The sequence below is a fragment of the uncultured Turicibacter sp. genome, from assembly GCF_938044715.1.
GTDB lineage: Bacteria > Bacillota_I > Bacilli_A > MOL361 > Turicibacteraceae > Turicibacter > Turicibacter sanguinis.
In genome coordinates this window covers 1-54,965 of record NZ_CALIOS010000122.1, presented here as the reverse complement: position 1 = coordinate 54,965, position 54,965 = coordinate 1, and the positions used below count along the sequence as shown (strand labels likewise).

General features: G+C 34.4%; 42 protein-coding genes and 9 tRNA genes. 41 read left to right on the top strand and 10 right to left on the bottom strand.

The genetic code is table 11. The features are described 5' to 3' along the window. The first annotated feature begins 64 nt into the window (after positions 1-64). The 3 genes from QWC74_RS11940 to QWC74_RS11930 all read left to right on the top strand — a co-directional run bounded on the left by QWC74_RS11940 (position 65) and on the right by QWC74_RS11930 (position 665). Positions 65-138 (top strand) — tRNA-Trp (locus QWC74_RS11940). A 2-nt stretch (positions 139-140) separates the two neighbouring features. Beyond that, a tRNA-His gene (locus tag QWC74_RS11935) sits at positions 141-216 on the top strand. 122 nt (positions 217-338) lie between these two features. Further along, the gene (locus QWC74_RS11930) at positions 339-665 is read left to right on the top strand and encodes a hypothetical protein (protein ID WP_009606150.1); all 327 of its coding nucleotides are present in this window, start codon (positions 339-341) and stop codon (positions 663-665) included. A 389-nt stretch (positions 666-1,054) separates the two neighbouring features. On the opposite strand, the gene QWC74_RS14865 is transcribed toward QWC74_RS11930, so the two are convergent. Beyond that, positions 1,055-1,294, bottom strand: coding sequence for a potassium transporter TrkG (locus tag QWC74_RS14865; protein WP_350022611.1), 240 nt, complete (start codon positions 1,292-1,294; stop codon positions 1,055-1,057). Positions 1,295-1,557: 263 nt separating this feature from the next. Here QWC74_RS14865 and QWC74_RS11925 point away from each other — a divergent pair, with 263 nt between their 5' ends. The 9 genes from QWC74_RS11925 to ahpC all read left to right on the top strand — a co-directional run bounded on the left by QWC74_RS11925 (position 1,558) and on the right by ahpC (position 8,216). After that, positions 1,558-5,958 carry an AAA domain-containing protein gene (locus QWC74_RS11925; RefSeq protein WP_006784060.1) on the top strand — a complete coding sequence of 1,467 codons (4,401 nt, stop codon included), beginning with the start codon at positions 1,558-1,560 and terminating at the stop codon, positions 5,956-5,958. A 190-nt stretch (positions 5,959-6,148) separates the two neighbouring features. Next, positions 6,149-6,225 (top strand) — tRNA-Glu (locus tag QWC74_RS11920). A gap of 27 nt (positions 6,226-6,252) precedes the next feature. Beyond that, positions 6,253-6,328 (top strand) — tRNA-Val (locus QWC74_RS11915). Positions 6,329-6,346: 18 nt separating this feature from the next. Next, positions 6,347-6,422, top strand: a tRNA-Thr gene (locus QWC74_RS11910). A 3-nt stretch (positions 6,423-6,425) separates the two neighbouring features. Continuing rightward, positions 6,426-6,510 (top strand) — tRNA-Tyr (locus tag QWC74_RS11905). 9 nt (positions 6,511-6,519) lie between these two features. Next, a tRNA-Gln gene (locus tag QWC74_RS11900) sits at positions 6,520-6,594 on the top strand. A 6-nt stretch (positions 6,595-6,600) separates the two neighbouring features. Beyond that, a tRNA-Lys gene (locus tag QWC74_RS11895) sits at positions 6,601-6,676 on the top strand. 9 nt (positions 6,677-6,685) lie between these two features. Then, positions 6,686-6,769 (top strand) — tRNA-Leu (locus tag QWC74_RS11890). A gap of 883 nt (positions 6,770-7,652) precedes the next feature. Further along, positions 7,653-8,216, top strand: coding sequence for an alkyl hydroperoxide reductase subunit C (gene ahpC, locus QWC74_RS11885; protein ID WP_006783705.1), 564 nt, complete (start codon positions 7,653-7,655; stop codon positions 8,214-8,216). Positions 8,217-8,248: 32 nt separating this feature from the next. Here ahpC and QWC74_RS11880 read toward each other — a convergent pair whose 3' ends face one another. Continuing rightward, positions 8,249-9,970: an ABC transporter ATP-binding protein gene (locus QWC74_RS11880; protein WP_006783706.1), complete on the bottom strand. Its 1,722-nt coding sequence runs from the start codon at positions 9,968-9,970 to the stop codon at positions 8,249-8,251. A gap of 234 nt (positions 9,971-10,204) precedes the next feature. Between QWC74_RS11880 and QWC74_RS11875 the strand changes: the two genes are divergently transcribed. The 6 genes from QWC74_RS11875 (at position 10,205) to QWC74_RS11850 (ending at position 14,335) form a co-directional block, all read left to right on the top strand. Beyond that, complete coding sequence (locus QWC74_RS11875; protein ID WP_006783707.1) at positions 10,205-10,570, top strand: NusG domain II-containing protein; 366 nt, start codon at positions 10,205-10,207, stop codon at positions 10,568-10,570. Between the two features lie 19 nt (positions 10,571-10,589). Further along, complete coding sequence (locus QWC74_RS11870; RefSeq protein WP_006783708.1) at positions 10,590-11,423, top strand: energy-coupling factor transporter ATPase; 834 nt, start codon at positions 10,590-10,592, stop codon at positions 11,421-11,423. Beyond that, positions 11,399-12,259 carry an energy-coupling factor ABC transporter ATP-binding protein gene (locus tag QWC74_RS11865; RefSeq protein ID WP_006783709.1) on the top strand — a complete coding sequence of 287 codons (861 nt, stop codon included), beginning with the start codon at positions 11,399-11,401 and terminating at the stop codon, positions 12,257-12,259. Before QWC74_RS11870 ends, QWC74_RS11865 begins: the two co-directional genes overlap by 25 nt. A 3-nt stretch (positions 12,260-12,262) precedes the next feature. Then, positions 12,263-13,051, top strand: a complete 789-nt coding sequence (locus QWC74_RS11860) for an energy-coupling factor transporter transmembrane protein EcfT (RefSeq protein WP_006783710.1) — start codon at positions 12,263-12,265, stop codon at positions 13,049-13,051. A gap of 12 nt (positions 13,052-13,063) precedes the next feature. Then, positions 13,064-13,840, top strand: coding sequence for a tRNA pseudouridine(38-40) synthase TruA (gene truA, locus QWC74_RS11855; RefSeq protein WP_006783711.1), 777 nt, complete (start codon positions 13,064-13,066; stop codon positions 13,838-13,840). 159 nt (positions 13,841-13,999) lie between these two features. Further along, a complete protein-coding gene (locus QWC74_RS11850; RefSeq protein WP_006783712.1) occupies positions 14,000-14,335 on the top strand; it encodes a hypothetical protein in 336 nt (111 codons plus the stop codon). Between the two features lie 48 nt (positions 14,336-14,383). Here the strand turns inward: QWC74_RS11850 and QWC74_RS11845 are convergent, their stop codons facing one another. Next, positions 14,384-15,415 (bottom strand): metal ABC transporter solute-binding protein, Zn/Mn family, encoded by a 1,032-nt coding sequence (locus QWC74_RS11845; protein WP_237701253.1) that lies wholly within the window; start codon positions 15,413-15,415, stop codon positions 14,384-14,386. Between the two features lie 129 nt (positions 15,416-15,544). Here QWC74_RS11845 and tmk point away from each other — a divergent pair, with 129 nt between their 5' ends. The 8 genes from tmk to alr all read left to right on the top strand — a co-directional run bounded on the left by tmk (position 15,545) and on the right by alr (position 24,022). Beyond that, positions 15,545-16,174 (top strand): dTMP kinase, encoded by a 630-nt coding sequence (gene tmk, locus QWC74_RS11840; protein ID WP_353888927.1) that lies wholly within the window; start codon positions 15,545-15,547, stop codon positions 16,172-16,174. Between the two features lie 29 nt (positions 16,175-16,203). Continuing rightward, the gene (gene holB / locus QWC74_RS11835) at positions 16,204-17,196 is read left to right on the top strand and encodes a DNA polymerase III subunit delta' (protein ID WP_006783715.1); all 993 of its coding nucleotides are present in this window, start codon (positions 16,204-16,206) and stop codon (positions 17,194-17,196) included. Then, a complete protein-coding gene (locus QWC74_RS11830; RefSeq protein WP_006783716.1) occupies positions 17,186-18,046 on the top strand; it encodes a stage 0 sporulation family protein in 861 nt (286 codons plus the stop codon). Before holB ends, QWC74_RS11830 begins: the two co-directional genes overlap by 11 nt. A 554-nt stretch (positions 18,047-18,600) precedes the next feature. Further along, complete coding sequence (locus QWC74_RS11825) at positions 18,601-19,365, top strand: tRNA1(Val) (adenine(37)-N6)-methyltransferase (RefSeq protein WP_006783717.1); 765 nt, start codon at positions 18,601-18,603, stop codon at positions 19,363-19,365. 164 nt (positions 19,366-19,529) lie between these two features. After that, positions 19,530-21,050, top strand: a complete 1,521-nt coding sequence (gene cls / locus QWC74_RS11820; protein ID WP_006783718.1) for a cardiolipin synthase — start codon at positions 19,530-19,532, stop codon at positions 21,048-21,050. Positions 21,051-21,115: 65 nt separating this feature from the next. Continuing rightward, positions 21,116-21,673: a zinc dependent phospholipase C family protein gene (locus QWC74_RS11815; protein ID WP_006783719.1), complete on the top strand. Its 558-nt coding sequence runs from the start codon at positions 21,116-21,118 to the stop codon at positions 21,671-21,673. 325 nt (positions 21,674-21,998) lie between these two features. Further along, the gene (gene rsmI, locus QWC74_RS11810) at positions 21,999-22,853 is read left to right on the top strand and encodes a 16S rRNA (cytidine(1402)-2'-O)-methyltransferase (RefSeq protein ID WP_202795338.1); all 855 of its coding nucleotides are present in this window, start codon (positions 21,999-22,001) and stop codon (positions 22,851-22,853) included. A gap of 35 nt (positions 22,854-22,888) precedes the next feature. Then, entirely contained in the window at positions 22,889-24,022 is a 1,134-nt protein-coding gene (gene alr, locus QWC74_RS11805; protein WP_006783721.1) for an alanine racemase, read from the top strand. Positions 24,023-24,137: 115 nt separating this feature from the next. Here the strand turns inward: alr and QWC74_RS11800 are convergent, their stop codons facing one another. Then, positions 24,138-25,382: a hypothetical protein gene (locus tag QWC74_RS11800; protein ID WP_288994099.1), complete on the bottom strand. Its 1,245-nt coding sequence runs from the start codon at positions 25,380-25,382 to the stop codon at positions 24,138-24,140. A 517-nt stretch (positions 25,383-25,899) separates the two neighbouring features. After that, entirely contained in the window at positions 25,900-26,802 is a 903-nt protein-coding gene (locus tag QWC74_RS11795) for an IS3 family transposase (RefSeq protein ID WP_006783723.1), read from the bottom strand. Between the two features lie 263 nt (positions 26,803-27,065). Here QWC74_RS11795 and QWC74_RS11790 point away from each other — a divergent pair, with 263 nt between their 5' ends. The 4 genes from QWC74_RS11790 to QWC74_RS11775 all read left to right on the top strand — a co-directional run bounded on the left by QWC74_RS11790 (position 27,066) and on the right by QWC74_RS11775 (position 36,463). Then, positions 27,066-27,962, top strand: coding sequence for an EAL domain-containing protein (locus tag QWC74_RS11790; protein ID WP_157753417.1), 897 nt, complete (start codon positions 27,066-27,068; stop codon positions 27,960-27,962). Positions 27,963-28,051: 89 nt separating this feature from the next. Continuing rightward, positions 28,052-34,030: a M60 family metallopeptidase gene (locus QWC74_RS11785; protein ID WP_006783725.1), complete on the top strand. Its 5,979-nt coding sequence runs from the start codon at positions 28,052-28,054 to the stop codon at positions 34,028-34,030. A 60-nt stretch (positions 34,031-34,090) separates the two neighbouring features. Next, positions 34,091-35,767 (top strand): immunoglobulin-like domain-containing protein, encoded by a 1,677-nt coding sequence (locus tag QWC74_RS11780; RefSeq protein ID WP_288994096.1) that lies wholly within the window; start codon positions 34,091-34,093, stop codon positions 35,765-35,767. A gap of 252 nt (positions 35,768-36,019) precedes the next feature. Continuing rightward, the gene (locus tag QWC74_RS11775) at positions 36,020-36,463 is read left to right on the top strand and encodes an NUDIX domain-containing protein (protein ID WP_006783727.1); all 444 of its coding nucleotides are present in this window, start codon (positions 36,020-36,022) and stop codon (positions 36,461-36,463) included. Between the two features lie 34 nt (positions 36,464-36,497). Here QWC74_RS11775 and QWC74_RS11770 read toward each other — a convergent pair whose 3' ends face one another. Next, complete coding sequence (locus QWC74_RS11770) at positions 36,498-36,896, bottom strand: hypothetical protein (protein ID WP_006783728.1); 399 nt, start codon at positions 36,894-36,896, stop codon at positions 36,498-36,500. Between the two features lie 323 nt (positions 36,897-37,219). Between QWC74_RS11770 and metG the strand changes: the two genes are divergently transcribed. From metG to QWC74_RS11755, 3 genes are all read left to right on the top strand, one after another. Next, positions 37,220-39,187 (top strand): methionine--tRNA ligase, encoded by a 1,968-nt coding sequence (gene metG / locus QWC74_RS11765; protein ID WP_006783729.1) that lies wholly within the window; start codon positions 37,220-37,222, stop codon positions 39,185-39,187. Between the two features lie 137 nt (positions 39,188-39,324). Beyond that, entirely contained in the window at positions 39,325-40,365 is a 1,041-nt protein-coding gene (locus QWC74_RS11760) for an IS1595 family transposase (protein ID WP_006783730.1), read from the top strand. A gap of 69 nt (positions 40,366-40,434) precedes the next feature. Further along, positions 40,435-40,911, top strand: coding sequence for a DUF4825 domain-containing protein (locus QWC74_RS11755; protein WP_006783731.1), 477 nt, complete (start codon positions 40,435-40,437; stop codon positions 40,909-40,911). Positions 40,912-41,031: 120 nt separating this feature from the next. Here QWC74_RS11755 and QWC74_RS11750 read toward each other — a convergent pair whose 3' ends face one another. Then, positions 41,032-41,421, bottom strand: a complete 390-nt coding sequence (locus QWC74_RS11750) for a hypothetical protein (RefSeq protein ID WP_006785946.1) — start codon at positions 41,419-41,421, stop codon at positions 41,032-41,034. Positions 41,422-41,515: 94 nt separating this feature from the next. Continuing rightward, positions 41,516-42,559: an IS1595 family transposase gene (locus QWC74_RS11745; RefSeq protein ID WP_006785947.1), complete on the bottom strand. Its 1,044-nt coding sequence runs from the start codon at positions 42,557-42,559 to the stop codon at positions 41,516-41,518. Positions 42,560-43,449: 890 nt separating this feature from the next. Here QWC74_RS11745 and QWC74_RS11740 point away from each other — a divergent pair. The 7 genes from QWC74_RS11740 (at position 43,450) to QWC74_RS11710 (ending at position 51,537) form a co-directional block, all read left to right on the top strand. Next, entirely contained in the window at positions 43,450-45,066 is a 1,617-nt protein-coding gene (locus QWC74_RS11740; RefSeq protein WP_006785948.1) for a peptide ABC transporter substrate-binding protein, read from the top strand. Between the two features lie 158 nt (positions 45,067-45,224). Next, the gene (locus QWC74_RS11735; protein WP_006785949.1) at positions 45,225-46,175 is read left to right on the top strand and encodes an ABC transporter permease; all 951 of its coding nucleotides are present in this window, start codon (positions 45,225-45,227) and stop codon (positions 46,173-46,175) included. Continuing rightward, on the top strand, positions 46,165-47,175 hold the full coding sequence (gene opp3C / locus QWC74_RS11730) for an oligopeptide ABC transporter permease (RefSeq protein WP_006785951.1): 1,011 nt from the start codon (positions 46,165-46,167) through the stop codon (positions 47,173-47,175). Before QWC74_RS11735 ends, opp3C begins: the two co-directional genes overlap by 11 nt. Before the next feature lie 12 nt (positions 47,176-47,187). After that, positions 47,188-48,258 carry an ABC transporter ATP-binding protein gene (locus tag QWC74_RS11725; protein WP_006785952.1) on the top strand — a complete coding sequence of 357 codons (1,071 nt, stop codon included), beginning with the start codon at positions 47,188-47,190 and terminating at the stop codon, positions 48,256-48,258. Further along, a complete protein-coding gene (locus tag QWC74_RS11720) occupies positions 48,258-49,172 on the top strand; it encodes an ABC transporter ATP-binding protein (RefSeq protein ID WP_006785954.1) in 915 nt (304 codons plus the stop codon). The genes QWC74_RS11725 and QWC74_RS11720 overlap by 1 nt, the downstream gene beginning before the upstream one ends. A 428-nt stretch (positions 49,173-49,600) precedes the next feature. After that, complete coding sequence (locus QWC74_RS11715) at positions 49,601-50,368, top strand: TatD family hydrolase (protein WP_006785956.1); 768 nt, start codon at positions 49,601-49,603, stop codon at positions 50,366-50,368. A 23-nt stretch (positions 50,369-50,391) separates the two neighbouring features. After that, entirely contained in the window at positions 50,392-51,537 is a 1,146-nt protein-coding gene (locus tag QWC74_RS11710; protein ID WP_006785958.1) for a S1C family serine protease, read from the top strand. Positions 51,538-51,570: 33 nt separating this feature from the next. Here QWC74_RS11710 and QWC74_RS11705 read toward each other — a convergent pair whose 3' ends face one another. Then, entirely contained in the window at positions 51,571-51,795 is a 225-nt protein-coding gene (locus tag QWC74_RS11705; protein WP_006783511.1) for a hypothetical protein, read from the bottom strand. A gap of 403 nt (positions 51,796-52,198) precedes the next feature. On the opposite strand from QWC74_RS11705, the gene QWC74_RS11700 reads away from it, so the two are divergent. Continuing rightward, positions 52,199-52,516 (top strand): hypothetical protein, encoded by a 318-nt coding sequence (locus QWC74_RS11700; RefSeq protein WP_006783512.1) that lies wholly within the window; start codon positions 52,199-52,201, stop codon positions 52,514-52,516. Between the two features lie 43 nt (positions 52,517-52,559). On the opposite strand, the gene QWC74_RS11695 is transcribed toward QWC74_RS11700, so the two are convergent. Then, a complete protein-coding gene (locus tag QWC74_RS11695; protein ID WP_006783513.1) occupies positions 52,560-54,551 on the bottom strand; it encodes a transglycosylase domain-containing protein in 1,992 nt (663 codons plus the stop codon). Positions 54,552-54,965: the final 414 nt, after the last annotated feature.

Below are 54,965 nucleotides of genomic sequence, written 5' to 3'. Positions count from 1 at the left end.
AGCAACTGACTTGTAATCAGTAGGTTGCGGGTTCAAGTCCTGCTTTCGGCACCATTAATTTAATAGGGGTGTAGTTTAACGGTAGAACAGCGGTCTCCAAAACCGTTAGCGTGGGTTCGATTCCTGCCACCCCTGCCATGGCGATTGTGGCGAAGTGGTTAACGCACCGGATTGTGGCTCCGGCATTCGTGGGTTCGATTCCCATCAGTCGCCCCATAAATTAGTAGATAACATCCTTAAAGGATGTTTTTTTTATTTAGTTAAATAGTGAAAGATTTACTTTTATATCACCTATTTTCTTATTTTTTATATACTAAATAGTATAGGAGGGATAGAAGATGGAAAAAGGTGAGATAATTTCTATCAATTCCTGCGCTTTAGATGTAACTGTTGAAGAATTTAATAAAAAGGACTTGGAAGAAGCAGGAGTATTGATTGACTATGATTCGGATAATGAGATTGAAATAAATTCTAATAAGCGTAATAAGAAAAGACCATCTTATCAATCAAGTTGGTCTAGATGGATTTTTTTAGGTATTTTAATGGTTCTTTTAGTTATAGTGATGTTTGCAGGTCATGTTTTGATTGAACAACAAGAAAAATCGTTTTTTTCAAATTCTGCAACGACTGAGATTGTTTATTTAATAGAAAATGAGTATATTTAGTTCAAGTAAAAGGAGTATATTGTAGATATACTCCTTTTACTTTTGTCTAAAAATTTTAATAATAGCAATTACAATCACCCAGATTTCAAGTTGGCCAAACATCATCCCAATTATCTCAGTCCATAAGATGACGGTGGAGTTGTGGCAGAAGTAATACCGATAGATAGTCCATTGGTTTTAAGTGCTGATGAAAATTCAAATAATGAGGATTGAAGTGGATAACCCTATACTAAAAAAATGAAGGTACCTATCAGTAAGAGAATTAGATAGGCGAAAGCATAGGTAGAAGCTTCAATAATGAAAGATGATTCTAAAAATATTTTTCCTTCCGGTTTGAGGAGTGTGTCTTCCTTAATAAAAAATTCTGATTTAAATTTCATTTTTAGATTCTAGATACATTGTTTACATAAAAGTAAGATACGATAGAGTTTTATATCACCGGATGTTGAACCTGCTCCCCCGCTCATAATCATGAGAATTATCATTAAGAAAAGCGCAAATGGAGTCCAGTCGTTAAAGGATACGGTTGCATAGCTAGTTGTTGAAATGGCTGAAATAATTTGAAAGAGTGAGTTTCTAAAAGTTTCATTTAATGTTGGATATACGGTTGTTAAGAGAGAGAATATCATGATAGGAGTGGAAATTCCGATTAATATAAACATGAATTTTATTTCACTTAATGCAAAAAAATGCTTAAATTTTTCTCTTTAATAAAGTCTAGTGATTGATTTAACTTTTAATTATAAAAAAATGTTATATTACGACAAAAAACATCAAACAATCCCAGAATTCTACGAGAGAAATGAGGAAGAAACATGGAAATTTCATGATATAATAAAGGTAGAAAAATATCAGGTTTAGGTGTATTTTGAAGAAAAGTGGAGGGAAGACTGTGGAGAAAAAGGTGAGACAGTTATTCGAGTATTTATTGGCTCTTCGAAATTTAAGTTATGAGCCGATTCGACACATACAGAAATACGAGAAATATTGGTTTTTGGATGATTTAGAAGAAGGATTTGGACTATATTTGGATGGTAAAGGAGACGATGAACAGTCAGTCATTGAAATTCACCAACAATCTTTTAATGCTGATTATCCTCCTTTAAATGAATTAGTTTTTCAGGTTGTCACATTACTTGATTTTGATTATACGAAAGAGAGTAGTGTGAGTTGTTCTGATTTAGAGTTATTGCAAATTCTAAAGGAAGAGCTTGAAAAATTACGCGATAAAGTTGAAAGTGAGATAGATGAAGAATTTGATTTAACGCCATGGCAAGTCTTTTTACTTTCACATTCTTCTTCATTTATCTTTAAAGAAGAATGTCTAGAGAAAATGGATGATGTTTTATCGAGAATTGAATTAATTACATCTCAGTATAAATTATGGTTAGGGTTATGGACGCAATGGGCGGTGATACAAAAGCGTAAGCGTCAAGTTCAAAAAATGTATGATTATTTTTTCAAGTTGATGCAGGTTTTTAAATCAGAGGAAAAATCCCTCGAGTTAATGCTTGGAATTGGGATGCTCACTTATCCAAGTAAGTCACAAATTTATCATCCTCTTTTAACAACGAAGTTAGAATTAGAGTTTGATGCTGAAAAAGGAATTGCCAAATTAATTCCCGGGGGGAAGGGGTATCAGCTAGAACTTGAGATGCTATCGGGGATTGAACTGCCAAATCATACTGAAATTATGAAGTTGAAGGATTTTGTAGCGGATCAATCGATTAATCCATTTGTCGTAGAAGAATTTGAGCCTTATTTACGCCAGTTTATTCATTATATCCATCCAAATGGTCAATATGTTGAGAAATTTATGTCAGAAGAGGGCGTAAAATATCCTGTTGTAGCTCCACGTAATGTGCTATTTGTACGAGCTAAATCGGATGTTTTATTAAAAGAGGATTTAAAGTTAACGCTTGATTATATAGATGAAGGTGGAAAGATTCCTAAAACGATTCAATCGATCATCGGGGTAGAGGGATTAAATTTAAGTGATGAGGATGTTTTAAGTTGGAAGGGTGTAGGGGAGAACTTATTATTTCCACTTCCAGCGAATGAAGAGCAAAAAGATATTGCAAGACGCCTTGAAAATAATATTGCCATTACCGTACAGGGACCTCCAGGAACGGGGAAAAGCCATACGATCGTCAATTTAATTTCTCATTTGCTGTCACATGGGAAGCGAATTTTAGTGACGAGTGAAAAAGATAAAGCATTACGTGTTCTGATGGATAAATTACCTGAAGAAATTCAGCCGCTTTGTGTTTCATTACTTGGTGGGGATCGCCAGTCACTTAATCAGATTGAGCAATCGATTCGTGGTATTTCTGAAGGATTAGCAATATATGATAGCCAGATTTTGGAAAAAGAAATTCAGGTTTTAAGTCGTCAGTTAGATATGATTCGTCGCCAAATGAATATGACGAGAAATAATATTATAAGATTCAGAGAGCTAGATTCAAAAGGATATCCATGGAAGGAGAAAATGTCTCAGCCTTATGAAATGGCACAGTTGCTTTTTGAAAAATCAGCTCAGTATCATTGGGTTAAAGATTTAATTGAAATGAATGCAACGTGTCCCTTAAGTGATGAGCAGTTTGTGACATTGTGGGAGTTAAAGTGTCATTTACCTAGAATGCATAAGGAGATTATTCATTCTCATTTTCCAAATTTAAGTCGTGTGTTAAGTATTGAAGAATACCGCCATTTGTTAAAAGAGGAGCAAGGTTATTTAACTCGTCTTGAGGAATTGAAAGTTTTTGATGATTTATATGAGTTTGATGAAAATCGTGTGTTTTTAGAAAATGTGCATCAACAATTAGTGCAACTCGTGTCAAAGCTTGATAAAGTACAAGATCCACTTGAACAACATATTTTAAAAGAGTGTTTATTAACAGATGATCGATATTCGGTTTGGCAGACGGTGTATGAGCATCTTAAACAGATTATGGTTAAGATAAATGAACATGAGTTAAAAATTGTAAATGATGAAGTTCGATGCGAGTTTTTTGATCATCCAAAATACGAGCAGTTTTTGATGACCATTTCAGAGAAACTTCACGCTAATAAACCCATTCGAGGTTTATATTTAACGTTTAATCCCGACTTAAAAGCTTTTTATGAAAAAACGCGTGTAAACGGGCACAAGATTGAAACATTGCATGATTTAGATTGTGTGAGATTGTATAAAGAGAAGATTGAGCTTTTACAACAGTTTGCGGCGGTTTGGAATAAGAATTTAGCGGTGAATGGTGGAGCTTTGATTGAGAGTAATCAGCTTTTGAAGTTGTTCGAGCATCATCAAAAGTTAAAACAATTAGAAAATACGTTAGAGTGTGTGGAGCGTATTCAAGCATTGAATGAGTATATTACCGCCTCAACAAAGACGTTTAAAAAGATTGAGTATGAGAATTTATCACAGCTAAGTCATTTAGCTTATTCGATTGAGTTGACACAAGTTAAAATGCGCTTAAAGGGATGGCGAGACGTTTATCAAGTATTGTTATCACAATATAAAACGAATTTGATGAATGATCATATGCATCCGCTTTGTTCAAAATTATATGAGTCCTTAGTTGAAAAGAATCATGAACGTTTTAGTGAATTGCTAGTTGAAATTAAATCTTTAATTCAAATTAAGGAACAGTATCAAGAATTTTATCAGTTATTAAATACTTTAAAAGTTAGTATGCCATTGTTTGCAAATGAGATATTAGGAACAGTTGGGTTAGTTGAATCAATTCCGGGAAGCTTACAAGAAATTTTTGAGTTTGGAAAGCTTCAAACGTTTTTAAATCAGCTTGATGAGTGGAAAATTGGCGAGCTCGAAATGAAACTATCTCTGCTTGAAAAAGAAGAGGTTTCAATTATTAAGCAGTTAATTTTTAAAATGACGTGGAAAAATCAATTAGAACGTGTGACGCCAGAAGAGGATCGAGCGCTTCAAACATGGATGCAAAAAATGAATCGCATTGGTAAAGGAACGGGACGTCATGCCTCTAAATATCGTCGTGAAGCACGTACTGAGATGGAAAAGTGTCAGTCGGCGATTCCAGTTTGGATTATGCCAGTAAAAGAAGCTATTGAGAATTTTACGATTAATCCAGATTTATTTGATGTGGTAATTATCGATGAGAGTAGTCAATGTAATCTGTTAAGTTTACCTATTTTTATGCGAGCTAAAAAGGCAGTTATCGTCGGGGATGATCAACAAATTAGTCCGATGATGCCGGGAATTAGTGAAACACAAGTCAAAGATTTAGCTCAGCGTTATTTATATAATATTGAAGGAGGAAGTTCATACGATTTACAAACATCACTTTACGATGTGGCGTGTCGTGTTTTTTCAAGTAAAGGTAAATTAATGTTAAAAGAACACTTTAGATGTGTGCCTGAAATCATTGGTTTTTCAAATGCATTAAGTTACCATAACGAGATGATTCCATTAAAGTTACCACTGACTTCTGAGCAATTTAATCCACCAGTTTGTGCTATTTATATTGAAAATGCAACGCGTAATGAGCGAAAAGTCAATCATGAAGAAGCGATTCGTATTGTTTCTGATATAAAGGAAATGATTCAAAATCCTGCCTATTTTCATAAGAGTATTGGCGTTATTTCGTTACTTGGCGCAGAGCAAGCTAAATATATTTCTTCATTATTACTTGATGCTGTTGGTGAGAAAGTGATGATCGAGCGACAAATTATTTGTGGGGACGCTTATTCTTTCCAGGGAGATGAACGTGATATTATGTGTTTATCATTAGTTATTGCTCCGAATATGCGTTATAACACGTTGAATAAAAAACAATATACTCAACGATTTAATGTAGCTGCCTCACGAGCAAAATGCGAAATGAGATTATATCACTCTGTCACACTAGAAGAGTTAATGCCTGAAGATATTCGTTATCAATTATTAAGTTATTGTCAAAATCCTAAACCGATGTTTGTCTCAACAAGTGGGACATGTGAAACGTTGTTTGAAGTTGATGTGATGAAAGCTATTTTGTCACATGGTTATGAAGTGACTCCAAAAGTTCGCGTAGGAAAGTATCAAATTGACTTAGTTGTTGAGGGGGTACGTTCAAGGTTGGCTATTGAGTGTGATGGTGATACGTTCTATGGCAGTGAGAAAATTGAGCAAGATATGGAACGTCAGCGCGTACTAGAACGTGCAGGTTGGTGTTTCTTAAGAATTCGTGGAAGTGTCTTTTACCGTGATCCAGAGAAAGCGTTAAAAGTATTATGGGATAAATTAGAGCAATTAGATATTAAACCTAAAAACTAGAATTGAATTAAACCTTGATAAAGCTTTTGAAAATTTTATCAAGGTTTTTATTTTTAAGTAAATATTTGAGTATATTTAAATTAAAGTAGGTCATAATATATTTGTTAGTTATTCGGCAAAAAAACTAATAAAAATTGTTGACAGGATTCGACAGGCGTGATATTATATATGAGTAAGTTGTTAACGGAATGGCCCGTTGGTGAAGCGGTTTAACACACATGCCTTTCACGCATGCATACACGGGTTCGAATCCCGTACGGGTCACCATTTAAAATTAGATAGAAATATCTGCATGGAGGATTAGCTCAGCTGGGAGAGCATCTGCCTTACAAGCAGAGGGTCGGCGGTTCGAGCCCGTCATCCTCCACCATAATTAAATAAAAAAGATGCCGAAATAGCTCAATTGGTAGAGCAACTGACTTGTAATCAGTAGGTTGCGGGTTCAAGTCCTGCTTTCGGCACCATCTGGTGGGGTAGCGAAGTGGCTAAACGCGGCGGACTGTAAATCCGCTCTCTCCGAGTTCGGCGGTTCGAATCCGTCCCCCACCACCACTTTGAAAATGGGCTATAGCCAAGCGGTAAGGCAACGGACTTTGACTCCGTCATGCGCTGGTTCGAATCCAGCTAGCCCAGCCATTAAAAGTCCTGCTAGCTCAGTTGGTAGAGCATCTGACTTTTAATCAGAGGGTCAGAGGTTCGAGTCCTCTGCAGGACACCATTTATAGATGCGGGTGTGGCGGAATTGGCAGACGCGCTAGATTTAGGCTCTAGTACCTTTGGTGTGCAGGTTCAACTCCTGTCACCCGCACCATATTAATGATTAAAATGATAATTGGTTATCATTTTTTTTGTTTAGAAAATTAAATACTATAGCATATAAAAAAAGACTAGTTTTATTAAGAACTAGTCTTTTTTTATTCTTTTTTAAATAGTGCTGTCGGTTAAAGTATAATCTATTTACAGTGAATGACTTTAAGTGAAATCCTGAGACTCATAAAAGCTATAAATGGATTAACTGTTGAGTGTAGGATAGACTTTATGATGGTGCATAATTTTGACTCTGGTATTTTTTTTGAGTTTTCAAAGTAATACCATATTATATTTTATAAAAAATGTAATAGTTCTTTTCAACAAGAGAGACTTTTAAGACGAATATGGATTGATAAGATATACTTTCTTTAAATATAAAGCTAGTGAGCCTATTTAATTTAAACTCTTTTAAATAATCTTTATTTTTAATATTTAAAAATTTTCTATTACAATATGAATAAAATATCAAAATTTATTCTTTCAATATGGTTTTAATCAATAACATTGTAATAGGATAGGAGAGTTAATCTAACTATGTTAATATATGGAAAACACATTGTGGTGGAGAGAATGAGCAATGGATTCTAGATAAATATTTTATGTTTATTATTTCTAGTAGTTTGAATAATAAGGTTATTAGGAAAAGACATCGTTATGATGTCTTTTTTATATCAACTAAATTTCTTATTACTGAAAATCAGGAATAAATAAAATTATCCTGAAACTTAATACAGATACGATAACCCCTAATATCTTGGGCTGATATATAAATATGATTTTAAAAAATTATTATTATTTTAATCATTATATTTGACTTTTTAAATTGCTTAATATATAATAACAATATCAGTAATTATTACTATAATGAATTTGGAGGGATTACAATGTCATTAATCAATACTCAAGTAGTAGATTTTAAAGTTCAAGCTTATCACAATGGTGAATTCAAAGAAGTAACTAACGAAACAATTAAAGGACAATGGTCTGTATTCTTCTTCTATCCAGCAGATTTCACTTTCGTTTGTCCAACTGAATTAGGAGATTTAGCAGATAACTATTCTAAATTCCAAGAAATGGGATGTGAAGTATATTCTGTATCTACAGATACTCACTTCGTTCATAAAGCATGGGCTGATGCTTCTGAAACAATTGCAAAAATCAAATATCCAATGTTAGCAGATCCAACTGGAACTTTAGCTCGTGGATTTGGTGTTATGATTGAAGAAGAAGGTTTAGCTTTACGTGGAACATTCATCGTTAACCCAGAAGGTCAAATTAAAGCTTATGAAATTCATGATTTAGGAATTGGACGTAATGCTGAAGAATTAGTACGTAAAGTACAAGCAGCTCAATTCGTTGCTGAGCACGGAGATCAAGTATGTCCAGCTAAATGGCAACCAGGAGCTGAAACTTTAACTCCAAGCTTAGACTTAGTAGGAAAACTTTAATAGATAAAAAAGAGAGCATTCGCTCTCTTTTTTTATAAATTTTTGAATTGGGTATTATAGAGTTCAGCATAATATCCTTGTTTATTTAATAGCTCTTCATGTGTTCCTCTTTCTGAGATTCCATTTTTTGAAAGGACTAAGATTTCATCTGCTTCTTTTATAGTGCTTAAACGATGGGCTATTATAATGCTTGTTCGACCTTTTGTTAAATCTTCCAATGCCTCTTGAATTAACATCTCTGTGATATTGTCTAATGCTGATGTCGCTTCATCTAAAATGAGTATTGCAGGATTTTTAAGAAATACTCGTGCAATTGCGATCCTTTGTTTTTGCCCGCCAGAAAGCTTTACTCCACGTTCTCCAACAATAGTATCATATCCATTTTCTAGTGACATGATAAAGTCATGAATACGAGCTTTTTTGGCAGCTATAATTATTTCTTCCTCTGTTGCCTGTGGATTTCCATATAAAATATTATCACGGATATTGCCATAGAAAATATATACTTCTTGCTGAACGTGTCCAATATTTTTTCTTAAAGAGCTTAATTCATAATCTTTTATATTAATATCATCTATTAATATTTCTCCAGATGTTACATCATAAAATCTTGGAATTAGTAGAGAGATAGTTGATTTCCCAACACCTGATTCTCCAACTAAAGCTATTTTTTTACCAGATTCAATATTAATATTAAAATCTGTTAACACATGTTCTTCATTTGCTTCATATTTAAAGTTTACATGGTTAAAAATAATATTTCCCTTCGGATTATTTAAATAAATAGCATTTTCTTTTGACTTAATTTTGGGTTCTAATTGAATAATTTCGTAGAATCTTTCAAATCCTGCCCATCCTGTTTGGAATTGTTGCATAAAATTAATTAAGCGTTGAATTGGTTTAATTAAGAAATTTATGTATAGGAGAAACGCAGTAAAATCTCCAAATGTTAATGTATTATTATAAACGAGGATTCCTCCAATAATTAATAATATGAGATTCAAAATATCTATTAAAAAGGTATTTCCGCTTGAGAAGATTGACATTTGGAATAGTGCATTTTTCCATGAGTTAGCATAGTTTAAATTATTTTCAGTAAATTTATTGTACTCGTAATCTTCATTTGCAAATGATTTTGTTAAACGGATTCCCCCAATACTACTTTCAATTTGTGCATTGATTTCTCCTTGTGTTTTTCGTGTAGCTCTAAATCCTTGCATCATTGCATTCCGTCTCCACATTGAGAAGATGATAATTAAAATGATGATAGGAAATATCGATAAGGTAAATACAGCATTAATATTAAATAATATAATAAAACTTCCTATAATCATGATCAGAGATATAAAGATATCTTCTGGTCCATGATGTGCTAACTCTGTAATATCTCTTAAATCTCCTACTAATCGGGATATAATAACACCGGTTTTATTTTCATCATAATAACTGAAATTCAAGGATTGAAATTTTTTGAATAAATCTTGTCTCATATCAAATTCCATTTTACATCCCATAATATGCCCCCAATAGTTGACGATGTGTGAACATATTAAACGAATAATAAATAATATTAATAAAGTAAGACTTACTATAACCATAGATTGAATTTTTCCATTTGGAATATAATCATCCATAAATATCCCTGTAAAATAAGGATAAACTAAGTCGATACCTGCCATAAGTAGCGCGGCTATCATATCTAGAATAAATAATCCTAAATGATTCCTATAGTAAGAAATAAATTTTTTAAACATTTTTTCACTCCCTTATATGTGATTGTTCTAGTTTATCAAAAAAAAACAACATTTACAAATTATTCCTTTTAGTTATACATTTGTTATATATCAATATATTTATAACTGGTTATTTTGAAAGAGTAATACACATATTTTCCTCTTCTTTAGAATGACAAGTAAATAATAAAATTGTTATAATGTTATGTGAATAAGTATTTTTTTACAGATATTAATGACTTGGAGGGTAAGTGGATGAAAAGGTTAGATGTATATATTATAATTGCTGTTTTAATTATTAGTGGTGGACTATTCGCTATGTTTAGTTTACAGCCCCAGGTAGATCAAGAAGTGGTTATTTCTTTAAAAGGATCAGAATATGCACGAGTTCCTATTGATGGTAAGGAACATATTTATGAAATTGAAACAGAGCTAGGTTATAATAAGATAATTGTTAATGCTGAAGGTGTTCATATTGAAGAAGCTGATTGTCCAGATCATGAATGTATTTTATTTGGAACTTTAAGTAAAACAGGACAAAGTATTATTTGTGCACCACATTATCTAGTTATTGAAATAGTAGGAAATGTAGATAGTGGAATTGACGGAGTAGCAATCTAGGATAAGGTGGCGAGATATTTTGGAAAATGCAATGATTAAATTAAGTAATGTAACATTTGGTTATGAAGAGAATCAAACTGTATTAAAAAATTATAATTTATTAATTAATAAAGGTGAATTTGTAACAATTCTTGGTCATAATGGTTCTGGAAAGTCGACTTTATCGAAATTACTCGTTGGGTTAGTTAAAGCTAATGAGGGTGAAATCTATGTGGATAATCAATTGTTAGATGAAGAATCAGTTTATGATATTCGTCAAAAAATAGGGATTGTTTTTCAAAATCCAGACAATCAATTCGTAGGAAGTACTGTACGTGATGATATTGCATTTGGATTAGAGAATAAATGTGTTGAATATGATGAAATGCATCGCCTTGTGAATGAATATGCTGAAAAAGTTGGAATGAAAAACTTTTTAGACCGTGAACCGCATCGCTTAAGTGGAGGAGAAAAACAACGTGTTGCAATTGCGGGTGTTTTAGCTCTTGGAGCTAATGTTATTATTTTAGACGAAGCAACTGCAATGCTTGATCCACAAGGTCGTCAAAATATGATGAGTTTAGTTCGTGAATTGGCTGAAGATCATAATAAGACGATCATTATGATTACGCATCATTTAGATGAAGCTGTGTTTAGTGACCGTATTGTTGTGATGAATGATGGAGAAATTATTTTAGAGGGAAGACCAAAAGAAGTGTTTGCAAAGAAAGAGTTATTAGAATCTGTACAATTAGATGTTCCTTTTGCTGTTAAAGCTTCTTATGATTTGAAAGATAAAGGTATTATTGAGGATATTTGTACGAGCGATGAGGAGTTGATGAATAAGTTATGGGCATTAAGTTTGAAAAAGTAAGTCATGTTTATAATTTAAATACGCCAATGGAACAGCGAGCAATTTATGATATTAATATTGATATTCAAGATAATAAGTTTGTCTCAATCATTGGACATACTGGTTCTGGAAAATCAACGCTTATCCAACATATGAATGGTTTGTTAAAACCATCAAGTGGTGTGATTACTGTCGGAAAACAAACGATTAAATCGGATGAGAAAAACAAAAATTTAAAAGCGATTCGTCAGCATGTTGGCTTAGTATTTCAGTTTCCTGAGTATCAGTTATTTGAAGAAACTGTTGAAAAAGATATTATGTTCGGTCCAATGAACTATGGAGTTTCTGAAGAGGAAGCTCGTCAAAGGGCGAAAGAGGTTGCTAAGATTGTTGGGTTGGACGATAGTATTTTGGAGCAGTCTCCTTTTCATTTGAGTGGAGGACAGATGCGCCGTGTTGCGATAGCTGGAATTTTAGCGATGAATCCTGATATTTTGGTCCTTGATGAGCCCACTGCTGGACTTGACCCTCAAGGACAACATGAGATGATGCAGATTTTTAATGATTTGCATCAGAAGTATGGTAAGACTATTGTGTTAGTTACTCATGATATGAATCTGGTATGTGAGTATGCAGAGCATGTTATTGTGATGCATCGTGGTGAGATGAAGTTACAAGGGTCACCAAAAGAGGTGTTTAAAGAGGTTGAGTTACTTGGAGAGTGCGGGATTACTTTACCGTTAGCGGCGCAGAATTATTATAATTTTGCTTCAAAGCTCGGATTATCTGTTGAGGATTTACCTCTAACAACAGAGGAGTTTGTTTTAAAAATTGAAGATTTAGTAGAGAGGGGCTAGTTTGTGAACGGAATTATTATCGGACAGTATTTACCGGGTCAGTCATTTTGGCACCGACTGGATCCTCGTTCAAAGATTATTGCAACATCTTTATTTGTGATTTCAAGTTTTTTAATTGAGCAATGGTTTTTTATTGGACTTTTAGTTGTGGTTGAGTTAATTGCGATGAAGTTGACGAAGATCCCTTTGGATTATTTTTTTAGAAGTCTGAAGCCAATTTGGTTCTTTGTGATTTTGACGTTTTTCTTACAGGTTCTATTTAATAAGCAAGGAAATTTACTTTTTAGTCTGGGGCCTATCGGCATTTATGATGAAGGGCTTAATCTTGGTTTCTTTATGAGTATCCGACTTATTATTGTTGTGCTTATTTCTACTTTGTTGACACTTACGACTAAACCATCTGATTTGACGTTGGCGCTTGAGTCTTTATTCAAGCCATTTAAGAAGGTGGGGTTGCCGGTATCGGAGTTGGCGTTGATGATTTCGATTGCGCTTCGATTTATTCCAACATTATTCGAGGAGACGCAGAAGATTTTAAAGGCGCAGGCTTCTCGTGGTGTAGATATTAAGGAAGGTAAGTTCAAGGATAAGGTCATGCAGTTGATTTCTTTATTGGTGCCATTGTTTATTTTGTCGTTTAAACGCGCGGATGAGTTGGCGAATGCGATGGAGGTTCGTGGTTATGTTCCAGGACGTCCTAAGACGAGTATTAATCGTTTGTGCTGGCATGTGGCAGATACGGGATTAATTGTTGTTTGTTTAGTTATTTTTGTTGGTGCAATTGTGTTCTAAAGGTGGGTCATTATGAAAAGAATTAAATGTACGGTTGCTTATGATGGTACTTTGTTTAATGGGTATCAACGTCAACCGGGTCAAAGAACGGTACAGGGTGAAATTGAGGCAGCTTTAGAGAAGATTAGTAAGCAACCGGTTACGATTCATAGTTCGGGACGCACGGATACGGGTGTGCATGCATACGGTCAAGTTTTCCATTTTGATAGTGTGGTGAATATGGATGGTAGTCGATATGTTCGGGCATTGAATTCGATCTTACCTGAAGATATTTATATTATTGATAGTCAGGAGGTTCATCCTGAGTTTCATTCTCGTTATCATGGAAAGGTTAAGGAGTATCGTTATCGATTGTCTTTAAATGAGTATAATCCAATGAAGCGTAATTATGTTTATTATCACCGCTTTTCACTTGATGTGGAAAAGATGAGAGAGGCAATGACGTATTTGCTTGGGACTCATAATTTTACGTCATTCTGTGGTAATTTAGATGATATTGATAAGGTGAGAACGATTTACCAGGCAGATCTCATTGATGAGGATGGCGAGTTAACGTTTATTTTCGTTGGGAATGGATTTTTACGTTATATGATTCGTATTATGGTCGGTACGTTGATTCAAATCGGAGAAGGTAAGAAAAAACCCGAAGATATTAAGACAATTATCGAGGCCAAAAATCGAAAATTGGCAGGTCATACTGCTAAGCCGCAAGGGTTGTATCTGCAACGAGTTGATTATCCAGAAGAGATGTTGAAACCTTTGACGGATTATGTAGATAATGAAAAATAATTGTAAAAATAAGGTGTTCATAACCTAGGTGAGGAAAAAAATGAAAGGTTAATTATAATGAGAATGTTTGTTTATCAAACAGTTTATGTTATAATTTAAATAGATAGGGTGATATAAGGGAAGCAACGAGTTATTTGTTGAATTATACAGGAGGCAAATATGGCACTAAAATTCATAAATAAATTATTTAGTCGACAGGAGCAGTCGACGCAAAGCATGATTCAACCTAATGACGCTTTAAATCTTGATGACCTTTCAAAATATACACAGGTTATTGCAACTAAAGAAACATTAGGATATAAAGGATTAAGACGTGCGTTTGATGAGAAGTTACCAGTTGAATTAACGGTAACGGATGAAAATGGTGATAGCTTTGTTGTATCAGGAACGATTTCTCATTATGATGAGCATTATGAGCAATTATTAGTTATCACGGATTCAACTTTAAAGCGTGTTGTATTTAATCAAATTACTGATGTTAAAATCAATGGATAATTTTTAGATATTAGAAAAGAAGTAGGATGTTGGGTCCTACTTCTTTTTTTATTCGTAGAGTTCGAGTTCTAGATTTTTGATGTTTTGGTACATGAGAGAGAAGTAGTCGTCTCCGTTGTTTATTTGGTCGTAGGTGAGTGTTGCAAGATTGTAGAGCGTAGCAGTTTTTAGGTGGAGTTCGCTTTGGAGTTGTTTGGCTTTATAGTTTGTTATGTTTTCTTCAAAGTATAGGTAGGAGAGGTTTAGGTCTGATACGAGTCGTTGTACAGTTTCTAATTCTTGTTGTGGGAGTGGGCTTTCATACATATCGGTGATTGGAATTTGAATGAGTCCATATCCAGCCCATGTTGAGTAGGCAGCATGTGTAACGAGGAAGTAATGATTCGGAGCAGTGCTCAGGGATAGAAAGGCGTTGTTGAGGTCGAGAAGTTTTTCTTTTAGTTCTTCGAAGTTCTTGTCAAAGGTTGGTTTGTACTCTGGAAGTAGTTTGATAAGTTCGTCACGGATGATTTCACACATCATGATGGCGTAGCTAGGATGTAGCCATAGATGATTATAAGGACTTTCGTACATGATGGTGATGTCATTGGTTTGGCTACGACTGTCTGGAAGGTGATAGTCTGAAATAATGGTGTTTAGATTGTCATCTTTTCGAGCGGGTGATTCTGTTGTTGAGAGAGTGCCACTGATGAGGGTTTGGGCTTCCCCAATTTCAGGAGCTGTTTGTTGTTTTATGAGGCTGATGATTTCAATGTAATTTAAGTTCTTTTCTTGGAATTGTAATGAAATGTCCCCGATATATGGTTCAAGTGTGTCATCGATATAGAGGAATAGTTGTGAGGATAGGATTTGGTTGGTAACGTTGTCGTTTAGCTGGTAGTTGTGGATATCACTTTCAGGGGTTAAGATTGAGTTGACGTTGACGTATTGTCCGCCTATTTTTTCGGTGAAGTAGGTAAGTGGGTAGACGGTTGTTAGGATGTTGAGTTGTTTTTGGGTGTGGTTTTCTGTACTTGGTTTTTGATTGCCACAGGAAACAAGTAGGAAACAGGTGAGAAATAGTAGTATGTTTTTTTTCATCATGATAACTCCTTTGGTGTCTGATGTTTTTATTTTTTACGTTAAACGGGGAATAATTCCATCTATCAAAAAGTTTTTATTTATGAGATAATGGGATTTGAAATTTATTTAGCTAAAGGAGTTATGATGATGAGCGGATTCTTTATTACATTAGAAGGCGGAGAAGGGGCCGGAAAGACAACTATTGCAAATGAATTAATCCAAAAGTTATCAGAGCTTGGGATTGAGACTCTGTATACACGTGAACCTGGTGGGATTAAAATTGCGGAACAAATTCGTGAGGTTATTTTAGATCGTGAGAATACAGAGATGGATAGTCGTACTGAGGCTTTACTTTACGCTGCTGCGCGTCGTCAACATTTAGTTGAAAAGGTTAAACCGGCTATGGATGCAGGAAAGATTGTGTTATGTGATCGCTTTGTAGATAGTTCGATTGTATATCAAGGTTATGCTCGTGGAATTGGGATGGATGAAGTACGCGAGATTAATCAGTTTGCGATTGAAGGGTTTATGCCCGATATGACGATTTTTTTTGATATTAAGCCAGAGGATGGACTAGCGCGTATTGCTGCTAATAGTGGTCGTGAGGTTAATCGTTTGGATTTAGAAGGGCTTGAGTTTCATCAGTTAGTGTATGAAGGGTATAAAATTCAAGCTAATTTGTTTAGTGAACGTATTGTAACGGTTGATGCAACGCAATCAATCCAAGCGGTGACAAATGAAATTTGTCAGTTAATTTTAGAGAAGTTAGGTAAATAATAAAGGATTGATGAAAGGTGGTGATGGATGTGAAAGGTTGGGAGACAATTAAGGATCGCCAGCAAGAGGTGGTGCGCTTTTTAATCAATAGTTATCAAAAAAATAGACTGGTGCATGCGTACATTTTAGAGGGACCTAAAGGTGTTGGAAAGTTGTTTGTTGCGAAGAATTTTGCTAAAATGTTATTATGCGAGTCGGATGATAGGATTTGTGGTACGTGCCGTCATTGTCAGATGATTGAGTCTGATGGGCATGTGAATGTTTATATGATTCGACCGGATGGAAATAGTATTAAGAAAGAGCAGATTCAAGAGCTTCAGTCGGAGTTTTCAAAGATGGCAGCGGAGGATTGTGCAAAGGTTTATATTATTGAGGATGCTGATAAGATGTCTGTGAGTGCGGCAAATAGTTTGCTTAAGTTTTTAGAGGAGCCGAAGGCGAATACTTATGCGATTATGTTGACGCAGAACAAGCAGAAGTTGCTTCCGACGATTCGTTCACGGTCTGTCATTCTTTCATTTAAGTCTTTATCGAATGAATCTTTAATACAGCAATATGTTGAAGCGGGAGTGTCGCAACATGCTCCGATTATTTCGGCTTTGACTCAAAATATAGATGAAGGTATCGAGTTAGCAGAGTCAGCGCATTTTAATTCGTTGATTGAGCTTGTTTTGAAAATTGAGGATTGTTTCGTAAAGACGAATTTTGATCCCTCAATTGTGCTAGCTAGGCATCAAGATTTAGTTAAAGAGAAGGATGCTCAGTTTTTATTTTTGAAGCTTTATATGATTTATTATGAGGATGTCTTGAAATTAAAGGTGGGTAAGACAAAGGATTTGCGTTATCGTATGTATACGGCGCCACTTTCGAGTAGTGAAGAAGCTAATTCGCTTGCAATTTGTTTGAAGAAGCTACGAGCCTTGATGGATGCAGAAAAGCATTTGATGGCTAACGCAAATGTGTTGCTTTGTTTTGATCAACTATTTTTAGAAATGAAGGGAGGATTTATTGATGCAATATGAAGTAGTAGGGGTACAGTTTAAGCAAGTTGGAAAAAAATATTTCTTTGATCCAAACGGTTTTGAGTTAAAGAAAGGTGATTATGTTTTAGTTGAGACGATTCGTGGAATGGAGTTTGGTACGGTTGTGATCGGTCCTAAGTTTGTGAATGAAGAGGATGTTTTTTTACCGTTAAAACCTGTTATGCGAATTGCAACGGACGAGGATATTGAAAAGCATCGTAAAAATAAGGCTGATGAAGTTGAGGCTTTAGCTAGTTGTGAGCAGTTAATTATTAAGAATAAATTAGATATGCAACTTTTAGGTTGTGAGTATACGTTTGATCGTACGAAGTTAATTTTCTATTTTACAGCTGAGGGACGAGTTGACTTTAGACAGTTAGTTAAGGATTTAGCTTATACGTTCCGTTTACGCATTGAGTTACGCCAAATTGGGGTTCGTGATGCTGCCAAGATGATTGGTGGTCTTGGACCTTGTGGGCGTGTGTTATGTTGTACCTCATTCCTTGGGGAGTTTGCAACGGTAACGATCAAGATGGCAAAGAATCAGCAGTTATCATTAAATCCATCTAAGATTTCAGGGATTTGTGGTAAATTATTATGCTGTTTAAAATATGAAAATGAAACATATGTTGAATTAATGCAACGATTACCTGACGTTGGAAATCGTGTGTTAACCGAATTCGGAGAAGGACGCGTTCGTTCAATCAACATGATTTCAGAAACATTACTCGTTGATTACAAAGATACAACACGTAAACACGAAGCATCTGAAATCATCAAAATTCTAGATCGAAAAGTCAAAAAAGAAGAAATCCCATTCGACCCAGAACTAAAAGAACTGATGGACTAGGATGTTGAGTCAAGCGGTTAATGATCCTCAAAAATGCAAGTACCAGCGACTTAGTTTCTCAAAGAGAAATGGTCGGTGTGTCCGATTTTTGAAGGTCATTGCTTGACGAAACTCGACTGGACTAAAGAAAAAGCTGAACCGGACGGTTAATCTCGCGTAAAAGTGAACCATCACCCGAATCATCGCTTTTTGATGATGAAGAGTGAGGGGAACTTTATAGTGAGATTGTTCGGTAAAGCTAGATTGGACTAAAAAGCTGAACCGGACGGTTAATCTCGCGTAACTCTAAAGGATAACTTTTTACTAAGCTTCGTTATATTCAGCTAGTAAGCGTAAAAGTTCCCTAGAGATTGGTGAAGATCATCTAATTCTCAATTGGTAGATTGTTTCCTGATGCGGTAAATAGAGATTTTTAGTTTGGCGTTAATTTTTATAAATTGTGGATAATATTTGGATATTGTTTTTTTATAATCTTATGATGTAATTTTTAGGACTCGCTTGGTGTTCATGTTAGGTGGCATTTAGCGAGTTTAAGTTTGTAGGTGGTGAATTTCATGCAGAAATTTTTAAAGGAGAACGAGGTTTTAAATGATTTATTAGGTTATGATGGATTGAAGATTATTCAAAATCCAGAGATGTTTAATTTTTCACTTGATTCAACGTTGCTTGGTGATTATCCGACGATTAATAAGGGTGTAAAGTCGATTGTGGATTTATGTACGGGTAATGCGCCGGTTCCGTTATTTTTATCGCTTCGTTCTAAGGCACATATTACAGGTGTTGAGATTCAGGATATGTCTTATGATTTGGCGACTCGTAATGTGGCGGTGAATGGTCTTGAGGATCGTATTACGATTGTGAAGGGTGATTTAAAAGGAATTCATGAGCAGCTTGGAAAGTATGCTCATGATGTGGTCACTTGTAATCCTCCTTATTTTAAGGTAAATCCAGATAGTAATTTGAATAAGAATGATTATTTAACCATTGCACGTCATGAGGTTTTAGCGACACTTGATGATGTGGTGAAGGAAGCTTCATTATTATTAAAGCATGGTGGACGTTTTGCAATGGTTCATCGCCCAGATCGTTTAGTCGATATTATTGAAACGTTTAGAAAGTATAAGATTGAGCCTAAGCGTATGCGATTAGTTTATCCACGTATTAATCGTGAGGCAAATGTGTTATTAATTGAAGGAATCAAGGGTGGTAATCCTGGAAATCTACGTATTGATCAACCGTTGTTTGTTTATGAGAATGAAACAAGTTTAAATTATAGCCAAGAAATTTTAGATTTATTTATGTTAGGAAAAAAGGAATAGAGTCCTTAGGTTAGACGGCTTACTCTGTTGAGTAAGATCGTTGCTTTCCTTTGGTTGGAAATTCATTTTAAACCATTAAAAGCTATCCACAGGATAGCTTTTTTGTATTTTTACATAAAAAATGGATAAACTATGGTTATCATGGGTAATGTAGGTGATTGAAGTTGAAGAAGTCGCTTGTTATGATTGGATTAATTGTCTTAACAATGATTGTTTATTTGGCTGGATTTTATTATTCGATACAGTTTGATAGTGTAGTAGCAGCAACTTGGGGACTAGTTTATATGATTCTATCGGTGGCTTCAGTCTTAACGTGGCTCGTTATTTTTATTTATTCGGATTCTAAAAATAAGTTGCCATGGTTATTTATTATCGCCTTGTTTCCGGTTATCGGGATTATTTTGTATTTAATGCTTGGACATAATTTTCGTGAGACATTTCGGTATCGTCGTAGATTGAAGGAATTAGGCCCAGACTATGTTGTCCCATCGAGTGATTATGAGACGTCGGATATTAAGACGGAAATGAGTAAATTGTCACAGATGCTCGTTCGTTTAAATACAATGACATGTCGAAGTGATGTTTCATTTAGAACGAAGACGCGAATTTTAACAAATGGAGATCAAAAATTCCCTGTTTTAATTGATGCAATTAAAAATGCGCAGGAATTTATTTTTATTGAGTATTACATTTTTAATAGTGATGATATTGGGATGGAAGTTATTAATGCGTTAAAAGAACGAGCACAGGCAGGGGTTGACGTTAAATTATTATTTGATCCTCTTGGAACCTCTCGAAAGATGAAGCACTCTGTTTTAAGGGAGATGAGAGAAGCGGGAATTGTTGTGGCTGAATTTGACCCAGTTTTAGTTCCATTTTTAACGAATAAGGTTAACCATAGAAATCATCGAAAAATTGTTGTAGTGGATGGTCGACTTGCGATTACAGGTGGAATTAATGTTGGAGATGAGTATATTCATCGTTCTAAGAAATTTGGATTTTGGCGGGATACATCTATTTTGGTAGAGGGAGAGGCGGTTCGTGATTTTGCTGTTTTATTTTCGGGTGATTGGTTTTTTGCAACGGGTGAACGTCTAACGAATGATCTTTATTATAAAAAGGTGACAGAGGTTGAAGATGGAGGAGTTCAAGTTATTGACTCAGGACCTCAGTCAACACTTGCTGCGATTAAACAAGCTTTTTTTAGGATGATTATGGGAGCTGAAAAAAGTGTTTATATTATTACCCCGTATTTGATTCCTGATTTTGATGTCATAACGGCACTAAAAAATGCAGCTTTGGCAGGAATTGATGTTCGCATTATTGTCCCAGGTCGTGCAGATCGAAAGTTTGTATACTATGCGACGCAATCGTATTTTGAACCATTGCTTGAAGTTGGAGTTCGAATTTTTACTTATGATGGTGTTTTTTGTCATTCTAAGGTCATTGTAGTAGATGAGGAAGTAGCCTCTGTTGGAACAACGAATATGGATATCAGAAGTTTTTATTTGAATTTTGAAGTAAACGTAATGCTTTATCATACGGAATCGATTCAGAGTATACTGAATGATTTTAATATTGATTTGTCTAGAAGCACAGAGGTTATTTATTCACAGTGGATAAAACGATCTGCTTTTAAGCGCGCTCTGGAATCATTAGCTCAATTATTTTCGTCTATTATGTAGCAAAATTCGACATAACTCTTTATAATTAAGAGAATAATATTAGTAAAAAGAGTGGAGATGGTCGTATGATTGCGAATACTCATCGACTAGTTGGAGAATTTTTATATCAGGAACTTCCAAAAGAGTTACAAAAATGTGTATGTCGACGAAAATTTGTATTTGGTAATGTTAAACCTGATTTAAAGAAAAAGTATCGTCAGTTTAGTCATTATTATCGGGATAATGTGACGGTTATTTTTAAGTGGCTTGATATTATGATTGAAAAAGATTATGAGATAGAAGAGTTTTCAGAAAAGTTAGGTATTTTAATTCACTTTTTCTGTGACTATACGTGTATTTATCATGCGAATGATTATTTGCACGCATCACATTCAATTAGACAGCATATTCAATATGAAGGAAAGTTACATTTGTATGCATCACGCCAGTTAAAAGATTTCAGTAAAATGGCCATTATTCCATTTCAAAATCAGCAGGAGATTTATGATTATGTAGCGAATCTGACATTTGAGTTAAATCAAGAGCCTGCGGTGATTAGTGTAGAAAAAGATTTTGAGAATATGATGACGTTATCGATGTCGGTGTTGTTATATATTTTAAATCATAAATATCGAGGTAATTAGTGTTAAACGCGTTAATATCTAAGGGAAAAATCTGCTATAATAGATAAGTCTCTAAGTGTTTAGTGAGATGAATTTTTTATAGAGATAATCTAATTAATGTGTTTAGCACTTTTTCCTTAGATAATTAAAAAGAGATATTGGTTATAGAGAGATATCAATGAATTGAAAGAATTTTTTTACGGGATGATAGGAGCTTCTATCCCCAATAGTTCAGGAGCCTATTCTTAAAAATAATAACTGAATTAAAAAAGCAAAAAATTCTCTATTTCCACATAGAATAAATTTAGTAGAGCACATGGCGTGTGATATAGATGGAGTGAAGATTATGCAGATTCAAAAAAGTTTTAAACAAGACCTTGCTTCTTTATATTTGGTGGCAACACCAATCGGTAATTTAGGGGATATGACGCCTCGTGGAATTGAGGTTTTGAAATCAGTGGATATGATTGCAGCTGAGGATACGCGTCATACAAAGAAATTGTGCCATGTTTATGAGATTGAGACACCGTTAACGAGTTATCATGAACATAATAAGGGAACAAAAGGTGACTATATCATAGAGCTATTAAGTGAGGGTAAAAATGTTGCGCTTGTAAGTGATGCAGGATTACCTTGCATTTCAGATCCGGGTTATGAGATTGTGGCAGAGGCGATTAAAGCTGGGTTTGCGGTGATTCCAGTTCCAGGTGCAAATGCGGCGTTAAGTGCATTGATTGCATCAGGATTAGTTCCACAGCCATTTTTATTTTATGGATTTTTAAATCGTGTGAAGTCGAAGAAGAAAAAAGAGTTAGAAGAGTTAAAGTATCAACCCTTTACAACGATTTATTATGAGTCACCTCATCGTATTAAGGAGACGTTACAAGCGATGCAAGAGGTTTTAGGAAATCGTCGTATTGTGATTGCACGTGAGTTAACAAAGCAGTATGAAGAGTTTGTTCGCGGAACGGTTGAAGAATGTTTGAATATTGTCGATGATTTACGCGGTGAGATGGTTGTGATTGTTGAAGGATCAACTGAAACGAAGGAAGAAACGTTATGGTGGCAGGAACTTGAAGTTGTTGATCATGTTGAACATTATGTTTCTGAAGGGTTCAGTACAAATGAGAGTATTAAGCGTGTAGCGAAGGAACGTGGTTTGGCGAAAAACGAAGTTTATCGTGCGTATCATGTTAATTAATGAGTAGGTTGAAAACAAGCTAAGAGGTGAGATGTATGTCATTTTATCGTGACACATGGGCAGAGGTTGATTTAGATGCAATTGTTTATAACGTACAACAAATTAAAAAGTTGCATCCAAATAAAAAGATTTTTGCGGTTGTTAAAGCAAATGGCTATGGTCATGGCGATGTTGAGGTTTCTAGGGTTGCACTTTTAGCGGGGGTTACGAATTTAGCGGTTAGTGGACTTGATGAAGCATTAGGTCTTCGAAAAGCTGGGATTGAAGCGCCTATTTTAGTTTTAGGAATGACTCGCTTAAAAGATGTTAGTATTGCAGCGCAGTATAATATTGCCCTAACAGCTCACGATGAGTGTTGGATTTCAAAGTTAGTTGAGTTACCATTAGAAACGCCTGTAAAAGTCCATTTGAAAATCGATAGTGGAATGCATCGATTAGGATTAACAACAAAAGAAAAAGTAAAAGAAACATTTGAATTATTAAAAGCAGCACCAAATGTTGAGCTTGAGGGAGTCTTTACTCATATGGCGACAGCGGATTGTGATGCGGATTATTTAGAATATCAGATTAAAACCTTTGAATCTTTAATCGAAGATTTAGATTTAAGTTCTATTAAATATGTTCATATTGAAAATACAGCGACGTTATTACAACGAGAATTTGAATTTGATCACGCCATTCGTTTAGGACTTGGTCTTTATGGTATTAATCCAGATGCGACGTTTATTCCACTTGAATTTGATTTAAAACCAGCCCTAAAGCTATATTCTAAAATTACTCAGGTTAAACGTATCAACAAGGGAGACAAAGTTGGATATGGGGCAACTTATACAGCGGAGAATGACGAGTGGATTGGAGTTGTTCCAATCGGCTATGCCGATGGCTGGATTCGTGCTCATCAAGGCCGAAATGTTATTGTTGAAGGGAAGGAATGTGAAATCATCGGACGTGTTTGCATGGATCAGCTCATGATTCGCCTTCCACACGAAGTTGAGATGGGAACAATGGTAACCTTAATCGGAGATGGAATGCCAGTTGAACGTGTAGCAGATGAAATTGGAACCATTAGTTATGAAATTTTATGTATGTTAAGCGACCGTGTTCCCCGTGTTTATAAACAGGATCGAAAAATTATTACGGTTCGAAAAATGAGATTTGATCATGAATAATTAGATAAATAAAAAAGCTAATCTATGATTAGCTTTTTTTTATCGTTAATGAAGAGATGCCTGAACTGAAGAGCCTAAGAAGATATTTATTACTGAGGGTGGAGATGATATTTGATTAATATCTTAACAATTCTTCCACTTTTTGATGGAATATATTTGGAGTTTTTTTATAATGTACAGTTAAATGCTCAAGATATTGAAGTTTTAGCTCTTGTAGTAATTCTTTTGGTTGAAATTTATTGGCGTGATCTAATAAATAAATTATCTTATCTTCTTCATTCAACTTAAAAAATAAATTTAAAGTATGCTTATACCAATCTTTTACCATGGAATACTCGACCTTATCTGAATTAAAGTCTCTTGCTTCATGGCAATATTTTATTGCTATTTTATAATCCTGTAAATGATAATAATTTATGCTAATTAATAGTAAATGTGCAATTTCTTCAGCAGTATCTGTCGCATAATGGCGTGCTTTTTTTAAAACGGATATTGATTCTTGGTATTCCTTTTGACTCATTAAATGCAATCCAATACCAAAATAGGCATACCCAAAATAAGGTTCATAATTTAATTCTGAGATAACAGATTGGAAACAATGAATAGATTTTTGGTGTTCTTTAAATTCGTAAAAGATAAGACCCTCTAGTATTTTAGCTCCAGCTAACGGTTGTGGATTTTTACAGGAATTTAAAATGTTATCAATATATGGAATGCAATTATTCAAATCCCCTGATTTATAGTACATTTCCGCAAGCATAATTTGTAATGTATAATAGGTTTCTGAATCATTCTCACTTGTATATTTTAACGCTAAAAGAAAATAGATAACTGCTTGTTTATATTCTGATTGATATTTCATAATTTCACCAATTTTTATATAAGTTTGAAGGGGTGAAATATTACTTCGAATAGCAGTTTCGATACAATTCAAGTAGAATTGATGTGCTTTTTTATGATCAGATATTTTGGAATAATGAGTTGCAAGTTTGTCGTAGATACCATAAATTTGACTGTGAAGATTATATTTTTCGAGTTCGTTAATACAGTATTGATAATTAGAAATTAATTTATTGATACTTTCAAAGTTCGTATTTAGCCAATTTATTGCTTGTTCCTCTAAGGTCATTGAAAATTGTTCTTTTGTATAGAGATTTATGATTTCCCCGTTAGTTATTTTGAAGATGGCATCATAGATAGACGATATCATTTCTCGAGAGGGTGAGCGTTTTTCAGACTCAATCATGCTAATATAATGTTGATGTATTCCATATTTAGAAAAATTATACTGTTTGATAAAAAAATGGTTACGGATATGTTTTAATTTAGTCGAAATTTTTACGTAAACAAAAGGCTGCATGAATTATTTTTCTCCTTAAACAATCTAATTTATAATATTATTTGCTACTATGTTGATAATAAATGTTAAAGAATAAAAATATCTATTTTACTTTAGATAGAAGATATAGGGAATTTAAAAAACTAGTCAAGGGAGAGACTAGTTTTTTTGTGTTATGTGATTAGAAAGAAAACTATTAAGTTTACTTAATAGGCTTTTTTTAATTTTTAGAAAGATATCTTAATTATGACACGTATTTTTGAGGACGACAACCTATCACAATTATTCTCGAAAAGAGTGATATATTGTCGTAAAATGAAAAAACATGTAAAATTTTTAGAGGTTAATTGTATAAAAATATTTGTGCTAACAAAGTAAACTCTAAAATTGATATTATTGGAGGTTAACATGAATTCCATAAAGATAGATTATGACTATAGGTTCCTAGATTTCTCTGATGATAAAAATAAATCATTATGTATGATTTGCTTTAAAGGTGGATCTAAGTCAATATTTTGGACACAAAAAAGTTAAGTTTTTAAGCCACTTGTCGAGCAAGTTGCTCACATTCTTCAGGTGTTAAATAATTAATCGATCCATGCATTCGTTTTCGATTGTACCAGCCCTCTATATATTGAAACAAAGCGATTCTAGCCTGTTCAAATGTAACATATGTTGTTTGATACACTTCTTCTTTCTTTAGAGTGGCATGGAAAGATTCGATACAAGCATTATCGTAAGGACATCCTTTACGACTAAAAGATTGGATGATGTTAAAGTCTAAAGTTAAGTCTTTAAACTCTTGGCTGGTATACTGCGATCCTAAATCAGTATGGAGAATAATCTCACCTTTAGGTTTTTGAGAAAAATAAGCATTCTTTAAAGCTTTGACGATAATATCCGTTGTCATTTGTTTAGAAAAGTGATAACCAATAATTTTTTTAGAATGTAAATCCATGACTGATGCTAGGTAGCACCAACCTTCTTCTTGAACGTGAATATAAGTAATATCCGATACCCATTTTTGGTTAATTGAGTTGGTCGAAAAATCCTGTTCTAGAATGTTTTCACGTTCTAAAACAAGTTCTTTAGATTGCTTATAAGGGGTATATTTCTTTTGAATAATAGAAGCTAAGCCTGCTGATTTCATTAATCGTTGGACACGCTTTAAGCTAACAGATAATCCTTCTTTAATCAACTGACGGTGTATCTTAATAGCACCATATCGACGCTTACTTTCAAAATAAATTTCCTTAATACGTTTAATGTCCTCTAGGGTAATCTCTGTATCATCTATTGAAGCAATTGGAGAAATCTGTTTAATCCATTTGTAAATTGTTACTTCTGAAACACCATATTCACGACTTAGATCTTTAACTGAACGCCCAGTTTTATAAAGTTCAACAATCATTGATTTAAATTCAGAATTATATTTTTTCATATCGACACATCCTTTAATTATTAAGTCTATTGTAACGACTTAACTTAAATGTGTCCATATGACTATACTAGCACCAAGGAGTATATTTAAATGATATTCATCCTGTGTATAAGATAAATTTAGGGGAATTAATTGTTTTAGAGATTAAAAAAAAATTGAGAAATTATTTTACACATGAACTAGTATTGCGAGGCTTTATATTAGAAGAGAGTGAATTGAAAATTTTCCTGGATTTATTTTGTTTTAACAGCGTGAAGTATATGATGTGTACCTTTTGTAATAATCTAGAAGAGATGGGGATTTCATGTAATTCTTTAGTTGAGAATGAAAATTATTGTTATAATCATAAGAACTATTGCTATAAAACAAATGAATGTTATTTTAATCAGATAGTTTGTGGGATTCAACAACTAAGAGAGGAATTATTATCATCACAATATAAATCATTTTTTTTGGTCTATCAACCTAAGCTAGATGTGAAAACTGAAAAAGTTCATTCAGTTGAAGTTTTAACTCGCTGGCAACATCAAGATTATGGTGTAATAAGTCCTATCGACTTTTTAAAGATTATTAAACAAATGGGCAATCAGTACGAATTTGATTTATTTATCATTAAAAAATCTTGCAAGGAAATTAAAGATTTATTGGGTTATATTGATAATTTCTCGGTTAATGTTTCAATCAGCACTTTAAACCAAGTTAATTTCTCTAATGCTATTGAGAATATTTTAGAAGAAGCGGGAATTAGACCAACATATTTAACAGTAGAGATTTTAGAGGATGAAAATATTAGTGATTATAAAAATGTTGCCTTAAATTTGAATAATTTGATTCAAAAAGGAATTCGGATTTCTTTAGATGATTTTGGTAGTGGGTATTCTTCCTATTATCGTTTATTAGAATTAAATGTTTCAGAACTCAAAATTCCAAAGGAATTTTTTCAAGAGAATTTTGAGTTTACTTCGAAGAATGAAAAGATTTTATTTGGAATTATTAATATGTGTAAAGAAATGGGCATTCAAACAGTGGCTGAAGGAATTGAAAGTATTAGTGATGCACAGTATGTTAAAAAATTAGGAGTGGATTACATACAAGGATATTACTATTCAAAACCGTTAAAAAAAGAAAGCTTTATCAATTATTTAACTAATCAAAGTTAATTTATATCAATCAGTAATTAGGATTGATTAGAGTACAATTAACCGATTCTTTTATGAGATTTATTGTAGTTATAGGAGGAGTTATCTAAATGAGAATGATAATATCTCTAAGTATTGCCTTAGTTTTAACTCTATCTCCTTTTCTTGAATTAGGAACAGTTATGGTCAATGCAAAATCGTTAAGAAATGCTCAACTTAGCTTACAAACGACAGCTGAAGATAATCAAGTTTCAAATCAAGAGGATAAGACGGCAAGCTTAGAAGAGAGTAAAGAGGAAAACTCTGATTCAACTGATGGAGTTTCAGACGAGAGTTTAAATCAGGAAACGGAGGAACCATTAGATGAAGTTATAGAGTTTCCTGAAGAAGAACAGTTAGATCAAGAGGCAGAGATGCCAAAAGAAGAAAATTCAGATGAGAGTGGATTAGGTGCCACAACATCAACAGATGAGGGCTCAGACACGACGGAAGAGGATGTAATCATTGGTGATGGCACGACAGAAGAGGATATCAATGATGTGAATAATCAACCAGAGAGTCAGCTAGAGGTAGAGACTGAAATTTCTAATCAAACAACAGTATTTGAAACAAAAAATAATAAGGTTGCAACAGGAACTTTGGAGTTTGATATTTATTTTCCAACCCCTCTTTCCCAGATTAAAGGCATAAATTTAACTCTAAAAAAAGATGGACATGAGATTGGAAAATTAAGTTTAGAACAATTAAGTGGAACAATTGGACAATCTGACTATACGATTGAAAAAATGAATTCTAAACGTGAACTCTTAGAAGATGGAGATGTTTATTTCTTACATATTAGCATTCATGATTTAGAAATTGGAATGTATGAAGCAGAACTAACTGGTGGGGGATATCAAGCAACGGTAATTCCAAATATTAGTTTAGATAAATATTCAAAACGTGTGAAGTTTTCGGTATCTCATTCGAATGTGAATCAAGAGGCACGAGTAAATGAGGAGTATCCTAAGGCGTTCTTAGCCGGCGATGTGAATCAAGATGGTCAAATTTCAATTGATGATTATGAATTAGTTATCGAACATTTGGGGACAAATGATGAAAAGTACGACTTAAATCGTGATGGAATTGTAGATATTACTGATTTGTCATATACATATGGAAATATTGGTTTAACTGCTCAGGCTACTAATATTGAAAATACAAACATCATTGTTAATTTAAATGACATTAAAGTAGAATCAACAAATACTAATATCGGTGAGAATCAAGATATTTCAGATTTATTCCTTAATGAGTCAACAACTGTTCATTTATCAAAAATAGATAATGAGGCTCCGTCTGAGGAATCTCCACTAAGCATTGATATGAACTTTGGTACAGAATCTGAAAGCCAAGCTGTGTTAATGGAGCAAGTGGTCATTAAAGTGCCAGCGAATCAGACTTTTAATAATGATGAAGTTGGAATTCCTGAAAAAGGATTTGTTAGTTACATTGATGATTTAGGAAAAGAGTATACTGTTCCTTTTGATAATACAGTCACTCGTTCGGCTTCTGGAGATATTGTGATTGATTTAGGGTCACAAGTAGCGGTAAAGAAGATTTCAATTAATGTAACTGGAAACCGTGGAAATAAAGTGATTTCTCAAATTGCTAAAGTTGAGTTTTTAAATAATGTATATAAAGAACTTCCAGCCCCAGACATGAATATTCCAACGATTAAAACGGTTGAAACATCAACGAATCTTCATGATGAGCGAATCACTTTAACTTGGGACCCAGAACCAAATGTAACGAGTTATGAAGTGACTTACGAACAGTTAGATGAGACGACAGGAGCTGTGAAGAAGATAAAGAAACTTCAAACGAATGAGCCTGAAATTAATATTTTAGATAAAGATATTAGACCGTATAGTTTATATCGTGTAAAAGTTCAATCATTGAATGGTGATTGGGAAAGTGGTTATGCAACGGCAGAAACTAATCCGACAGCTTTTGATAAGAAACCTGATAATGTTGATCAAGATTATAATCCAATTGAGGATTATTATAATGGAAATATTGGAAGTGTTACAGAAATCCAAGTTATCCCGATTCAATCACCAGATGTTCCAATTAACTTAGTGACAACACCTGGATTTAAATCTTTCTCTGTAACATGGGAAAAACATATTCAAGCTCGTGATTTTGATATTTATTATCGAAAAGTCGGAGCTGAAAATAAAAAATGGATTAAAGCAAATCAGAATAATTTAGAAGTTAATGAGACAGATTCAGCAGTTACTAATCCAGATAAAAACTATTTAGTTCGTGCTGGAAGTTATACTATTAATGGATTAGAAGATAATGCAACATATGAGGTACGTGTATCGGCTACTAACCATTTAGGAACTAGTAAGATGTCAGATATTTATTTAGCAAGTACTGAAAATGTTACTCCACCAGTTATGACTGAATATAAGTTAATTAATCGTCCAACAACTAAAAATGAAATTGGAACGGAACATATTATCAACGTCATAAATAAAAATGATTCAAAAGAAGAAGGTGGATGGGGACCGGATTCAGCTTTAACATATGATTCAAAATATGCATTAGTTGATGGTAATTTCGGAACATCATGGAAAGTTCAAGACTGGGATACAGGGGCTGTTTATGGAGCAAATCGAGGATCAATCATTGAGTTTGATGATACATACACGATTGGTTCAATTTCATTTGCTCAGTCACTGGAACAAGGATATAAACATTCAGTTAAAGAGGTAAAAATAACTTATTGGACAGCTGATGATCAGCAAGTAGTGAAATCTTTACAGTATCCAACGAATAAAGTATCAAATACTCATAATGTTTATACAGTAACTTTAGATGAACCAATTCAGGCGAAAAAGATTAAAGTGGATATCGCAGGATATGGTGGGTCAGTTCAAAGTATTTCAGAGTTACGTCTCTATGAATATGATTCATTAGAAAATGATGTGAAAAATTTATTCACAGATACATTACGTATTAAATTAAAAGAGACCGTAACAAATGATATGATTCAAACATTAGTCGAGCGTGCCAATACGGTAGATCCTATTAGTAAAGAGTATCACCCAAATCGTGAGACTATTTTGAAAGAATTACAATTAGCTCAAGATTTATTTGAGGATCAAAATCTTTCGGAAAAGATTGTCACATTAGATGCCTCACTTCGAGATAATGGTGCTGCAATTGGTATTAGTAATGCGTGGCAATCATTAGGAGCTGTTGCACGTCCATCAATAGATGATAATAGTCAACAAAAAACAATCTCTGTGTACATGGGGTCAAGTGATGCTAATACACAAGTTGAGATTGTTTTCTTACAAGCCTATGGACAGCCTGGAAAATATATTAGTAAATCAACAGTCATTAAGCCAGGACGTACTGAAATTACAATTCCAGAAATTTTTACTACTGATGTTGAAAAAGGTGGAGCCGTCATGGCGAAAGTGAAATCAGGTTCAACAGATGCAACGATTCAAATCCGTTTAAGTAATGTTGAAAATATTCCGCATTTAAACGTTAATAACTTAATCAATGACAACACGAAAGAAACTGAAATTAAAAGTTTAATCGAAAACTATATAACTGAACTAGAAACTTACGTTCAGAATTTACCTTCAAAATATCCATCGGAGGTATCGGATTTAGATAAATTAAATAATGTTTATTTATATGATGCTCAAACATCTGTCTTAAATTGGACAGATATTGAAGGTCAACGTTTCACATTGTCAGTTCCTGCAACAGAAATTCTAAAAGGAATTCAATCAGGAAATTTAACACGTGAACAGCAAGTTAATCGTGTGTATGATGCCTTATTAGCTTGGGAACAAGAATTATTAGTGACTTATGCCAAGAAAGGTGTTTTCGAATCAGTACAAGACTTTAATGGAAATAGTGAAATTGATTCAGATGATACGGAATATTACAATAAACATAAAGCTCCAACAACACGTTTAAATGTTAAATATCAGCGTATGATTATGGGAGCAGCAGCGTATGCCTCATCACATCACGTTGGAATTGGATATGGAACAGTAGCAGGATTAATTCAAGGGATTCCATATAAAATCGATGAAAGTGGAGAAGTGACGAATAAAGAGACAGCTAAGTTATATGGCGCTTTAATGGGGCATGAAATTGGCCATGTAGTTGATACTACAAACCGTATTTATCCGGAAACAAGTAATAACTTACTAGCAGATTTAACAGATTCGATGTTAGATGAGGATGCACCAAAAGTAAGTGGGGCCTTAACAGAACTTTATAAAAAGGTAACTTCGAATACAGCTGGTTTATCAACAAATCGTTCGGTTGTTCTTGGAATGCTTTGGCAACCACACTTAGCTTATGATAATGAATCAACATATAAAATGTTATTAACAAACTTTGATGCTGATTTAGAGAATGATTCATATTTTGCTAAGTTAAATCGTGCTTACCGTGAGATGACAGCTGAAGAGAAGGCAAATGGGGACCGTGATCAATGGTTAATTCGTCTATCTTCAAAAGTTGTGGGGAAAAACCTAGCATCTTTCTATGGGGCACATGGAATTATTGCTAATGAAACGACATTAGCATATGTAAGCCAATTCGAAGAAGAAATACGCCCGATTCAATATATCAATGATGAGGCACGTCGTCGTCGTTTAGCAGGAACAGCGACTATGCCAGAAGAAACAAAGTTAGTTGCTACATTTGCTGATGGAATCAAAGATCATTCTTACGTTAATTCGAAAGTTGTTCCATTTGAGTTATCTGTCACAATTGGTAACGAGTATATTTTAGGGTATGAAATCATTCGTAATGGAGAACCAGCAGGGTTTGTTTTACGTGATGAAAAGAATGATGTGACTCACTATGAAGATGTGATTTCAAATGGAAATAATCGCACCTATACATATGAAGTTATTGCGTATGATTACAATTTAAATCCAACGAATAAAGTATCATTAGGAACAATTAAAGTTCGCCATGATGGAGGAATTGCAAGTCAGTCGTTAAATATTACCTCAAGTACAGTAGACGTCATTGATGAAAATAACGACTTCCATGCAGCAATTCCGAATTTTGGATTAGCCAATATGTTAGATGGTGACTTATCAACAGTTTATGAAGGTCGTAAATTGACAAATGATGAATATAATGCAATGGATCCTCATAACGATCAATTAAAACCGAATGTTACGTCTTACGTTCAATTAGACTTACAATCAGTTAAATCAGTGATTGGATTGAAATATACCGCACCATTAACTGAAGGTTGGTTAAAATCATCAATTGGTGAGCATGCAATCAAACGTTATCAAATTGATGTAAGTGTCGATGGAACAAGCTGGATAACAGTTAATCAAGGAACATTTAAGCTCGATGCAAATAATCCAACGGAAATGATCTATTTCGGTAAATCAGGAGTTGAATCAGGAAGTCAGTTAAATACATATCAAGTCCGTTATGTTCGCTTATATGCACTTGGAGCACAAAATATCTCAGTAGCTGAGCTTGAGTTAGTTGAACCTCCAGGAGATAATATTGAGATTGGTGTATCAGCAGATAATCAAAACTATGAAAATGGAATTGGAATTTTATCAGAAGATTATATTTACCAAAAAGATGACGAATCGACAGTAGATATCGATGAAACACAGATGATTCCAAAAGGATCAATTATTATTACAGGTGAATATAGCGGGAATCCAGCATTTAATATTCCACTCGTATTAAATGAAAATGAGCAACATATCGCTGACGAATATAACGGAATTTTATTAGCTGAAATTCCTAGCGATGGAAACTTAGAAGAAATTTCAAAAGGAACATGGATTTATTGGGTAGAACCAAACTTTGTTGATCAATTTAAACAAAATAAATCAATTTTTGCTGAATTATATCGAACAGATACAGCCAATCTTGAAACAGATGGGCAACGTTTAGTAAGTAATACATTTATGATTGATATACCAGAAAAACTTCCAGAAATGTCTTTTATTAAATCAAAAACATCAAATAATCAATTAATTACGAAAATTAACAAAGAGCAGATTACTAACTTATCTCGTTAGTAATGAAGTTGAATGAAGATGGGAATATTATTCTCATCTTCATTGTTTAAGGAGAAAAGTATGAAGAAATTAAACATGAAAAAAACTATGTTTAGTTTATCTGCACTTACTGTAACATTAGCAGGTGTTATTTTCTTTTCTCAATCAGGAAGAGCGACGTCTCCTGTTACGGAAGATAACATGGGCTTAACCATTGATAAACTAGATAAAGATACATTAAAGCTTTCATTATCAAATGTAATTGAAATACCAAAGGCACTACAATTTAGTATTCAGCTTGAGGGGGCTGTTTATTTCAATGAAGAAAGTTTAACGTGGTTAGTGACTAATACAACTGATAGCGAAGTACAAAAAAATATTAAATTAAGTGATGATAAAAAAACATTAGAGTTTTTAATCGTATCTAATACATCTCTAAAAAAATCAGGTGGAACGATTGATATTGGAGAAATTGATATTATTTCTGAGAATAATAAAGCGATTGAATATAAATTAACATCTAAACTTCAACCAGATGGGACAGGTTATAAATATGTTGTAGATGCGACAAATAAACAAGTAAGTGGACCACAATTATATGTAGAAAATGAGGGAATGTTGACATATAACACAGCTCCAAAATTAACTTTAATTGATTCTCCTAAGATAGTCGAAGGAAAGATTATGTTAACTGTTGGGGATTCATTTACAGAAGAAGAAAAAAAATCTTATGTGGTTGCGATTGATGAGGAAGATGAAAATTTAGAGATAACTGTTGAAGGAAAAGTTGATACGAGTATTATTGGATCATATTCTTTAACCTATAAGGTAACAGATTCGTTAAATGAAACCACGACTTTAGTTGTTCCAGTTATTGTTGAAAACCAAGTGGAAGAGGTATTAAATCCTGTTATTAATGGTGTACGCCAACAGGTTGAATTAACAGTTGGTGATTCGTTTGATGTCTTAGAAGGCATTGAAGCAATTGATTACACTGGATATAAGATTGATGTTCAGGTGGGCGGTAATTATACAGAAACTCTTGTGGATGGAATTGCTACAAAATCAGGAGTATTTACTATTCAATATGATGCCGAAGATCGTTGGGGAAATCCAGCAGCAAGCGAAATAACAACTTTAATTGTTTCGGAACAACCAGAAACACCGGAACAACCAGAAACACCGGAACAACCAGAAACACCAGAACAACCAGAAACACCAGAACAACCAGAATACATGATTCCAGAATCTATTGTAGATTTAATTAATATGAATGTTGTTTCGGTAGATAGTGGAAAAGGAACAAAAGATGAGCCACTGATGTTAACAGTATTAGACTTAACTGATGTAGCTAATTTAAAAGCTATGATTGAATCATTTAAGGATTATAATGTGAAGGTAGAACGTCGCCAACAGCGTTCAACGGTGTCTTACGCTATTACATTAACAAATGAAAAAGAGGCACATTATTTAGTTATGACCTTATCAGAAAATCAAAATGAAATGATTAATTATTTAGATTCATTAATTGAAGATACAACGAACCCAGGAACAGGTAATGGTGGATCAGATACAGCGAAACCGGGAACAGATAATGCTGAATTAGATACAACGAACCCAGGAACAGGTAATGATGGATTAGATACGACAAATCCGGAAACAGGATTACAAGTACAATGGCCATTTATGAGTAGTGGAATCATTGTTCTTATTGTAGGAATTTGGTTAGTGTTAAAACGTAAAGCGATTAACAAATAGTTGAAGTACTTAAGCTTTTAACTATAATTATATGATACGGACATAATTAGAAATCCTAGTAGTTTATGCTACTAGGATTTTTAATTAATAATAAAGTTGTGATAAGGTGTTACGAAAAAAATTTATAATGAGAAGAAATTTTTGAATGAATCGTCATAATTTTTACTTTTTTCTAATAAATAGGTAAGTTTTGATTTTGGCGAAATATAATGATGTAAGGGCTATTTTTTTGTATGAGGGGGCGGTTTTTTGGTGGTAAATTGTTCTGTTCGTGCTGTGATAGTGAAGGAAGGAAAGTTGCTTTGTTTAAAGGTTTTGGATGAGCAAGTTTGTTATTATATGTTACCGGGTGGAAAGATAGGTCATGTGGAAGACATGTTTGATTCTATAAAAAGGCATTGTTTTGAAAAGGTGAATGCTAATGTTAAGGTTCATGATTTGTTGTTTGTACGCGACTATTTATCTAATTATGAGGCATGTGAACATACAATTGAACATATTTTTGTTTGCTATCCAGAGGATGAGACTGAAATTCAAAATGGAAGTTACCCAGATTGTAACCAGGTTGATGTAGAATGGATTCCGATTCGAAAGTTTGATCAGTATCAGTTTTGTCCAAGACGTTTACAGGAAGTGATTATTGCTTTTTGTAAAGGTGAGGATGTGGATATTTATTTAGATGAAGTTGGATATTAAAAATCCCTCACAGATTTTATTGTGAGGGATTTTTTTATGCTATTAGGGATAGCCGTTTATAAACTTGTTCAATGTTTTGAATGGTGCTATTAATTTTGTAAGATAGTTCATCTTTGTGGATAATAGCAGTCAGTGTACGTCCATCAAAGTCATACTCTGAGATATCGTATTCATTTTGACGAAGGTCGTAAAGTAATTTGGTGAAAGGTAGATGCCTGATATCTCGTTTATCAAGGTAATAAATATAAGGTTGATTGACTACAATCCGTTCGGTTCGTTTTAGTTGTCTTAATTGATGAATCGTATTAAGACGTCGTTGTGCGATATAGCGGTTCGGATAAAAAAGGATGGCCGCCATATCGCTTGTGATTGGCAGATGTTTTCTGCAGTGTTCGATTAAAGTAATATCCCGTTTTGTTAGTTGTCCTTTCATAAGATCCCCCCTTGGTAAAATGATGATATCATATGACGATGTCGAAGGATGGGTGAATGTACAGTTCGTGTGTATAGTTTAATGTATATTTGAATTTAGACTTAAAAATGTGGATAAATTCCAAGTAAGTCGTGGGTTTTCGAGCTTAATTGTTATAGTTTGTAAAACGGTGGATTTTTTGAATACCTAATTTTTTAGAATTTTCACGTGTATTTTTGAGGATTCTTTTTTTAGTGTCTAAATTTGACTTAGTTATGCTATAATAAAAACATTGAAATTACATAAATGAGTGTAGTTAAATTTGATAAAGAGGTGGATTTTGAGTGTCTAAACCAACATTTTATATTACGACTCCAATTTATTATCCAAGTGGAAAGTTCCACATCGGAACAGCTTATACAACGGTAGCATCTGATGCAATGGCTCGTTATAAACGTAGCCGTGGATTTGATGTTCATTTCTTAACGGGTATGGATGAGCATGGACAAAAAATTCAAGAAAAAGCTCAAGAAGCTGGAAAAGAGCCACAGGCTTATGTAGATGAAATTGCTGATGCAGCCAAAAAGTTATGGGAAATGATGGACATCACAAATGATGATTTCATTCGTACGACTGAAAAACGTCATGAAGAGATGGTTGAGAAAATTTTCGCTAAATTCATGGAAAATGGTGATATTTACAAAGGTCACTATGAAGGTTTATATTGTACACCTTGTGAGTCTTATTATACTGAGACTCAATTAGTGGATGGAAAATGTCCAGACTGTGGTCGTGACGTGAAAGTCGTGAAAGAAGAGTCTTATTTCTTCAACATGAAAAAATATGCGGATCGTTTAATGGAATATTACAATGCTAATCCTGAATTCATTTTACCTGAATCTCGTAAAAATGAGATGGTTAATAACTTTATTAAACCAGGTTTAGAGGACTTATCAGTTTCTCGTACGACGTTTGATTGGGGAGTTAAAGTTCCTGGAGATATTAAGCACGTTATTTATGTATGGGTAGATGCTTTATCTAACTACATCACAGCATTAGGTTACGGATCAGATAATGAAGAATTATTCAATAAATACTGGCCAGCAGATGTTCATGTTGTTGGGAAAGATATCGTTCGTTTCCACACGATTTATTGGCCAATCTTCTTAATGGCTTTAGATTTACCATTGCCTAAAAAAATCTTTGCTCATGGATTTATCATGATGAAAGACGGAAAAATGTCTAAATCTAAAGGAAACGTGGTTTATCCTGAAATGTTAATTGAACGTTATGGACTTGACGCTGTGCGTTACTTCTTATTACGTGAATTACCATTCGGACAAGATGGAGTATTCTCACCAGAATCATTCGTTGAGCGCGTAAACTTCGATTTAGCAAATGATTTAGGAAACTTATTAAACCGTACGGTTTCTATGATTAATAAATACTTCGATGGAGTTATTCCAGCATATGCAGGTCAAGTAACTGAATTTGATCAAACATTAGAAGACTTCATCAAAACAACAGTTGAAAAAGTTGAGAAAAACTTTGAAGATATGCAATTTAGTATTGTTTTATCTGATATTTGGGCGTTAGTTGCTCGTACGAATAAATACATCGACGAAACAGCTCCTTGGGTATTAGCAAAAGATGAAGCAAATAAAGCTGCATTAGAATCGGTAATGTGTCACTTAGCAGAAAGCTTACGTCAGATTGCTATCATGATTGAACCATTTATGCCACGCACAACGCCACAAATTTTCGCTCAATTAGGAATTGAAGGGGCAGCGTCTAAAGAATGGAACAGTTTAAATAATTACAATACATTAGCAGAAGGAACTAAGGTTGTTTCTAAAGGAACACCAATCTTCCCACGCTTGGAGGTTGAAGTAGAAGTGGAATACATCAAAGAACAAATGAAAGGTTCAGTTAAACCAGCTGAAGAACCTAAAAAAGTTGAAGAAAAAGCAGTAGAAGTAGAAGAAATTCCTCAAATCGGAATCGACGACTTCATGAAAGTAGAAATCAAAGTCGGAGAAATCAAAGAGTGTAAACAACACCCTAAAGCAGACCGCTTATTAGTATCTCAAATCGACTTAGGATCAGAAGTACGCCAAATCGTATCAGGAATCGCTGAACACTACCAACCAGAACAACTAGTAGGTAAAAAAGTATTAGTTGTTACAAACTTAAAACCAGTTAAATTACGTGGTGAATTATCACAAGGTATGGTATTAGCAGCATCTAACGATGGAAAATTAACATTACCAACAATCATTGACGAATTACCAAATGGAAGTAAAGTAAAATAAAAAAGTTGCCGAAAGGCAACTTTTTTTATTTGGCTCTGTTTTAGAAAAGTGTTGATATTTCACACAGAATTTGCATAACTCCCTACTAAAATATCCATTATAATATTATCAGAACGTATGTTTGAGGAGTTTGATTTATGCCAAAAGCAGTTATTTTAGCACTTTTAAAGCGAGTATCACCGATTGATTTATCAGAAATCTTAGTTGAAGTTGAAAAAGGAATCTTTAAATCCGATTTATCTAAACTTCAAACTGAGATTCAAGAAACCAGGTATTCATCAGGGCAATATAAATGCCCTTTTTGTCATGGCGACCATATTGTAAAGAATGGTAAAGCAAAAGGAAATCAACGTTATCTCTGTCGTAATTGTAGAAAATCATTTAGCCAACAAACTCAAACGCCAACTGCTTATTCAAAGAAAGAAACAAAAGTATGGATTGATTATATTGAATGCATGATTAAGGGATATAGCTTACGCCGTTGTGCATGGGAATGTAATATTAACCTCGCCACAGCCTTCTTTTGGCGACATAAAATTTTAGATGCTCTTAGTTCATTCATGGGAACAGGAGAAGTTGATGGATTGGTTGAAGCAGACGAATGTTATCTTCGTTATAGCTATAAAGGAAACCATTCTAAAAGTAAACGATTTACAATGCCAAGACCACCCCGTAAACGTGGTGGGGAGTCTGTTGGAAAACGTGGCTTATCAAGTGAACAAGTCTGTATTGGAACGGCATTAGACAGAACAGGCAATATTTTAATTGGTATGATAGGAACAGGACGAGTGAAATATGATAACCTAAAACGCTTCTTTGAGGGGCATATCGCTCCTTATTCTATTTTGTGTACCGATAGTGCGCATGGCTATGGGAAATTAGCTAAACAACTGGACTTAGAGCATAAAGCCATTCCATCCGGAAAACATATGAAAGGTATCTATCACATCCAACATATTAATGCGTTTCATAGTAACTTTAAAGGTTTCTTACAAAAGTTTAGAGGGGTCTCAACTAAGCATTTACATAGTTATTTAATGTGGTTCAAGTGGATTGAGCTTTTTAAAGATGAAAAAGAACTTCTAAAAATCCAGAAAGCTTATGTACAATCACAAGCAAGTTATTCTGTAGTGTCTAACGAAATAATTCGAGGAAGAATAGCTAATTTTATTATGTAAAGACTAACACCTCAGTTTGTTGTAAAAAAATGGAATTTGATATATAATAGAAAATAGGGGGTGATTGGAATGAAGAAGTTACTTATGATTTCAATGTTGTTATCATTAGTTCTTGTCGGTTGTGGGAAACCAACGAATATGACTGATTTGTTAAATTACAAAGGGTCTTATGTTGGTGATAATTCTGCTGTTGGTCATATTATAGAGATTTTGCCAGCCCATGAGCATTTAGACGGTTTTGAATTACAAACAAGTAAAGAACCGTATGAGGTGACGATTAATTACAAACCATTTGACGAGGCTACTGTTGAGTTAGAAGATGGTTCAACGTCAAAAGTTGCATTAAACGAGGTATTACAAGGAAACTCAATGATTATCTTATCTCTCGTTACAAATGCAGAGATTGTAAATTTTAATATCGGAGACCAAGAGACGATAACCTTTGATAGAACTACATTATCTGATAATTATGGCAATGATTTAGAAAGTATTTCAGAAGATGTATCATCTTTACAAAATTTTATAAAAACTTATACCGTTAAATAATAAAAAGCTGTTCAAATATTTGAACAGCTTTTTATTATTAGGCAATGTTTTAAGTAAAGGTTGATATTCATCAAAAACAAAAGAGCTCTTCTACACTTTAGAGGAGCTCCTTTGTTTTGATTAAATTTCTGTCGTTGTGGTATTTTTATTATCTAAAAAACGTTTAATGATAAAAATAATCGTAAAGAAGATAAGCAATCCAAAGCAAAGCTTTGTCGATGCCCATTGAAAATAGTCATAGTATCCGATAACAATCGAAGCGATTGCCAGCATTAGTGTTGAAATCCAAGCTGCTATATTCCACTTTTTATTATCAGATGGAAACCCAATTCCACTTACCAATAAAGAAATCCATATTGGAATTGTGATATACCAAGCGAAACTATCAATTCCTGTAGCTAAAATAAACATTGTCTTCAAAACAAATGGTAACAAGGATACAATAGTTAATCCTTTATAACGATGTTCGGCATTTAAAAAACCTTTTTCTTTTGAATATAATATATTCATAAAATCCCTCCTTCATATTGAAATAGATTCTTTTCATATTATTATACCACTTTTACCAAATAATAACAATATTTCGAGGTGGAGGTATATATACTTATGCAAATAAGGGCTTGCTTAACAAAATATCTTTAATTGAACAAGTTGAATAAGTTGATTGAGCGTGAATATATGCCTTTTGAATTTTCACAACTTCTTTTTCATGCTTAAAAAGTTCAACCCATTTGAACCAATAAAGATAATGATGCAAGTGTTTCGTTGCAACACCTCTAAACTTTCTCATAAAAGTTTTTAAACTACTATGTAACGCATTTACATGTTGAATATGATAAATATCTTTCTTGCGTTTTCCAGATTCAATTTGGATGTGTTCTAAATTAAGTTCATCAGCTATTCGTGAATACCCATGAGCACTATCTGTACATAGCGTAGAATGTGGAGCGATGTGACCTTCAAAGAAACGTTTCAGGGCGTCGTATTTCAATCGTCCTCGTCCAATTAATCCAATCAATAAATTACCATGTCTATCTAAAGCTGTTCCAACAGCTACCTGTTGCTTAGATAACCCTCGTTTTTTATGTGCTTTTTTAGCTTTCTTTTTTTTAGACGTAGAAGGCACTTTTCCATACGTTCTGCCTTTAGTTCTATTTCCTTTTTTACTGAATCGGAAAAAGGTCTCATCAGCTTCTACTAATCCATCAACTTCACCGATATTAACAAACGAAGCTAAGGCATTCATGATTTTATGTCTCCAGAAAAATGATGTTGCGATGTTAATGTTACATATCTCTGCACATTTTCGAATACTGTAACCTGCCATCATACAACCAATATATTCAATCCATACTTTAGCCTCCTTCTTCGAATAGGCAGTAGGTGTAGAGGTTTGATTGCTAAACGGTTTATTACATGAACGACAAAGATAACGTTGGACACCGTTCCGAGTTCCGTTTTTTACGACATGAGTTCCATGACAAACAGGACATTCAAAATGCCCGTTTGAATATCTTGCTTCTTGGACCTTTTTACGAAGTTTAATCAAATCAGATTTAAATTTACTTAACTCGATAGTTGCGATAACCTCATCTAATTCTGATTCATTCAATTTAGGTAAAAGCCTTAAAATAAGTTCCTTTGACATATACTCAACCTCTCAAACAAATGTTCTGTTTACTATTATAATCGACATTTTTGAAATTGGTTATGCAAATTCTGTGGAAAATATCAACCCGTTCTTAAAACATTGCCTTTTATTTTACTTTACAAAGTGGGGCCCCCGGCAGTGAACGAAGTGAACAATCCTCAACTGCTGGGGTGATTTGTGGTTGTAGGCTGAAGAGATATTAAATAAAGTATGGTTAGCGAACTATTTTTTAATAACAATTAATGGGCAATAAAAAGTTATAGAATGAATTTAGATTAAATAAAGGCAAAGTGAGATCGTAGCTATCCTCCACTGGTAGGGAGGGTCCCCAGACTAAGTAGAGAGTCCAAAAGACGAACTCTTAGTTATCCTCAACCACCGGGGTGATAATGAGTTGATATCTGATAAAACATTAAATAAACTTTAGAATGGGAACAATCCGCAACTGCTGGGGAGGGTCCCCAGACTAAGTAGAGAGTCCAAAGGACGAACTCTTAGTTATCCGCAACTGCTGGGGTGATAAGAGGTAATGGACTGAGTATTTATTATGTAAAGTTGCCGAAAGGCAACTTTTTTAGTTTAATGTCTAAGCGATGGCTTCTCTATAGATGATTAATAGGGGAATAACACATTGTGGATGGAAGAAAATCTTAAATAAATATTAAACAGTCATAAGATTTATTCTTACGGTTTTATGTAGGAAAAGAAAAATTAATAGCGTTTTCTAGGAATGATGTGTAAATCTTGTGAATATAGTGAATTATACTTCGATTAGCGAAGGGGAAAATGTTATAATTCCTTGAATTTTGTATTTTTATGGGCTAATGAAGGGGAGTGAGGCTACATTTGTAGCCGTTATTACACTAGTATGAAAGGGGAGGAAACTTATGAAAAAGTTGCGAGTCTTAACTTTTATATTTTGTTGTGCAGTAACACTTGTTGCTTGTTCAGGGGGAGAAGAATCAAGTAGCAATGTGTTACGTGTTGCAAAAGATGTTGAGTTAGCATCAATGGATCAACATATTGCAACCGATGGGTTATCATTTGAGGTGATTGCCGCAACCATCGAAGGGTTATACACATTAGATGCAGCGGGAAGTGCCGTCCCAGCGATTGCGACAGGTTATGATCTGTCAGAAGACGGTTTAACTTATACGTTCCATCTACGTGAAGATGCTGCGTGGGATAATGGAACACCTGTTACAGCGAATGACTTTGTTTATGCTTGGCGCCGACTTGTTGATCCTGCCACAGCTTCTGAATATGCGTTCATCATGGATGTGGCAGCAGTTAAAAATGCGGCAGCGATTAATGCAGGTGAAAAACCATTAGAAGATCTTGGGGTTAAAGCGGTAGATGATTATACATTAGAAGTATCGCTTGAATTACCTGTACCATTTTTCTTACAGCTTATGGCGTTTCCATCATTCTTACCATTAAATGAGGCGTTCGTCACTGAGCAAGGAAGTAATTATGCGCAAAGTCCAGAAAGTTTACTTGCAAACGGACCATTTAAAATGACAGAGTGGATTCAAGGTAATAGTTTTAAAGTTGAGAAAAATGATTCTTACTATGCAAAAGATGACGTTCAACTAGATGGTATTGAGTATAAAATCATGAAAGATGCTCAAACTGCAGCGCTTGAATTTGAATCTGGAAACTTAGATATTGTTCGTTTAACAGGTGAAATTGTGGATCTTTATAAAGATAATGAAGCATTCAATTTAATTCATGAAGGTTACTTATGGTATATGTCTCCAAACCATGAAGTGACTGAATTACAAAATGTGAATTTACGTCGTGCGTTAGCATTAGCGGTGAATAAAGAGCAATTAACCGATACAGTGTTAAATGATGGTTCGACTGTTGCAGATTTTATTGTGCCAGTTAGCTTAGCGACTGGACCAGATGCTAAAGATTTCCGTGAGACTTCTGATACTTATTTAGCTTATGATGCGGCTAAAGCAGGGGAATATTGGGAAGTGGCAAAGGCTGAGCTTGGAATCGATAGCCTAACACTTGAATTATTATTTGAAGATACTGATTCAAGTAAAAAATGTGCAGAGTTTATTCAATCAGAGTTACAAACAAATTTACCTGGATTAACGATTGAGTTAAAATCTCAACCGAAGAAACAACGTCTTGAGTTAATGCGTACAGGAGATTATGAACTTGGATTAACTCGATGGGGACCAGATTATGCAGACCCAACGACTTATTTAGATTTATTTATTACAGGGGTAACGAATAATTATCCGAATTATTCAAGTGAAGCGTATGATACGTTAATGGAACGCATTGATAAAGGGGATTTAGTTTACGATGTGGAAGCACGTTGGGAAGCGATGAAGGAAGCTGAAGCAATATTACTTGGTGAAGATGCAGCTTTAGCACCACTTTATCAACAAGGTAATACCTATTTAATTAATCCAAAATTAAAAGGTGTTGAAACTCACTCAGTAGGGGTTCCATTTATTTATCGAAATGCAAGTATAGAAGATTAAGCAAAAAATATTACAGGGAGATAACTCTCTGTAATATTTTTTACCATTTTGAAGGGGGTCTTAGTACGGAAGTTTTTATGATTAAGAGCGGTTATAGTCTAATTAAAGTTTTTACAGTGTAAAACTTATCTGGACCTATCTATACGGGGGTGATGGGGATGTGGAAATATGTGTTGAAGCGGTTAGCGATTTCGGTGGTTACCATTTTTTTGATTTTGCTATTTTTATTTTTAATGCTTGAATTGATGCCGGGCTCACCTTTTAATGATGAGAAGCTAACAGAGAGCCAACTGGCTTTGCTAAATGCAAAATATGGGCTCGATCAGCCGATTTTTACGCGATTTTTTAATTATTTGAAATTAGTCATTTTAGATGGAGACTTTGGGGTTTCTTATGCAATCCAAAAAGATGTCCCAGTGAGTACGTTAATTAGTGGGCGTGTGATGATTACGATTCGAATTGGACTTCAAGCGATTGTGCTTGGAACTATTATTGGGTTATGTCTTGGATTAGTGGCGGCACTTAAACGAAATACGTGGATAGATTCAACGGCAACCGTTATTTCAGTTATTGGGGTAAGTGTACCGTCTTATGTGTTTGCACTTGGACTTTGCTTTTATCTAGGATATAAATTAAAAATGTTTCCAATCACCTACAACATGAGTAAACCGATGATTTCAAGTATTTTACCGACCATTGCCTTATCGATGTTTGTTATTGCGAACGTGGCGAGGTTTTTACGTTCTGAAATGGTCGATGTCTTGAAATCTGATTATATGTTATTGGTTGAAGCTAAAGGTGTTAAGAAGATGCATCTTGTGTTTAAACATGGGCTTCGAAATGCTTTGATTCCAGTTATTACAGTCGTGGCACCTTTAATGGTGAGTTTAATGACGGGTAGTCTCGTGGTTGAGAAGATTTTTGCGATTCCAGGAATGGGAAGTCTTTTAGTGACTGCGATTCAGGTGAATGATTACAATGTCGTCATTGCACTTTCCTTCATTTACAGTATTTTATTTATTGGTGTGATGCTAGTTGTGGATATTTTATATGGAGTAATTGATCCAAGAATCCGTTTATCGAAAGAAGGTGGTAGTCATGAATCATAATCAAGATTTTTTGCAAAATGATTTTGAACTAGTATTCCAAGATGAGGCGATGAAGACTGACATTGTTTACGAAGGACAGTCGTTTTGGAGAGATGTACTGCATCGATTTAGAAAGAATAAGGGGGCTGTAGTGGGAGCCTGCTTCATTTTATTTTTACTTATTATGGCTATTTTTGCGCCTATGCTTTCATCTCATGCATATGATTCGGTTATGATGGATCATGTGAACTTGCCACCACGTATTCCATTCCTCGAAAAATTAGGAATTTTTGATGGAACACATAATGGTGTGAATGTATATGAACAACGTGGACTTGAAAATGTCTATTATTTTTTCGGAACAGATACGCTTGGACGTGACATCTGGACACGTGTTTGGATTGGAACGCGAGTTTCTTTGTATATTGCAGCGCTTGCTGTTTTGATTGATATGGTGTTTGGGATGACTTATGGAATGATTTCTGGATATGTTGGGGGACGAACTGATATTTATATGCAACGTTTTATTGAAATTTTAAGTGGGATTCCTAACTTAGTTATCGTTACTTTACTAGTTATTATCATGAAACCAGGGATTATGTCGATTACGATTGCTTTGTTGATTACAGGGTGGATTGGCATGAGCCGTGTCGTGAGATCTCAAGTTTTAAGGCTTAAGGAACTCGACTACATTCTTGCCTCTCGAACACTAGGGGTAAAAACGTTTGGAATTATTCGTCAGGATATTTTACCTAATATTTTTGGACAGGTCATCATCATGTCGATGTTCTCGATTCCGAATGCTATTTTTTATGAGTCTTTTTTAGCATTTATCGGTCTTGGGTTACAACCACCAATGGCTTCACTTGGAGTTTTAATTAGTGATGGATTTAAGTCATTACTTGCTTATCCACATATGTTGATGTTTCCTGTCGTAGTCTTAGCTATTTTAATGTTAAGTTTTAATATGTTAGCAGATGGACTTCGAGATGCCTTTGATCCAAAAATGAAAGATATGTAAGGGGGGGTGGATATGAGTGAAAGACGACGAGTGTTATCGATTCGTGATTTAGAGATTTCGTTTGGAACGACAGCTGGTAAGGTAAGTGCTATACGTGGGGTTCGCCTTGATTTATATCAGGGGGAGACGTTAGCGATTGTAGGAGAAAGTGGAAGTGGGAAATCAGTTACGACGAAAGCTATTTTAGGAATTTTGAGTGAGAACGGTCAGGTTGAGAAGGGAAGCATTCTTTTTTCGTACGACCGAGATGGTGAAGTGGTGACGCGTGATTTGACACAACTTACGAGTAAACAGATGCAAAAGCATATTAGAGGAAAGCGAATTGCGATGGTATTTCAAGATCCAATGACTTCTTTAGATCCAACTATGACGATTGGGCATCAGATTATTGAAGGAATGCGAGAACATTATAAGATTTCAAAGGATGAAGCTCGTAAGAAAGCCATTGAATTGTTAGAACTAGTGGGTATTACGGATCCTGAAAAACGTTATAAACAGTATCCACATCAGTTATCTGGTGGAATGCGTCAACGGGTCGTGATTGCAATTGCATTAGCTTGTGAACCGGAGTTGTTAATTTGTGATGAACCGACAACGGCGCTTGATGTTACGATTCAGGCCAAGATTTTGAAGTTATTAAAAGAGATTCAGGAAAAAACGAATGTTGCGATTATTTTTATTACCCATGATTTAGGGGTGGTGGCTAATATCGCTGATTATGTTGCGGTGATGTATGCCGGTAAGATTATTGAAAAGGGATCAGTTGAAGAGATTTTTTATGATCCAAGACATCCTTATACCTGGGGATTGTTGTCATCGATTCCAGATTTAGAATCGGATGATGAGTACTTATACACAATTCCAGGTTCTCCACCAAATTTATTGAATCAAGTTGAGGGTGATGCGTTTGCGCCAAGAAACGCGGTAGCTTTAAATATCGACTATCGATTAGAGCCGCCTATGTATAATGTAGGAGGAAAGCATCGTGTAGCTTCTTGGTTAATGGATGAGCGAGCACCGCACGTTGAGATGCCCGAAGCGTTAAAACGTCGGATTGAGAAGATGAAGCGAGGTGGTCAGTAATGGAACCTTTATTAAAAGTAGAGAATTTATCGCAACATTTTAAAATTAATAAGCATTATACAGTAAAGGCTGTGAATGGGCTTAACTTTGAGATTTATCCTGGGGAAACGTTTGGTTTGGTTGGCGAAAGTGGAAGCGGGAAATCAACGACGGGACGCTCGATTATTCGTTTATATGAACCAACTTCAGGAAAAATTGTTTTTGATGGTGTGGATATCTCAGGAAAGTTAAGCAAAGCGGATGAGAAGCATTTAAGAACGAATATGCAAATGATTTTTCAAGATCCGATGGCGTCTCTTAATCCACGTAAAAAGGTACTTGATTTGATTGCTCAAGGAATTGATGTGCATCATTTATATCAGTCAAAAGAAGAGCGCAATGAACTGGTATTTAAGATGCTTGATAAGGTTGGACTCAGCCGTGATCATGCCTATCGTTATCCCCATCAATTTTCTGGTGGTCAACGTCAGCGTATTGGAATTGCAAGGGCCTTAATTATGGAGCCAAAGCTGATTATTGCAGATGAAGCAATTAGTGCTCTTGATGTTTCAATTCAGGCACAAGTGGTTAATTTGATGAAAAAGATTCAGAAGGAGACTGGGATTGCTTATTTGTTTATTGCGCATGATTTATCGATGGTCAAATATATTTCAAATCGAATAGGAGTTATGCATTTAGGTTATTTAGTTGAGGTTGGAACACGAGAAGATATTTTTAATAATCCAATTCATCCGTATACGAAATCATTATTATCAGCAATTCCAAATCCTGATCCGATTTATGAAAAGACACGAGAGATTTTGATATATGATTCAGATACTGTGGATTATTCAAAAGGGGTAAAACATCAAATTAGTGAAACGCATTCGGTGTTAGCAACGTCTGAAGAGTTAGCCCAATGGATTGAAGATTGACTATGATTCCAATCAGTTTATCTGATTGGAATTTTTTTATTGGAGTTTACAAACTTCGAGAAATTGATCCTATTTTAGGCTGATATTTGTCAGTTTTCAAGAAATACACGATGAAAACGGTCAGATTGTTATTTTATTTTTCATTATTTGAAAATTTATGACTTTATTTTTTCAAAATAAGATAGAGATTTAATATTATTTTAAGCAAGATTGTGTTTAATAGAGGTATAGCTCAAAGGAAAAACCTAATATTTTTATTGGAAATTTAACCTAAATTTAACCTGATTTTGATATAATGAAAACGACACTCTAAATTTTACATATTTTATAAATAAATATCATAAAATCCCCTGAAAATTCATGTATGATAAGGGTGTGTAATGAGGAAACTATGAAGAGTGATTTTGAGGTTAAAGATAGGTGATAATGTGCTTTTTGATACACATGTACATTTAAATGATAAGAAGTTTGAAGAAGATTTAATGGAAGTAATCGAACGTGCCAAAGACGAAGGTGTCTCAAAGATGTTAGTCGTGGGGTTTGATGCGAGAACGAACAAAAAAGCCATTGAGTTAGCCGAAGAATTCGATTTTATTTACGCAGCTGTTGGGTGGCATCCGGTTGATGCAATTTATTTAACGGATGAGTTATTTGAGGAGTTATCCAAACAGGCGATGCATCCTCGTGTGGTAGCGATTGGAGAATGTGGTCTTGATTATTATTGGGAGACGTCTCCACATGATGTTCAAAAGGAAGTGTTAATTCGCCAGATTCATTTAGCACAGTCAGTGAACAAGCCACTTGTGATTCATACGCGAGAATCGATTGCAGATACGCTTGAGATTTTGAAACAGTATGATGCTGCGTCAGTAGGTGGTGTGATGCATTGTTATAGTGGAAGTGTTGAAACAGCACGTGAGTTCATTAAGTTGAATTTTAAAATTTCATTAGCAGGACCTGTGACCTTTACAAATGGGAAAAAGCCACAGTCGGTTGCTCGTGAAATTCCACTTGAACATTTATTGATTGAAACGGATGCGCCTTATTTAACACCTCATCCACATCGTGGGAAGCGGAATGAACCTTTTTATGTTTCATTGGTGGCTAAAAAGATTGCTGAAGTTAAAGAAGTGCCTTATGAAGAAGTTTGTCAGCAGACGATGGCAAATGCCTGTGCTTTATTTAAAATCGGATAATTTATTGAAAGGTGGATGGTAGAATGAAAATGAATAAGGTTTTATATACATCTTTAGTTGTTTTAGTAACGGCGTGGAGTGTTTTCTTTATTGCGAACTTCTATTATGATAAAGCGAGCGTTGGGGGAAATACAGGAACGACTCAAACAACGGATAATAATAATCAAAATATTATTCAAGAAGTTGTAGAACGTGAAGTGGTAACTCAAGAATCTCAACGCATTGAAGCAATTCAAAAAGTATCGCCTGCTATTGTTGGTGTGGTTAATTTTGCAAATAACCGTACACAAGGTGAGGGATCAGGAATTATTTATAAAGCTGAAGGAGATACGGCTTATATTGTAACGAATCAACACGTTGTAGATAGCGGTGATTATTTTGAGGTTGTGTTCTCGAATGGTAATCGTTCTGAAGCCGAGTTATTAGGTAGCGATATTTATACAGATTTAGCAGTATTAAAAGTTTCTGATGTGACAGTTGATGCAGTAGCTGAGTTTGGTAGTACTGAAGATTTACAAGTAGGGCAAACGGTCATTGCAATTGGGAATCCTTTAGGATTAAACTTTGCAGGTTCTGCAACATCAGGAATTGTTTCTGGTAAGGATCGTACGGTTTCTGTTGATTTAAATAGCGACGGATATGATGATTGGGAAATGACTGTTTTACAAACAGATACGGCGATTAACCCTGGTAACAGTGGTGGAGCTTTAATCAATTTAGATGGTAAAATAGTTGGGATTAACTCAATGAAGATTGCAACAAGTTCGGTTGAGGGGATGTCTTTCTCGATTCCAACGTATGTTGCACTTCCAATTATTAATGATTTAGAAATTTACGGTGAAGTTCGCCGTCCACAACTTGGTGTTTATATTCAAGATATGAGTATGATTCCAGATCGTTTAAAAGAGATTTTAAATATTTCAACTGATCAAAAAACAGGTGTTTTCATTTATGAAGTATTTGATGGTGGTGTTGCTGAACAAATGGGAATTAAAGCTGGTGATGTGGTAACAGCGATTAATGGTGATTCAGTTGATGACGCAATGGCATTTAGAAAAAAATTATATGATTTCCGTGAAGGTGATGAAATCACATTAACGGTTGTTCGTGAACAACAAACATTAGATTTAAAAACAACGATTCAACCAGCTGATGTTGAAATTAGCTAATAAAAAAAGTCCAATCAATCGATTGGACTTTTTTTATTCTTTACTAGAGATACGATTTTTTTCTATTTTTTCTTCTAATTCATCGATATTATCGGCTAAATCTTCATTGTTTTCTTTGACAGTATCAAGAATATCTTCTGTTAGATCGACGGCAGCATCTTCGATAGCTGTGACAACTTTTCCTGTTCCTAAAATGATTCCTTCGGTTATTTGACCAGCTTCAAATTGTATTTTTTCTATTAAATTTTTGTCTTTCATGGGAATCCTCCTGACGTTAAATAAGTTGAATATAGAAGTCCAGATCAGTTTTTTATAGCTAAAGTTAGTATATGCTGAATTAGTTTAAAATATTTAGGCATTACTTGAGATGAACAGGTGAATAGATTATAAATGTTTTTGTTAGCTATTAATTGTGACTTGAAATAGATAAGAAATGTTTTTGTTTTGATATAGGTAATGAAGGCTTGATGGGGAGGAAGGATAAAGAAAGTTAATAAAAATTACTTAAAAAATGTCTAGATTTGCAACGTGTCGCATATGATTTAGTAAAGGTTAAATTATTCAAGTAACAATGGTATTAATCGAGTTTGTGAATGGACTATTTTTTATGTAAAAGTCGTTTTAAGTTAACCATTTAATTGATAAGAAGGGATCTGAGAGCATGCTTAAAACGTTTAATATTAACGAACATTACGAACCTACAGTTATTCCTTATCTACAGTCAAAGAAGAATCAATCTAATTATATTTGTAATTTAATTATTGCTGATATGGAACGTGAAGCGAAAAAGGTAGAGGAAGAGAATATTATTGATTTGATTAGGGCGGTTGTTAGAGAAGAGAATCAACGCTTAAAAGAGGAAATCAATAATATTTCAAAAGATGTGGATAATATTAAAGTGGATTTAAAGACAGAGTTTAAAGTACTTGAAGCAAAAATGCCTTATATTTTAAAAGAATATTTAGAAAACAAAAGATAAAAAGAAGATGTAAGAGTAGAAAGCTACTTTTACATCTTCTTTTTTAGTTTGCGTTATCCACAATAGTTGTTTCTTTTTCATGAGCTGAACATGTCGTTGTTGGGATATTTCCTTTTTCATAATAAAGCGTTACTTTTTTATCGCAGTCATCTGCTGCAAGGTACCCAGATACGGGGTCGATTGAAACTGGAACAACGTTTTTAGGTGTTTCAAACCAAGTCGATCCACTTTCTTTTAATGAGTTTTCCATGACAGATGCCCAAATATTTTTGGCATATCGATTGACTTCAACACCATCGAGTGTCTGACCTTCATCGTATCCAGTCCAAACGGTTGTCACAAGTTCAGGAGTATATCCAATCATCCAAGAATCGGTGTTTGTTGTTCCACTTTTACCAGCATATCGGTGGGTAAGTTCTGGGATAATAGATAGTCCTGTTACAGATAGATGATTGTTTTGATTAATATCAAACATTCCAGTCATCATTTCATTCATGATATACGTTTTGGTTTGATCTAAAACTTGTTCACCTTGAGAGGCTTGATCTTTATACACATAGAAGCCACGTCCATCTGTAATTTCAGTTACAAATTTTCGTTCAACACTTTGTCCGTTATTAGCAAAGATACTATAGGCCTCGGCCATTTCCATAATATTTATTGAACTAACTCCAAGAATAGCGGATGGAATCTGTGGAATTTCTTCTTCGATTCCAAAGCGTTTCACGGTTTCAGACAGGACATCCATTCCTAAAAACATGTGCGTTTTAACTGCAAAGATATTGTCAGATACAGCAATGGCATTAGCCATTGAAATTTCGTCGTAAGCATAGGCACCTGAGTAGTTTCCAGGTGTATAAGTGTTTGCTCCATCATTATAAGTAAAAGATGTAGGTTCATTCATAAAGGTGGTTGAAGGGGTGAATCCGTACTCAAGGGCGGCGTAATAGAGAAATGGCTTCATCATAGAACCGATTTGACGTCGACTATATAACGCTCGATTAAATTGAGAGGTTTCGTAATTGGTTCCACCACTGAGAGCTTTCACATATCCAGTTTGAGGGTCCATAACGATGACGGCTGTTTGAACTCCCTCTTGTTTAATCGTGTCTTCAATAGCATCGTTGACATAAGTTTGAATCTCGCGATCGAGCGTCGTGTAAATATTTAAATGACGATAGGACATCATTTGTCCATCTAGCAGTTTATCCACTTCACTTAAAACAGCATCGACATAATATGGGGCATCATATTCAAGTGCTTCTGGATGTTCCCCAATAATGGTTGCCTCTGTGTTAAGCGCAAGATCGTATTCTTCTTGTGTAATATAGTCTTCAACGAGCATTGATTTTAGCACGATTTGTTTTCTTGACATGGCATTTTCGTAGTTGATGAGTGGAGAGTAGTAGCTAGGACCTTTTGGAATCCCAACTAAAACAGATGCTTCTTCGAGTGTGAGTTCACTCGCATGTTTGTCAAAGTAGAATAAGGCTGCATCTTCAATTCCATAGTTACCATGACCGAAGTTAATTGTATTTAAATAACCTTCTAAAATGGTCTCCTTATCATAGGCAATTTCAAGCTTCAATGCATAAAATGCCTCTTTAATTTTTCTTTCCCATGTTTTATCAAAGTCCGAGAATAAATTACGAGCATACTGTTGGGTAATCGTTGATGCACCTTGAGATTTGCTTCCTGTCGTTATATTAACTAAAACAGCTTTTGCAATGCGAATTGGATCAAATCCCATATGATTATAAAAATTACGGTCTTCGGTCGCAATAAATCCATCAATCACGTAAGGAGAAATTTCATCGAGTGTAACCCAGTTTTGATTTTTAGGGTATGTTTTTTCTAAAAAGACTTCTCCATCTGAATCATAAAAAGTAATGGTGGTATTGACGTTAATGTCTGGGGCAGGGAGATATTTAAAATATTGATAAACGGTTAGTCCCAGGATTGCCACTAACTCAATTCCCATAATCATTGTTACAACTAAATATTTGGTCTTAAAAAATGTGGATAACTTTTTCACATAACTTCACCTCAGAAGTTAGTTTATCCAGATATTTCTAAAATATTTACAAATTAAGGGATAAAGTTATAAAAATGTTATTTAATTGAAATTCAGGAATCGAGGGTTAATTAAATAATATTAGAATTCTGAGAATTAATGGATTATTTTTTTGATGCAATCGTTTTAGTTATTAATTAAAAATTTGTAAAAGAATAAAAATTGTTGTGATAGAAATACTCTAAAAAAATTGATGTTTTTTTGAAAAGATGATATTATTTTAGTTGGAAATGTTGAAATATGTCCTGTATTTGGGTACCTGGGACATATGGAGTTATTGGTACAACTGTAGTGACCCCAAAAAGTTGAACTAAATATTAAGCAGCCAATTGGCTGGTATGAATTCGGTATTGAACTGGACTCATGCCAGCCAAT

Bases quoted from the DNA above. Each gene is read 5' to 3' on its own strand.
- tmk (WP_353888927.1), top strand. From the start codon at position 15,545: ATGAGCGGATTCTTTATTACATTAGAAGGCGGAGAAGGGGCCGGAAAG.
- QWC74_RS11785 (WP_006783725.1), top strand. From the start codon at position 28,052: ATGAGAATGATAATATCTCTAAGTATTGCCTTAGTTTTAACTCTATCT.
- QWC74_RS11830 (WP_006783716.1), top strand. From the start codon at position 17,186: ATGCAATATGAAGTAGTAGGGGTACAGTTTAAGCAAGTTGGAAAAAAA.
- QWC74_RS11880 (WP_006783706.1), bottom strand. From the start codon at position 9,970: ATGTTTAAAAAATTTATTTCTTACTATAGGAATCATTTAGGATTATTT.
- QWC74_RS11815 (WP_006783719.1), top strand. From the start codon at position 21,116: ATGATTGCGAATACTCATCGACTAGTTGGAGAATTTTTATATCAGGAA.
- QWC74_RS11875 (WP_006783707.1), top strand. From the start codon at position 10,205: ATGAAAAGGTTAGATGTATATATTATAATTGCTGTTTTAATTATTAGT.
- QWC74_RS11750 (WP_006785946.1), bottom strand. From the start codon at position 41,421: ATGAATATATTATATTCAAAAGAAAAAGGTTTTTTAAATGCCGAACAT.
- QWC74_RS11720 (WP_006785954.1), top strand. From the start codon at position 48,258: ATGGAACCTTTATTAAAAGTAGAGAATTTATCGCAACATTTTAAAATT.
- QWC74_RS11790 (WP_157753417.1), top strand. From the start codon at position 27,066: ATGTGTACCTTTTGTAATAATCTAGAAGAGATGGGGATTTCATGTAAT.
- QWC74_RS11865 (WP_006783709.1), top strand. From the start codon at position 11,399: ATGGGCATTAAGTTTGAAAAAGTAAGTCATGTTTATAATTTAAATACG.
- rsmI (WP_202795338.1), top strand. From the start codon at position 21,999: ATGCAGATTCAAAAAAGTTTTAAACAAGACCTTGCTTCTTTATATTTG.
- QWC74_RS11735 (WP_006785949.1), top strand. From the start codon at position 45,225: ATGTGGAAATATGTGTTGAAGCGGTTAGCGATTTCGGTGGTTACCATT.
- QWC74_RS11850 (WP_006783712.1), top strand. From the start codon at position 14,000: ATGGCACTAAAATTCATAAATAAATTATTTAGTCGACAGGAGCAGTCG.
- QWC74_RS11770 (WP_006783728.1), bottom strand. From the start codon at position 36,896: ATGAAAGGACAACTAACAAAACGGGATATTACTTTAATCGAACACTGC.
- QWC74_RS11705 (WP_006783511.1), bottom strand. From the start codon at position 51,795: ATGAAAGACAAAAATTTAATAGAAAAAATACAATTTGAAGCTGGTCAA.
- QWC74_RS11710 (WP_006785958.1), top strand. From the start codon at position 50,392: ATGAAAATGAATAAGGTTTTATATACATCTTTAGTTGTTTTAGTAACG.
- QWC74_RS11725 (WP_006785952.1), top strand. From the start codon at position 47,188: ATGAGTGAAAGACGACGAGTGTTATCGATTCGTGATTTAGAGATTTCG.
- QWC74_RS11825 (WP_006783717.1), top strand. From the start codon at position 18,601: ATGCAGAAATTTTTAAAGGAGAACGAGGTTTTAAATGATTTATTAGGT.
- QWC74_RS11845 (WP_237701253.1), bottom strand. From the start codon at position 15,415: ATGAAAAAAAACATACTACTATTTCTCACCTGTTTCCTACTTGTTTCC.
- QWC74_RS11755 (WP_006783731.1), top strand. From the start codon at position 40,435: ATGAAGAAGTTACTTATGATTTCAATGTTGTTATCATTAGTTCTTGTC.
- alr (WP_006783721.1), top strand. From the start codon at position 22,889: ATGTCATTTTATCGTGACACATGGGCAGAGGTTGATTTAGATGCAATT.
- QWC74_RS11795 (WP_006783723.1), bottom strand. From the start codon at position 26,802: ATGAAAAAATATAATTCTGAATTTAAATCAATGATTGTTGAACTTTAT.
- ahpC (WP_006783705.1), top strand. From the start codon at position 7,653: ATGTCATTAATCAATACTCAAGTAGTAGATTTTAAAGTTCAAGCTTAT.
- QWC74_RS11780 (WP_288994096.1), top strand. From the start codon at position 34,091: ATGAAGAAATTAAACATGAAAAAAACTATGTTTAGTTTATCTGCACTT.
- QWC74_RS11930 (WP_009606150.1), top strand. From the start codon at position 339: ATGGAAAAAGGTGAGATAATTTCTATCAATTCCTGCGCTTTAGATGTA.
- QWC74_RS11740 (WP_006785948.1), top strand. From the start codon at position 43,450: ATGAAAAAGTTGCGAGTCTTAACTTTTATATTTTGTTGTGCAGTAACA.
- QWC74_RS11800 (WP_288994099.1), bottom strand. From the start codon at position 25,382: ATGCAGCCTTTTGTTTACGTAAAAATTTCGACTAAATTAAAACATATC.
- QWC74_RS11700 (WP_006783512.1), top strand. From the start codon at position 52,199: ATGCTTAAAACGTTTAATATTAACGAACATTACGAACCTACAGTTATT.
- truA (WP_006783711.1), top strand. From the start codon at position 13,064: ATGAAAAGAATTAAATGTACGGTTGCTTATGATGGTACTTTGTTTAAT.
- QWC74_RS11760 (WP_006783730.1), top strand. From the start codon at position 39,325: ATGCCAAAAGCAGTTATTTTAGCACTTTTAAAGCGAGTATCACCGATT.
- opp3C (WP_006785951.1), top strand. From the start codon at position 46,165: ATGAATCATAATCAAGATTTTTTGCAAAATGATTTTGAACTAGTATTC.
- QWC74_RS14865 (WP_350022611.1), bottom strand. From the start codon at position 1,294: ATGATATTCTCTCTCTTAACAACCGTATATCCAACATTAAATGAAACT.
- QWC74_RS11745 (WP_006785947.1), bottom strand. From the start codon at position 42,559: ATGTCAAAGGAACTTATTTTAAGGCTTTTACCTAAATTGAATGAATCA.